The organism is Paenibacillus sp. FSL R5-0908, from assembly GCF_038006245.1.
In the GTDB taxonomy this organism is placed as follows: domain Bacteria; phylum Bacillota; class Bacilli; order Paenibacillales; family Paenibacillaceae; genus Paenibacillus_AQ; species Paenibacillus_AQ odorifer.
The window spans coordinates 7,376,530-7,427,985 of record NZ_JBBOUV010000001.1 but is presented as its reverse complement, the minus strand read 5'-3'; the positions used below and the strand labels follow the sequence as shown (position 1 = coordinate 7,427,985).

The 51,456-nt window shown below is 44.2% G+C and carries 51 protein-coding genes and 1 tRNA gene (1 of these 52 only partly in view); 48 read left to right on the top strand and 4 right to left on the bottom strand.

From position 1 onward, the window contains the following. The first annotated feature begins 675 nt into the window (after window positions 1-675). The 12 genes from rpmH (at window position 676) to MKZ09_RS33885 (ending at window position 12,161) form a co-directional block, all read left to right on the top strand. Window positions 676-810 carry a 50S ribosomal protein L34 gene (gene rpmH / locus MKZ09_RS33940; RefSeq protein WP_036677745.1) on the top strand — a complete coding sequence of 45 codons (135 nt, stop codon included), beginning with the start codon at window positions 676-678 and terminating at the stop codon, window positions 808-810. Window positions 811-1,099: 289 nt separating this feature from the next. Then, window positions 1,100-1,450: a ribonuclease P protein component gene (gene rnpA, locus MKZ09_RS33935; RefSeq protein WP_036677842.1), complete on the top strand. Its 351-nt coding sequence runs from the start codon at window positions 1,100-1,102 to the stop codon at window positions 1,448-1,450. Between the two features lie 86 nt (window positions 1,451-1,536). Beyond that, the gene (locus MKZ09_RS33930; RefSeq protein WP_036677747.1) at window positions 1,537-2,406 is read left to right on the top strand and encodes a YidC/Oxa1 family membrane protein insertase; all 870 of its coding nucleotides are present in this window, start codon (window positions 1,537-1,539) and stop codon (window positions 2,404-2,406) included. Next, window positions 2,403-3,137 carry an RNA-binding cell elongation regulator Jag/EloR gene (jag, locus tag MKZ09_RS33925; protein WP_076202270.1) on the top strand — a complete coding sequence of 245 codons (735 nt, stop codon included), beginning with the start codon at window positions 2,403-2,405 and terminating at the stop codon, window positions 3,135-3,137. The genes MKZ09_RS33930 and jag overlap by 4 nt, the downstream gene beginning before the upstream one ends. 109 nt (window positions 3,138-3,246) lie before the next feature. Beyond that, window positions 3,247-4,623 (top strand): tRNA uridine-5-carboxymethylaminomethyl(34) synthesis GTPase MnmE, encoded by a 1,377-nt coding sequence (gene mnmE, locus MKZ09_RS33920; RefSeq protein ID WP_076132924.1) that lies wholly within the window; start codon window positions 3,247-3,249, stop codon window positions 4,621-4,623. A gap of 39 nt (window positions 4,624-4,662) precedes the next feature. Beyond that, on the top strand, window positions 4,663-6,549 hold the full coding sequence (gene mnmG, locus MKZ09_RS33915) for a tRNA uridine-5-carboxymethylaminomethyl(34) synthesis enzyme MnmG (RefSeq protein WP_036677754.1): 1,887 nt from the start codon (window positions 4,663-4,665) through the stop codon (window positions 6,547-6,549). A gap of 3 nt (window positions 6,550-6,552) precedes the next feature. Next, window positions 6,553-7,278 carry a 16S rRNA (guanine(527)-N(7))-methyltransferase RsmG gene (gene rsmG / locus MKZ09_RS33910; RefSeq protein WP_076202267.1) on the top strand — a complete coding sequence of 242 codons (726 nt, stop codon included), beginning with the start codon at window positions 6,553-6,555 and terminating at the stop codon, window positions 7,276-7,278. Window positions 7,279-7,691: 413 nt separating this feature from the next. Then, window positions 7,692-8,507 (top strand): nucleoid occlusion protein, encoded by an 816-nt coding sequence (gene noc, locus MKZ09_RS33905; RefSeq protein ID WP_036677760.1) that lies wholly within the window; start codon window positions 7,692-7,694, stop codon window positions 8,505-8,507. A gap of 178 nt (window positions 8,508-8,685) precedes the next feature. Beyond that, complete coding sequence (locus MKZ09_RS33900) at window positions 8,686-9,447, top strand: ParA family protein (protein WP_036677762.1); 762 nt, start codon at window positions 8,686-8,688, stop codon at window positions 9,445-9,447. Continuing rightward, on the top strand, window positions 9,440-10,282 hold the full coding sequence (locus MKZ09_RS33895) for a ParB/RepB/Spo0J family partition protein (RefSeq protein WP_076202265.1): 843 nt from the start codon (window positions 9,440-9,442) through the stop codon (window positions 10,280-10,282). Before MKZ09_RS33900 ends, MKZ09_RS33895 begins: the two co-directional genes overlap by 8 nt. A gap of 196 nt (window positions 10,283-10,478) precedes the next feature. Further along, window positions 10,479-11,624, top strand: a complete 1,146-nt coding sequence (locus MKZ09_RS33890) for an aminotransferase class V-fold PLP-dependent enzyme (protein ID WP_076202262.1) — start codon at window positions 10,479-10,481, stop codon at window positions 11,622-11,624. 36 nt (window positions 11,625-11,660) lie between these two features. Continuing rightward, the gene (locus MKZ09_RS33885) at window positions 11,661-12,161 is read left to right on the top strand and encodes a DUF4446 family protein (RefSeq protein WP_036677768.1); all 501 of its coding nucleotides are present in this window, start codon (window positions 11,661-11,663) and stop codon (window positions 12,159-12,161) included. Here MKZ09_RS33885 and yyaC read toward each other — a convergent pair. Then, window positions 12,133-12,741, bottom strand: a complete 609-nt coding sequence (gene yyaC / locus MKZ09_RS33880; protein ID WP_076202259.1) for a spore protease YyaC — start codon at window positions 12,739-12,741, stop codon at window positions 12,133-12,135. The two genes, MKZ09_RS33885 and yyaC, sit on opposite strands and share 29 nt — an antisense overlap. Window positions 12,742-12,860: 119 nt before the next feature. Between yyaC and MKZ09_RS33875 the strand changes: the two genes are divergently transcribed. The 4 genes from MKZ09_RS33875 to MKZ09_RS33860 all read left to right on the top strand — a co-directional run bounded on the left by MKZ09_RS33875 (window position 12,861) and on the right by MKZ09_RS33860 (window position 14,514). Beyond that, on the top strand, window positions 12,861-13,106 hold the full coding sequence (locus MKZ09_RS33875; protein WP_076202256.1) for a DUF3343 domain-containing protein: 246 nt from the start codon (window positions 12,861-12,863) through the stop codon (window positions 13,104-13,106). Between the two features lie 21 nt (window positions 13,107-13,127). Then, window positions 13,128-14,168 (top strand): mechanosensitive ion channel family protein, encoded by a 1,041-nt coding sequence (locus tag MKZ09_RS33870; protein ID WP_076202254.1) that lies wholly within the window; start codon window positions 13,128-13,130, stop codon window positions 14,166-14,168. Next, window positions 14,168-14,380, top strand: a complete 213-nt coding sequence (locus MKZ09_RS33865) for a DUF951 domain-containing protein (protein ID WP_076132917.1) — start codon at window positions 14,168-14,170, stop codon at window positions 14,378-14,380. The genes MKZ09_RS33870 and MKZ09_RS33865 overlap by 1 nt, the downstream gene beginning before the upstream one ends. A gap of 43 nt (window positions 14,381-14,423) precedes the next feature. Further along, window positions 14,424-14,514, top strand: a tRNA-Ser gene (locus MKZ09_RS33860). Window positions 14,515-14,882: 368 nt separating this feature from the next. On the opposite strand, the gene MKZ09_RS33855 is transcribed toward MKZ09_RS33860, so the two are convergent. Then, window positions 14,883-15,080, bottom strand: a complete 198-nt coding sequence (locus MKZ09_RS33855; protein ID WP_036677774.1) for a YjzC family protein — start codon at window positions 15,078-15,080, stop codon at window positions 14,883-14,885. A 217-nt stretch (window positions 15,081-15,297) separates the two neighbouring features. Here MKZ09_RS33855 and rpsF point away from each other — a divergent pair, with 217 nt between their 5' ends. The 21 genes from rpsF to MKZ09_RS33750 all read left to right on the top strand — a co-directional run bounded on the left by rpsF (window position 15,298) and on the right by MKZ09_RS33750 (window position 38,919). Beyond that, a complete protein-coding gene (gene rpsF, locus MKZ09_RS33850; protein ID WP_036677776.1) occupies window positions 15,298-15,582 on the top strand; it encodes a 30S ribosomal protein S6 in 285 nt (94 codons plus the stop codon). 48 nt (window positions 15,583-15,630) lie between these two features. Beyond that, a complete protein-coding gene (gene ssb, locus MKZ09_RS33845) occupies window positions 15,631-16,137 on the top strand; it encodes a single-stranded DNA-binding protein (RefSeq protein WP_036677780.1) in 507 nt (168 codons plus the stop codon). A 21-nt stretch (window positions 16,138-16,158) separates the two neighbouring features. Beyond that, window positions 16,159-16,431 (top strand): 30S ribosomal protein S18, encoded by a 273-nt coding sequence (gene rpsR / locus MKZ09_RS33840; protein ID WP_036651767.1) that lies wholly within the window; start codon window positions 16,159-16,161, stop codon window positions 16,429-16,431. Between the two features lie 516 nt (window positions 16,432-16,947). Then, window positions 16,948-18,897 carry an endonuclease MutS2 gene (locus MKZ09_RS33835; protein WP_076202251.1) on the top strand — a complete coding sequence of 650 codons (1,950 nt, stop codon included), beginning with the start codon at window positions 16,948-16,950 and terminating at the stop codon, window positions 18,895-18,897. A 193-nt stretch (window positions 18,898-19,090) separates the two neighbouring features. Next, entirely contained in the window at window positions 19,091-20,809 is a 1,719-nt protein-coding gene (gene opp4A / locus MKZ09_RS33830) for an oligopeptide ABC transporter substrate-binding protein (RefSeq protein WP_076202249.1), read from the top strand. Between the two features lie 84 nt (window positions 20,810-20,893). Continuing rightward, entirely contained in the window at window positions 20,894-21,838 is a 945-nt protein-coding gene (locus MKZ09_RS33825; RefSeq protein WP_036677789.1) for a D-alanyl-D-alanine carboxypeptidase family protein, read from the top strand. A 322-nt stretch (window positions 21,839-22,160) separates the two neighbouring features. Then, a complete protein-coding gene (locus MKZ09_RS33820; RefSeq protein WP_076099795.1) occupies window positions 22,161-23,186 on the top strand; it encodes an LCP family protein in 1,026 nt (341 codons plus the stop codon). 194 nt (window positions 23,187-23,380) lie between these two features. Continuing rightward, window positions 23,381-23,806, top strand: coding sequence for a CBS domain-containing protein (locus MKZ09_RS33815; RefSeq protein ID WP_036677795.1), 426 nt, complete (start codon window positions 23,381-23,383; stop codon window positions 23,804-23,806). 223 nt (window positions 23,807-24,029) lie between these two features. Next, the gene (locus MKZ09_RS33810; RefSeq protein ID WP_170914153.1) at window positions 24,030-24,332 is read left to right on the top strand and encodes a MazG-like family protein; all 303 of its coding nucleotides are present in this window, start codon (window positions 24,030-24,032) and stop codon (window positions 24,330-24,332) included. Between the two features lie 6 nt (window positions 24,333-24,338). Then, the gene (locus tag MKZ09_RS33805) at window positions 24,339-25,256 is read left to right on the top strand and encodes a DUF2232 domain-containing protein (RefSeq protein ID WP_076124314.1); all 918 of its coding nucleotides are present in this window, start codon (window positions 24,339-24,341) and stop codon (window positions 25,254-25,256) included. A gap of 11 nt (window positions 25,257-25,267) precedes the next feature. Next, complete coding sequence (locus tag MKZ09_RS33800; RefSeq protein WP_076124313.1) at window positions 25,268-27,274, top strand: DHH family phosphoesterase; 2,007 nt, start codon at window positions 25,268-25,270, stop codon at window positions 27,272-27,274. Next, entirely contained in the window at window positions 27,271-27,717 is a 447-nt protein-coding gene (gene rplI / locus MKZ09_RS33795) for a 50S ribosomal protein L9 (RefSeq protein WP_036677804.1), read from the top strand. Before MKZ09_RS33800 ends, rplI begins: the two co-directional genes overlap by 4 nt. 1 nt (window position 27,718) lies before the next feature. Beyond that, window positions 27,719-29,080, top strand: a complete 1,362-nt coding sequence (gene dnaB / locus MKZ09_RS33790; protein ID WP_036677807.1) for a replicative DNA helicase — start codon at window positions 27,719-27,721, stop codon at window positions 29,078-29,080. Window positions 29,081-29,291: 211 nt separating this feature from the next. Continuing rightward, complete coding sequence (locus tag MKZ09_RS33785; RefSeq protein ID WP_076105178.1) at window positions 29,292-30,578, top strand: adenylosuccinate synthase; 1,287 nt, start codon at window positions 29,292-29,294, stop codon at window positions 30,576-30,578. A gap of 191 nt (window positions 30,579-30,769) precedes the next feature. Beyond that, the gene (locus tag MKZ09_RS33780; RefSeq protein ID WP_076132908.1) at window positions 30,770-31,414 is read left to right on the top strand and encodes a hypothetical protein; all 645 of its coding nucleotides are present in this window, start codon (window positions 30,770-30,772) and stop codon (window positions 31,412-31,414) included. Window positions 31,415-31,730: 316 nt separating this feature from the next. Continuing rightward, complete coding sequence (locus MKZ09_RS33775) at window positions 31,731-33,278, top strand: M23 family metallopeptidase (protein ID WP_076202247.1); 1,548 nt, start codon at window positions 31,731-31,733, stop codon at window positions 33,276-33,278. Window positions 33,279-33,469: 191 nt separating this feature from the next. Continuing rightward, window positions 33,470-34,201 (top strand): response regulator YycF, encoded by a 732-nt coding sequence (gene yycF / locus MKZ09_RS33770; RefSeq protein WP_076124308.1) that lies wholly within the window; start codon window positions 33,470-33,472, stop codon window positions 34,199-34,201. Beyond that, window positions 34,201-36,030 carry a cell wall metabolism sensor histidine kinase WalK gene (gene walK / locus MKZ09_RS33765; protein ID WP_036677817.1) on the top strand — a complete coding sequence of 610 codons (1,830 nt, stop codon included), beginning with the start codon at window positions 34,201-34,203 and terminating at the stop codon, window positions 36,028-36,030. The genes yycF and walK overlap by 1 nt, the downstream gene beginning before the upstream one ends. Further along, on the top strand, window positions 36,027-37,319 hold the full coding sequence (locus tag MKZ09_RS33760) for a YycH family regulatory protein (protein WP_036677820.1): 1,293 nt from the start codon (window positions 36,027-36,029) through the stop codon (window positions 37,317-37,319). The genes walK and MKZ09_RS33760 overlap by 4 nt, the downstream gene beginning before the upstream one ends. Window positions 37,320-37,357: 38 nt before the next feature. Further along, window positions 37,358-38,098 (top strand): two-component system regulatory protein YycI, encoded by a 741-nt coding sequence (gene yycI, locus MKZ09_RS33755; protein ID WP_036677823.1) that lies wholly within the window; start codon window positions 37,358-37,360, stop codon window positions 38,096-38,098. A gap of 14 nt (window positions 38,099-38,112) precedes the next feature. After that, complete coding sequence (locus tag MKZ09_RS33750; protein WP_036677825.1) at window positions 38,113-38,919, top strand: MBL fold metallo-hydrolase; 807 nt, start codon at window positions 38,113-38,115, stop codon at window positions 38,917-38,919. Here the strand turns inward: MKZ09_RS33750 and MKZ09_RS33745 are convergent. Then, window positions 38,888-39,094, bottom strand: a complete 207-nt coding sequence (locus tag MKZ09_RS33745; protein WP_036677826.1) for a hypothetical protein — start codon at window positions 39,092-39,094, stop codon at window positions 38,888-38,890. The genes MKZ09_RS33750 and MKZ09_RS33745 overlap by 32 nt on opposite strands. Window positions 39,095-39,483: 389 nt before the next feature. Here MKZ09_RS33745 and MKZ09_RS33740 point away from each other — a divergent pair, with 389 nt between their 5' ends. The 8 genes from MKZ09_RS33740 to MKZ09_RS33705 all read left to right on the top strand — a co-directional run bounded on the left by MKZ09_RS33740 (window position 39,484) and on the right by MKZ09_RS33705 (window position 48,212). Beyond that, on the top strand, window positions 39,484-40,731 hold the full coding sequence (locus MKZ09_RS33740) for a S1C family serine protease (RefSeq protein WP_076124305.1): 1,248 nt from the start codon (window positions 39,484-39,486) through the stop codon (window positions 40,729-40,731). 419 nt (window positions 40,732-41,150) lie between these two features. Beyond that, window positions 41,151-41,351 carry a cold-shock protein gene (locus tag MKZ09_RS33735; protein WP_019914582.1) on the top strand — a complete coding sequence of 67 codons (201 nt, stop codon included), beginning with the start codon at window positions 41,151-41,153 and terminating at the stop codon, window positions 41,349-41,351. Between the two features lie 92 nt (window positions 41,352-41,443). Continuing rightward, window positions 41,444-41,671: a cold-shock protein gene (locus MKZ09_RS33730; RefSeq protein ID WP_036677829.1), complete on the top strand. Its 228-nt coding sequence runs from the start codon at window positions 41,444-41,446 to the stop codon at window positions 41,669-41,671. A gap of 221 nt (window positions 41,672-41,892) precedes the next feature. Then, on the top strand, window positions 41,893-43,296 hold the full coding sequence (locus MKZ09_RS33725) for a cytochrome ubiquinol oxidase subunit I (protein ID WP_076105177.1): 1,404 nt from the start codon (window positions 41,893-41,895) through the stop codon (window positions 43,294-43,296). Then, window positions 43,283-44,299 (top strand): cytochrome d ubiquinol oxidase subunit II, encoded by a 1,017-nt coding sequence (gene cydB / locus MKZ09_RS33720; RefSeq protein ID WP_076202241.1) that lies wholly within the window; start codon window positions 43,283-43,285, stop codon window positions 44,297-44,299. The genes MKZ09_RS33725 and cydB overlap by 14 nt, the downstream gene beginning before the upstream one ends. After that, entirely contained in the window at window positions 44,299-46,065 is a 1,767-nt protein-coding gene (gene cydD / locus MKZ09_RS33715) for a thiol reductant ABC exporter subunit CydD (protein WP_076132902.1), read from the top strand. The genes cydB and cydD overlap by 1 nt, the downstream gene beginning before the upstream one ends. Further along, entirely contained in the window at window positions 46,062-47,813 is a 1,752-nt protein-coding gene (gene cydC, locus MKZ09_RS33710; RefSeq protein WP_076202239.1) for a thiol reductant ABC exporter subunit CydC, read from the top strand. Before cydD ends, cydC begins: the two co-directional genes overlap by 4 nt. A 231-nt stretch (window positions 47,814-48,044) precedes the next feature. Next, window positions 48,045-48,212 carry a CxxH/CxxC protein gene (locus MKZ09_RS33705; RefSeq protein WP_063829780.1) on the top strand — a complete coding sequence of 56 codons (168 nt, stop codon included), beginning with the start codon at window positions 48,045-48,047 and terminating at the stop codon, window positions 48,210-48,212. A 99-nt stretch (window positions 48,213-48,311) separates the two neighbouring features. Here MKZ09_RS33705 and MKZ09_RS33700 read toward each other — a convergent pair whose 3' ends face one another. Further along, window positions 48,312-49,724 carry an MFS transporter gene (locus MKZ09_RS33700; protein ID WP_081394186.1) on the bottom strand — a complete coding sequence of 471 codons (1,413 nt, stop codon included), beginning with the start codon at window positions 49,722-49,724 and terminating at the stop codon, window positions 48,312-48,314. 142 nt (window positions 49,725-49,866) lie between these two features. Between MKZ09_RS33700 and MKZ09_RS33695 the strand changes: the two genes are divergently transcribed. The 3 genes from MKZ09_RS33695 to MKZ09_RS33685 form a co-directional block, all read left to right on the top strand. Then, window positions 49,867-50,217, top strand: a complete 351-nt coding sequence (locus MKZ09_RS33695) for an ArsR/SmtB family transcription factor (RefSeq protein WP_076132896.1) — start codon at window positions 49,867-49,869, stop codon at window positions 50,215-50,217. Between the two features lie 257 nt (window positions 50,218-50,474). Continuing rightward, the gene (rlmH, locus tag MKZ09_RS33690) at window positions 50,475-50,954 is read left to right on the top strand and encodes a 23S rRNA (pseudouridine(1915)-N(3))-methyltransferase RlmH (RefSeq protein WP_036677839.1); all 480 of its coding nucleotides are present in this window, start codon (window positions 50,475-50,477) and stop codon (window positions 50,952-50,954) included. Window positions 50,955-51,292: 338 nt separating this feature from the next. Then, window positions 51,293-51,456: the 5' portion of a hypothetical protein gene (locus MKZ09_RS33685; RefSeq protein ID WP_076132895.1), read on the top strand. 91 nt of this gene lie beyond the right edge of the window; the window shows 164 of its 255 coding nt (coding positions 1-164); it begins with the start codon at window positions 51,293-51,295; its stop codon lies beyond the right edge, outside the window.

The following is a 51,456-nucleotide window of genomic DNA, read 5'->3' as shown; positions in this document are numbered from 1 at the left end:
AGACTGTCACTCCTTTAAATCTTCCAAATGTGGCATCAGCCATGAAGTGGAAATGTCGAAGAAAATAGGTTGGTGCTGATATTTATCCCCAGTAGGCAATATGAAGAGACAAAAAAATATGGATAAATTTGATTTGTTCACAACTTTATCCACAGCTTGTTGATAATTAAGAGAACAAACAAATCTATTCACATTCAAAAGTAATACCATCATAGCAAAACGCCCCTTATTTTTCAATGAGCAGGGCTATTTTATCCACAAATTCAAGCACTTGTGTACAATTATTAGGAACACCACTACATATTGTTGATAATTTGTTTACGGTTCGACACTTTACGCCAAAGGTTCGATAATTTTATACACAGGTTGTGCTCAACTGTGAGTAGTCGACTTTATTTTTTGAGCACAGGTGGATAACTGTCATATCTTGTGGATTACTTTTTTTCTGGGGAGAGTTGTGGATAAACACCTGAGCTTGAGGGGGAGGAACAAGCCGGTTACTAGGTTGACTTTTGCTCATAAAATATGTTTAAATATATAAAGGTGTTTTCTGTAAGGATATGTCTCGATATATAAAAATGATGATTCTTGTAGATACTGTCCCTACTATAAGGACGGCTTAGTCCGTTTCTGCTTATATGACAGTAATTAAGTTCCTGTAAGGGAGGTGCAATTATGAGACCGACATTTAGACCAAATGTGAGCAAACGTAGTAAGGTTCACGGTTTCCGTAAAAGAATGAGCACGAAAAACGGCCGTAAAGTGCTGGCAGCTCGCCGCTTGAAAGGCAGAAAAGTTTTGAGTGCGTAAGTTAGGCCACTAAGGGACCACTGCGGTGGTCTTTTTTTACTGCTTTTTATTATTATTGCTCTGCAAAAGTCTAGGATCTCGCTTAATGCGCTAGCTACACTTTGCGGGGCTATTTAACGTATATTGAGAAATATTTTGTGAGAAGTTGAAATTATTTTTCCTACTATATATAGAAGCTTAATTTCAGCACAGCAAATGTGGTCGTTTATGGCTGCTTGCAAATGCCTATACTATTAGAAGAAAAAATTCGGAGGGACACTTAAACCGGATTTTTATGAAGGAGATTCCCGTGCACAAAAAGTTACGTTTACGAAACCGTGCCGACTTCAGTCGTGTATACCGCCATGGGAAGTCATTTGCGAATCATCAATTTGTAGTGTATTGGTTTGGCAAAAAAGAGGTAGAGCGATTTAGAGTAGGTGTGTCTGTTAGCAAAAAGGTCGGAAACGCGGTTGTCCGTAACCGTATGAGAAGATTAGTTAAGGAAATCGTCCGTCACCATGAACCTGAGATTGCAGGTGGCTTAGACATGGTGTTTATCGTAAGAAAAGGAGCGCTTTCCATGGAGTATGCAGAGCTCGAAAAAAGTGTGCTGCATGTGCTTCGTAAAGCCAAGCTACTCAAGGCTTCCCGCAAATAAAGGGTGCTTAAGAGGCTTGTTTATTTGTATTCATAATTATGGTATGATTTACGGTGGAATGGAATGTTTAAGAGAGGGGTTTTGAAGTGTCTCTAATGAAGACTAGACGAGGAAAATGGTTTCTCCTCATCACGGTAATGGTGTTGTCGTTAGCTGTTCTGTCGGGATGCGCTCCGTCGACTGCTGTCACGCACACTACGGAGGATTTGAAGAATGGAGGCTTCTGGCAAAGTAATGTAGTGTATTATTTCGCCATTGCCTTGGACAAGTTTGCAGATTGGTTTAACGGAGAATATGGTTTAGCCGTACTTGTGATGGTTATTATTGTCCGCACGTTGATTCTTCCGCTTACTATTAAACAGGTGAAGAGCTCGCGTGCAATGCAAGCCATTCAACCGGAACTCCAAAAGATCCAGAAAAAATATAAAGACACACCTGAAAAGGTGCAGCAAGAAACAATGCGTTTGTTCCAAGAAAATAAGGTTAACCCAATGGCGGGTTGTTTACCGCTGATCGTACAAATGCCTATCTTTATCGCTCTCTACAACTCGATCTACTATAATCCACATCTACGGGAGCATACCTTCTTGTGGCTGGAGCTAGGTAAACCCGATCATCTGTTTATCTTGCCAGTACTAGCAGCATTAACAACATTTATTCAAACTAGAATGATGACCAAAATGAATCCAGTGCAACAACAAGGGCCAATGCAGTTCATGATGATGATCTATCCAGTTTTGATCTTCGTTATGTCGTACAACTTCCCTGCAGCCTTGCCACTATACTGGGTGTACAGTAACCTTTACACTATTATTCAGAACTACTTCTTATACCGCAACAACGATAAACACAAATTGGCAATCGCAAGTGCTGTAAAAAGTACAGATGACTCCAGTCCTGCTCCGAAGAGCAAAGGCGGCAACAAGTCATCGAAGGGAGCCAAAAAGTCAAAATGAGCAAAGTCGTCGCAACAGGGAAAACCATTGAAGAAGCTGTAGAACGGGGACTAACCCAGCTTGGAGTTCAAAAGGACCGGGTAACGGTCAACGTACTTGAGCAGCCATCAAGAGGATTCCTGGGATTGATCGGTGCGAAAGGTGCCAAGGTTGAACTAACCTTGGTAGCCGAAGCCGCACCGGCATCAGCGGCGAGTGCTCCGTCACTGCCTCAACAGTCAGCAAGAGAGAGCAAACAGGAGGCCATCGGCGGTGTGCCACGCCAAGATTCCGGACAACCGGTGGAGGAAGCTTACCAAGAAGCCGTTCATTTCATTGTGGATGTCGCTAAGAGCATGGGGCTCGAAGTGGAGGTAGAAATCGTCCACACCAAGGAATCCACGATTCTGCAAATTTCCGGTCCAGATTTGGGACTGTTAATTGGCAGAAGAGGACAAACTCTCGATGCTCTACAGTATTTGGCTAATATTGTAGCTAACCGTTATTCCGACAGTTTTATACGGCTTGTGTTAGATGCAGAGAACTTCCGTGAGCGCCGTAAAAAAACGCTAGAAGAGCTGGCTGATCGTTTAGCCGGACGTGTAATTCGCACTCGTAAAGAGGTTGTATTGGAGCCAATGTCTCCTCAGGAGCGCAAGATTATTCACTCCAGGTTACAGGATCACCGGCAAGTGAGTACCCTCAGCAAAGGCGAAGAGCCAAATCGCCGCGTCGTTATAACCTTGAAGTAAAGACTATATGGATGCAATGACTCCTTGACCAATGTAAGGAGTCATTGTTTTTTTAAAAATAAAAGAACGTTTCTATTCAAAAAATATAAGTTTTGGGGTGAAAAACAGCATGCTTAGTGACACCATTGCTGCCGTATCGACGGCATTAGGCGAGGGAGGAATTGCTATTATTCGGGTAAGTGGCCCACAGGCTATTTCCCAAGTGGCACCATTATTTCGTAGTCGAATTCCATTAACTGAAGCGGAATCACATACCGTTCATTACGGACATATCGTAAGTCCTGATGACGGAGAGAAGATGGAAGAAGTGTTGGTAACCGTTATGAAAGGACCACGTTCTTTTACGACAGAGGATGTAGTAGAGATCAGTGCTCATGGCGGTGTAATTTCTGTAAGAAGAGTGATGGATTTACTTCTGCAGCAGGAGATAAGGTTAGCCGAGCCGGGGGAGTTCACCAAGCGTGCTTTCTTGGGCGGACGTATCGATTTATCGCAGGCTGAGGCTGTTATTGATTTGATTCGCTCTAAGTCTGACCGGGCTTTTTCTGTAGCTTTAAAACAGGTTAGCGGATCCTTATCGGATCGAATTCATGCTTTACGCCATACACTTATTGAAATGCTGGCTCATATTGAAGTGAATATAGATTATCCAGAACATGATGTAGAATCCATGACAGCTGAATTTATTAAAGATAAAAGCAGTGAGGTTATGGAGGGAATAACAAAGCTGCTTAAGACATCTAATGAAGGAAAAATACTTCGTGAAGGGATTACGACAGCTATTGTCGGACGTCCGAACGTTGGTAAATCATCATTGCTGAACGCATTAGCGCGTGAGAATAAAGCGATTGTAACAGATATTCCGGGAACAACACGTGATGTCATAGAAGAATTTATAACGATAAACAATATACCGCTTAAGCTGCTCGATACAGCGGGAATTCGTGAAACGATGGATGTTGTTGAGAAAATTGGGGTGGAGCGCTCCAAAGCGGCAGTTAGTGACGCCGACCTGATTCTACTTGTGCTGAATGCTAATGAAGAGCTGCATGAGGATGAATTGGCATTGATGGAACAAATCCACGGTAGACAGTGCCTAGTAATCATGAATAAAATGGACTTACCGTCCAAACTGGATAAGGATAAGTTGCTCTCGTTTTTTGAGGAGTCAAACATTGTACCGATGTCCGTTCTGGAAGAGGAAGGTCTAGACAAACTTGAAGATGCCATTTCGACACTCTTTTTTGGTGGAAAGCTGGAATCGGGTGACTTGACATATGTGAGTAATGTGAGACATATAGCCCTGCTCAAAAAAGCCTATAAATCACTTCAAGACGCATACGATGCTGCAGAACAGTATATACCGATTGATATGATTCAAATCGATGTACGACTCGCATGGGAACAGCTTGGGGAAATAATTGGCGATACTGCAGCTGACTCTTTGTTAGACCAAATATTCTCACAATTTTGTTTAGGAAAATAAGATTCACGATTTAATATAATTTCAAGGGGGAAACAGGACATGAGTTATGATGGAGGCAACTATGACGTTATCGTCATTGGCGCTGGTCATGCTGGCTGTGAAGCAGCACTGGCTGCAGCCCGGATGGGTTGCAGTACGTTAATGATCACAATTAACCTGGATATGGTTGCATTCATGCCCTGCAATCCGTCCATAGGCGGACCTGCCAAAGGACATGTAGTGCGTGAAATTGATGCGCTTGGCGGAGAAATGGGCCGCAATATAGATAAGACATTCATTCAACTGCGTATGCTGAATACAGGTAAAGGACCAGCAGTACATGCTTTACGTGCACAGGCCGATAAATTCCTTTATCAACATACAATGAAGGAAACTATGGAGAAAACGCCTAACTTGACACTTCGTCAAGGGATGGTTGAGCGTTTAATCGTTGAGGATGGACGTTGTGTAGGTGTAGTTACGAAGACTGGCACTGAATACCATAGTAAGACTGTTATCCTGACAACAGGTACTTACCTGCGTGGTAAAGTGATTATGGGTGAGCTAACATATGAAAGTGGACCTAACAATCAACAGCCATCCGTGAAGCTTTCTGAGAACTTGCGGGAGCTTGGGTTTGAATTGGTGCGTTTTAAAACAGGTACTCCACCACGTGTACATCGTGATACGATCGATTTCTCTAAGACAGAAATTCAACCAGGGGACGATGAACCGAAATTCTTTTCGTTCGAAACGAAATCATCCGATAACGAACAGCTTCCTTGTTGGTTAACGTATACCTCTGAGGTTACTCATCAGATTATTAATGACAACCTTCATCGTGCGCCAATGTTCACAGGTATTATCGAAGGAACTGGCCCACGTTATTGCCCTTCTATAGAAGATAAGGTCGTAAGATTTAGTGATAAATCTAAGCATCAGATCTTTTTAGAGCCAGAGGGAAAAAATACATCGGAATACTATGTACAAGGTCTGTCCACTAGTCTTCCTGAGGATGTACAGTTAGCTATCTTGCGTTCCATCCCTGGTATGGAAAAGGTAGAGATGATGCGTAACGGCTATGCTATTGAATATGATGCAATGGTTCCTACACAGCTATGGCCATCTCTTGAAACTAAACGTCTTCCAGGTCTGTTCACTGCTGGACAAATCAATGGCACTTCCGGTTATGAGGAAGCAGCAGGCCAAGGGGTTATGGCTGGAATTAATGCAGCACGCAAAGTGCAAGACAAAGAACCCGTAATCCTAGATCGTTCACAGGGATACATTGGTGTACTCATTGATGATCTCGTGACTAAGGGAACGAATGAACCTTACCGTCTGCTTACTTCACGTGCAGAATATCGTTTGTTGCTTCGCCATGACAATGCAGATCTAAGACTTACACCTATCGGTTACGACATTGGTTTGATCACACAGGAACGTTTTGATAACTTCACAGATAAGAAAGAACGGGTGGAGCGTGAAATTGTTCGTCTGCAAGAAACAAAGGTTAAACCTGTTGATGTAAATCAAGTACTAGCGCAATATGAATCGGCACCTATTGTAGATGGCAGCAATTTGCTTGTTCTGATGCGGCGCCCAGAGCTTGTATATAGTTTTGTTGATCAAGTATCACCATCACCAGAGATGCTGGACGCAGAAATGAAGGAGCAAGTAGAAATCCAAATTAAATATGCCGGATATATAGAAAAACAACTTCAACATGTGGAGCGCCTGCAAAAGATGGAGAAGAAGAAAATTCCAGATGACATTAATTATAATGAAATCCATGGATTAGCGATGGAAGCGAGGCAGAAGCTGACTAAGATTCACCCGATCTCTATCGGGCAGGCTTCTCGGATTGCGGGAGTTACACCTGCTGATATTTCCATTCTTCTTGTATATCTTGAGCATTACAACCGGGTAACCGCGGCGAAAGGATAAGGTATGGATAATACGGAAGTTCAATTCACACAACTATTACAGGAACGGGGCATATCCCTTACAGCAGAACAGTTAGCACAATTTGATCTGTATTATAAGGAACTCGTAACCTGGAATGAAAAAATGAATCTGACGGGTATAACTGAGCGAGAGCAGGTATATACGAAGCATTTCTATGATTCTATTTCATTAGCTTTTTTCCTAGATATTAACGAGATCACCAATCTCGCAGATATCGGTTCAGGAGCTGGGTTTCCAGGAATCCCACTTAAAATATGTTTTCCTCATTTGAAGCTAACGATTGTTGATTCGCTCAATAAACGAATTTCATTTCTGCAGCATGTAAGTACGACATTGGGATTAACTGATGTACAATTGATCCATGGGCGGGCAGAAGATGTCGCGCGCAAGTTCACTCATCGTGATGCCTATGATTTGGTTACAGCACGTGCGGTAGCAAGACTATCTTTATTGAATGAATTTTGTCTCCCCTTCACACGCAAAGATGGGGTGTTTGCTGCAATGAAGGGTAGCGATCCTTCAGAGGAATTAAGCGAAGCTAAGTACAGCTTAAAAGAGCTTCGTTCTGAACTCAGCAAAGTGGAGTCGTTCAGCTTACCCGTGGAGGAGTCGGATCGACATATTGTTATGATTCGTAAGACAGGAGCAACACCAGCTAAATATCCAAGAAAAGCGGGAATTCCTGCCAAAATGCCATTGATAAAATAATGTTTCACGTGAAACATTACCGCTACTCAAAGTTCCTTTAGGAGCATTCTCTTTAAACAAAGGGAATGCTCTTTTTTATGAAAATGATGAAAACAAAAATCGATAAATATCAAATTAGACAAAAATTAGATTTATAAGCTGATTTGGTTGTTGCACCTGTAAAAATGCAGGAAAAATAGGTCTTTACGGAGAATATGATTATGTAGAGAAAAGTGATAGAATAGCATAGTAGACTTTAATTTTGTATATAACTCCTTCTCTGTACTCTTGTTCGAAAGAAGGAGAGATTATGATGCCTGTTCATTACAGGTAATTCCATAATATCAGAATGTTTTAGATTGCTGTACGATATGCTTTCCGTGAAGAAGGTCAAGAAGATCGTACTATAACGAAATTAGGTGGTTATGAACGGAATGAAAGAACAATTTACCAAGCTATTTGGGTTTAACGAGCGGAGCAGCGGAGAAGAAATCAAACAAATACCAGTTCATGAGGTCGTTAGCAGTCCTTACCAACCACGGACTATATTCGATGATGACAAAATTGATGAGTTATGTCAGACAATTAAAACTCATGGTGTCATTCAGCCTATTGTTGTACGTATGCGAGATTCTATATATGAGATCATCGCAGGCGAACGGCGCTGGCGGGCAGTTAAAAAGCTTGGTTTAGAGACAATCCCTGCTATTGTCCGTGAGTTCAATGATTCGCAGGCTGCATCTATTGCGCTCATAGAAAATCTACAGCGTGAAGGTTTGACCTCCATAGAAGAAGCTGTCGCTTATCAAAAGTTAATTGATCTTCATCAATTAACACAAGAAAGCTTAGCACAACGCTTAGGCAAGAGTCAGTCGACTATAGCGAATAAGATTCGTTTACTCCACTTACCTGAAGAGGTTAAGACAGCGTTGATGGAACGTCAGATTTCCGAAAGACATGCGCGTTCACTCTTATCACTGGATAGTGTGGAAATGCAATTGAAAGTTTTGGCAGAGATTATTGCAAAAGGATTAAATGTTAAACAAACGGAAGCTCGTATTGCTTTCTATAAACAAGTTTCGCAAACTAAAAAGTCAAAACGGGTCTCCTATACCAAGGATGTTCGTCTAGCTCTTAATACAATTCGTCAATCTATTGATATGGTGTCAGGCTCAGGTATGGAAATCAAAACGTCAGAAAATGACCGTGGTGACCATTACGAGATTGTAATCCAAATCCCCAAAAGATAAATTGTTTCAAAAGCTGAAGGCGGCCTTAAAGTGATTGGCCGCCTTTTGTGTGACTTTAACCAGGATGTATTGCTCAGTCCTGCATTTTAGAGTTTTAGCCTATATAAAGTAATATAGTTTGGCCGTTTGTACTTGCGATCTACGAGAAGATTCTTCCTAACTATTCGAGGTGAAATTAGTGTCCAAGATTATTGCCATAGCAAATCAAAAAGGCGGTGTCGGTAAAACAACATCCTCTGTGAACCTAGGTGCCGGTATGGCTACATTAGGAAAAAGAGTGCTTCTAGTTGATATCGATCCTCAAGGCAACACTACCAGCGGCGTTGGCATCAACAAGGCGGACGTAGCGAATTGTATATATGACATTCTCATTAATGAAGTAAATCCTCTAGAAACGATACTTGAAACTCAAAATGAAGGACTGCACATCATCCCGGCGACTATTCAATTAGCGGGGGCTGAGATCGAATTAGTATCAACGATTTCCAGAGAGTTGAAATTGAAAAAAGCCCTAAATGCGGTTAAAAATAATTATGACTACATCATCATTGATTGTCCTCCATCCCTTGGGATTTTGACGATCAATTCCCTTACAGCAGCAGATTCGGTAATCATCCCGATTCAATGTGAATATTATGCGCTCGAAGGGTTGAGTCAGCTTTTAAACACTGTGCGTCTAGTGCAAAAAAATCTTAATCCGCATTTAAAAATAGAGGGAGTACTATTAACCATGTTGGATGCCCGTACGAATCTAGGGATCCAAGTCATCGAAGAGGTTAAAAAGTATTTTCAGGAAAAAGTTTACAGAACTATCATTCCTCGGAATGTCCGCTTAAGTGAGGCGCCGTCTCATGGACAATCCATTATTACTTATGATCCTCGCTCAAAGGGAGCAGAAGTGTATTTAGAGTTGGCAAAGGAAGTGATTTCTTATGAGTAAACGTTTAGGGAAGGGTCTGGATGCTCTGATTCCTTCTTTATCTATTAATGAAGATGATAAGGTAGTAGAAATCCCATTAGCTCAATTACGGGCTAACCCTTATCAACCACGCAAGGATTTCAATGAAGAAGCAATCCAGGAATTGGCTGAGTCCATCAGACAACATGGCGTGATTCAACCGATCATTGTACGGAGTGTTTTGAAGGGGTATGAAATCATTGCCGGTGAACGCAGATTTCGGGCTTCGCAATATTGTGGTAAACCTACGATTCCAGCAGTCGTAAGAAATCTAAGTGATCAACAGGTTATGGAGATCGCCCTGATCGAGAATTTGCAACGTGAAAATTTAAACGCAATGGAAATCGCAGTTGCTTATCAAGGGTTGATGGATCAATTTTCACTCACACAAGAAGAGCTATCACTTAAAGTTGGGAAGTCCAGATCACACATCGCTAATTTCCTAAGATTGCTTACTTTACCGGAAGAAGTAAAAGAATATGTTTCACGTGGAACAATGTCTATGGGACATGCGCGAGCTATTGTTGCCTTGAAAGATCCGGAAGTTATTAAACAATTGGCTGAACAATGCGTGGAACAGCAATGGAGCGTAAGAGAGCTTGAAGAAACAGTGAAAAATCTGGATCGAAAGCCAACGAACGGTACAAAGATTAAAGTTGTTAAACGTGATCCTTATATTGATAATGTAGAGGAAGTATTACGTGAACGGTTTAAAACAACGGTTAAGATAAAACAAGGTAAGGAAAAAGGAAAGATTGAACTGAATTACTACGGTGCGCAGGACTTAGAAAGACTGTTGGAATTATTGGGTAACTAAATGGGTATCTATGCCAAGAACATATCCTGAGCTATCCGTAATCGGATAAGTAGGGGTATGTTTTTTCAAAATATAAGGATGTATAAAGTATAGCTGAATATTATCCTTGTATTTCTACAGATAAGGTTATTATCTATAAAGGGCGACAACGTTGTTTCTTCTTAATGAAAAAGAGTATGAGACGAGGAGCGGGGTTATGGAAGACTTCGTATATTTGGATCATGCGGCTACGTCCTGGCCTAAACCTCCAGAGGTGGCAGCTGCGATGATGAATGCTTTGCAGTCGGGAGCAAATGCTGGCAGAGGGAATTATTCGCTGGCCATGGGAAGCGGACGGGTGTTGGTGAGAGCCCGGAGTTTGCTGGCGGAGTTGTTTGGGGTTTCTAATGCACAAGACATAGCGTTTACCCAAAACACTACGATGGCATTAAATATGGCGATTAGAGGTACGCTCAAAGCAGGGGACCATGTAATCTCTACAATGACTGAACACAATTCTGTGCGGAGACCTTTGGAATATTTACGTAAGTCACTAGGGATAAGTGTTGATTATCTGAAGGTGGATCGGGCAGGGCAATTGGATTTGTACGAATTGGACAAGGCGTTTCGACCAAACACTAAAATGGTAATTTGTAATCATAGCTCCAACTTATTAGGTAGTATACTTCCCATTGGTGAAATCGGAGATCTAGCTAAAGCAAAGGGTGCTATGTTTCTAGTGGATGCTGCTCAAAGTGCAGGCTCGCTTGATATTGATGTGAAAAAGATGAATATTGACTTATTAGCTTTTCCTGGGCATAAAGGATTGCTTGGACCACAAGGGACTGGTGGGCTCTATATATCACCTGAATTGGATCTCGAGCCCTTAATGCATGGAGGCACAGGCAGTCAATCTGAGAATCGTGAACAACCCTCTGTTCGCCCAGATCGGTATGAAGCGGGAACGCAAAATGCGGTAGGAATTGCTGGTTTACTAGCCGGTGTTCAAAAGGTAAAATCGATAGGGACAAACGTTATCCACGAAAGAGAGTGGAAGCTGACTCAACTGCTGATGGAGGGGTTGTCCCATATTCCAAACATTAAACTATTAGGACCCACATTAGGGGCTCCGAGAACTGGGATTGTGTCGTTTGTAGTGGATGGGGAAGAATCGGCGAATATAGCTCACCGTCTAGATCGTGAGTATAAAATAGCCGTCAGAGCGGGTATGCATTGTACCCCACTGGCACATAAGGCTGTTGATACACTAGAGAGTGGTGCTGTTCGGGCGAGTGTAGGCGTTGATACGACAGAGCATAATATAAGCAGAATGCTAGCTGCTATGGATGAGTTATATGGCTGATGCCCGCAGCAGATAAATAAAAAGGATGGTCCATTCATGTCTGAAATGAATCAATTAATTAATGAACAGTTGCAGTGGTTTGTGTTTGGTTTCGTAGTAATTATGCTAGTACTGATAGTGACTGTAATCGCCCAGGGAGCTAAGCTGCGGACTATACGGCGCAAATATGAGGCCATGATGGCCGGAAGCGGTGTGGAGGATCTGGAAGGCCTTCTGGTTGATCTGAAGAACCAAAGCGACATGCTGGAAGAAGAACAACGTGAGCAAAAAGCATTGATAGAAGCTACCCAAGTCAAAATCCGCGGTATGAAGTCGAATATCGCTCTGAAGCGTTATAATGCCTTCGGTGAACGTGGTAATGATTTGAGCTTTTCGGTGGCTATTCTGGATGACAATAGCAGTGGCATTGTATTAACCAGCCTTCATAATCGTGAGAACTCATATATTTACTCCAAGCCTATGCAAAATGGGGAATCACAATATGCCTTATCGCCTGAAGAAAAAGAAGTTATAACTCTCGCGTTGCAGCAGAAGTAGCATGTAGGTTCCATTGTTTTAAAGCAGAATATAGACTTGTAGCGATGATATCAGATAATCGCATGACTAGACTTAGCCGTGTATTCTGCAATACGAAATACTCCATAAAGCCGTCGACATTAACGATTCCAGTCAAATGGATATCTCCAACCGGCGGCAATTGTTTATTTACGCCAGCTCCTGGTCTGAGGGGACCTTCAACGACTTGGATGCAGCCAACACTAGTAGAGTGACCTAAGCAGGCATCTATTCCGATGACAAACGGGTTATTATATTTTTCATTAATTAGAGACAAGGTCTCTTCAAGATTGACAGCATGAACCGGTTCTTCAAGGGTACCGTATAAATGAAACAATGGGCTATGAAAACGGGATAATGCAGTACCAACAAGAGGACCGAGAGAGTCTCCGGTGGAGCGATCAGTGCCTACACAGATGACGATAATTTGAGTCTCTGGACGCGTGCGTGAAAAGTGAAAAAGTAGTCGATGAGTAATTGCGGAATAGATATCGGGATCTGTATGTGATATTTTTAAACAAGACGTTTCTTGCGCTGCTGTAGCCTTGGATGAGGAGTTCATACCATCTTCCTTTCTAAAGGTGATTCTATTTGTTGGTATCTAGTATATGGATAGAAGAGGGGTTTTATACTACAGCAGCAAGAGATAGGACGATAAACCTATGGAGAGGCTTGACGTATATGCAGGATGAGATGTTAATAGCGTTTGACTCCACCCAGCAGGCGCTTCGTGCTGAAATGCTGCTTGAGTATGCTGAAATAGAAATTGATATATTTCCAACTCCGAAGGATATCACCGCAGGTTGCGCAATTTCCATTCAGTTTTTTCAAAATGCGCTGGAAGAGGTAAAAAAGATTATTGTTGAACAGGAAATAGAAATACGCGGCATCTACGGAAAACACAACGAGAATTACATACTGATTTAGGGGTAGGGAGGAGTACATGCGATGAATATGTGGATACTGGAGGCTGATACACCCGGTGCGGATACATTAAAAGATGCCATTCGTTTTAAAGATAAGGTGTGGAATTGGTTTACCGATGCTGATATGTGGGCGGATGTATTATTTGCCGGTCTACGGATTCTTGTTATTTTTCTCTTAACCCGGGTTATTATTAAAATTGTTTCTAATATTATTGATCGTTCGCTTGAGCGCAAAACCGGTGGCAGACTTCTGTCCAACACACGAAGGTTTACTACGGTTGGGGAATTGATGAAAAATGTAGTGACGGTTATCTGTAATTTTGTGATGATCATGCTCGTGCTTTCTGAGTTCCACTTTGATTTGGCACCATTGTTGGCTGGAGCGGGTGTGCTTGGTTTAGCAGTGGGTTTTGGGGCGCAAAGTTTGGTGAAGGATGTTATTACAGGTTTCTTTATTATTTTAGAGGATCAATTTGCAGTGGGTGATGTAATTCAAACGGGGACCTATAAAGGAACGGTAGAATTAATCGGACTGCGAACAACCAGACTGTTAAGCACGACTGGAGAAGTATTTATTATCCCGAATGGATTAATCACGAACGTGACCAATTATTCTCTCTCAAATGCATTGGCTGTAGTTGATGTTCCTGTAAAAATGGAGCGCAGCTTGGAGGCCACGCTAGGTTTGATTGGAGAAGCGCTAAAAGGAATAGAAGAGCGTAACTCTAATGTTCTTGCTTATCCTAATGTGCTCGGTATACAGTCCATGAGTACTTCGGAATATGTAATTCGTATAGCGGCTAGCTGTTTACCTAATGCAAAAGAGATTGCGGAGAGACAGATTCAGAATGATATTAAGCAGGCACTAGAGAAACTAAGCAGTCTAGAGCAGGCCCAAGCTGCTCAAGCCGAAGAGGAAGCGCGTTTGAAGGCAGAGGAAGAAGCAAAGGCTGAAATTGAACTGGCAAAAACAGAAAATGAGCAGGAAGTATCGGATACGCCTGACACTGGATCGAGACGCCAAATCGCAGCTACACAAGAGGGGAAAAAGGGGGAAGGGTAGTGGAACGTAAAGTTTTTCAGCTTGGAGATATTGTACAGATGAAGAAACAGCACCCTTGCGGTTCTAATGAAATGGAGATCATTAGAATGGGGATGGATATCCGCATTAAGTGTACAGGATGTCAGCATAGTGTTCTGATTCCCCGGGCCAAATTCGAGAAGAATATGAAGAAGGTACTGCGTTCTGTAGAGGGAAATACAGACAATAATTAAGCTTGCAAATGGCATGTCTGCATGATACAATTATTTTTGCTGCGGAGAGGTACCCAAGAGGCCCAAGGGGGCTGACTCGAAATCAGTTAGGCGTGTCACAGCGTGCGTGGGTTCGAATCCCACCCTCTCCGCCACTTCAGCATAATATAACATTTTAATGAATCCTTCGTTCCTGTAACGGAGGTTTTTTTGTGTCCACTGAGCTGTTTGCAAAAGATCATAACATGCAAAAAGAAGGGCCCTTTCGGGTCCTTCTTCAAGAGGCAGTACATCAATGATGTTGGAATTTCTCTGTATATAGCGACTAAAGTGATTTAGGCGTTGCTGAGGTTACTGCTTTTTAGACAATAACCCACTACTATTCCCAGCTAACAATAGATGCTGAATCAGATATCCTGTGATTGTGTTCGTCTACGACGGCCAACGGAACCACACCTCTCTTTTGTACTGCCTGAGAATAGTATGGTGTAATGTCGGTTTTTTTATACACATTTATTTTTAATTAATGTACACGTGCTTTTTCAACCTTTTTCCACTTCCGATTTTTGTTACTGGTCTCGGGGAACGTATCCCCTTTTTCCATTTTAATATGCTGTGGATTCTGAATTTCGGTATGGAAGCTTCGCGCTTCACCTACCTCTGTATACATGCCTGGATTGGGGGCTTTGTCGCCTTTTTCATATTCCGTCTTTTCGCCCATCATTATCGCTCCTTCCTTAAGTGCAGATGAATTCACTGATTATTGTGCGCAGGTAGGGTTTTTTTCATGTAAAAAGAGGGTGGAGGGTTGTCCGGTATTAATATTGCTTGCACTCTGCTGCTCGTTTTGGTATATTAATCAGGTGCGAGTCTATGTTTGTGCTCGTTCCTTGCTCCTGACGTGATTAGGGGCCTCAGACCATAAGGAGGTGAAAATTATGCGCAAATATGAAGTGATGTACATTATTCGTCCTGACATTGAACAAGAAGCTGTTCAAGCAGCAGTCGATAAATTCCAAGGCATCATCTCCAATGGCGGGGAAATTACAAAGCACGAAGTGCAAGGTAAACGCCGTCTTGCGTATGAGATCAAGAAATTCCGTGATGGCGTTTATGTTTTGGTTAACTTCAATGCAGAACCTGCAGTAGTTACTGAATTAGAACGTCTTATGAAGATTTCTGACGAAGTTATTCGTTATCTCATTACGAACGACGTTGCTTAAGATCTTGACAAGCTTTGTAATGAATCGCTCTAAAGGAGGGGACCAGAATTGTTGAACCGTATCATTTTGATCGGACGGTTGACCCGTGACCCGGAACTTCGTTATACTCCCGCTGGTGTTGCCGTAACTCAATTTACGCTTGCCGTAGATCGTAACTTTACGGGCCAGAACGGTGAACGTGAGGCAGACTTCATCCCGGTTGTTACCTGGAGACAGCTAGCAGAAACCTGTGCCAATTATTTGCGCAAAGGTCGTCTGACAGCAGTGGAAGGACGCATCCAAGTGCGGAACTATGAGAATAACGAAGGTAAACGTGTATACGTAACTGAAGTTATTGCTGATAATGTTCGTTTCCTGGAATCTTCACAAAGCCGTGAAGGTGGAAATACTTCAAGTGGTGCAAGTAGTATGCCTGAAGAGCCAGCATATGGTGGCGGTGGTAACGCTGGACGCGGAAATAACAACAATAATTTCTCGCGTAACAACAATACTCAAGATCCTTTTTCGGGCGATGGTAAACCGATTGATATATCGGATGATGATTTGCCATTTTAATTAGGAAGGACTGAAAAGAATATGGCTTTTAAACCAAGAGAAGGCGCTGACAACGACAAAAGACCAGCACGTCGTGGTGGACGCAACAAGCGTAAAAAAGTTTGCTTTTTCACTGTGAACAAGATTACTCACATTGATTATAAAGATACTGAACTTCTTAAGAAGTTCATCAGCGAACGTGGAAAGATTTTGCCACGCCGTGTAACAGGTACAAGTGCAAAATACCAACGCGCTCTTACCATTGCTGTAAAACGCTCGCGTCAAATCGCGTTGCTTCCTTACACAACGGAATAGGACGTTTTATAAAAGCAGTCGGGAAACCGGCTGCTTTTTTTGTTGTGAAAAGCCAGCGTGCGGATTACGTTTGACGTTCAATCTGGAATGTGTTAAATTACAGCTATCCTATAATAAAAGGGGAAATATTGATGTTGGTGACCGTTCTTAACTAGCAATTTCATAACACTGGATTAGGAAGGCTTTAGCAGGCTCGTCTTTTGGCGTTTACGTGCTCTATTTGAGTCCGTCTCGCACAGATGTCTGTTGTTCCTAACGGTGGATGATTTAGTTAAGAACACACGAAGCGTCATATGGCCTCTTTACGGCTATTGTTCTCTTTGTAATTAACCGTGCTCTTAGAGCACGGTTTTTTTGTTTTTCGGCCACCCTGGCTTTTATAGGGGGACCTTAAAACGCCAGAGAACAATAGCATAAAAAGAAGGGCAAGGACTGCCATAGTGGCATTCTTTGTCCTTTTTGCGTTAGGGAGATTTTGTTCCAAAAAAATAATTGGATCAATAAGGAGGATTTGCTGTGAATTTACAAAGTCTAAACACGTTGGAATACGAAATTATTAAAACCGAGCTTAGCCGTCATGCGGTATCTTATGTAGGAAAGAAAACTGTAGAAGAGCTTATGCCAATGACCTATTTGTCTTCGATTCAAAGAGCGATGGAGGAAACGACTGAAGCTAAAGAACTGCTGGAGCGGGGTTCCAGTGTACCGATTCCTTCATTAGAGGGGATTGAGTGGATCATGTCACTAATGGGGACTGGGTATTTGTACAGTGAGCAAGATTTCACTGCAGTGGCTACATTTCTAAAGAGCTGTAGTCAATTGCGCAAATATATGGCTTCTAAAGAGCAAAGTGCTCCCCGGATTGCTGCTTATGCTTCCTCGCTGCTGGAATTAAATCATGTGCGGGAAGCAATTGATCGTTGTATTCGCTTTGGGGTGATTGATGATGGAGCTAGTAAGGGGTTAGAGCGGGTTCGTAAACGGATTGCCGTAGCTAAAGAACGTCTTCATAAAAAAATTGACGGGATCATGTCGCGCCATCAATCGATTTTGCAAGAGAATATTTATAGCCAGCGTGGTGGACGTTATGTTATCCCCGTAAAGCGGGAGTATCATAAGCAAATAAAGGGATCGGTACTCGATCAATCCACAAGTGGACAGACGGTGTTCATTGAACCAGATGAGATCGCCTCCATGCAGATTGAGCTGGATTTGTTATTAGGAGAAGAGGCGCGCGAAGAAGCTGTGATCCTCAGTATGCTGACCAACATGGTAGAACAGGAACAAACTGCACTGCGCCTAAATATCGAGGTCACTGGCACCTATGATTTTATTTTTGCCAAAGCAAAGTACGCACGAACGCTGGGAGCATCTGAGGTTACTCTAAATGATAGGGGTTTTCTAAGGATGAACGGAGGTAGACATCCCATGCTGCAGGGCATGGTTCCAATTAGCCTGGAGATTGGGAAGGGATATAGATCCCTAATCATTACAGGTCCAAATACAGGCGGTAAAACGGTGGTGCTCAAGACCCTCGGGCTGCTGACCCTCATGGCTCAATCCGGGCTGTTGATTCCGGTCGAGGAGGGCAGTGAGTTTACAGTCTTTACGGATGTGATCAGTGTAATCGGAGACGGACAAAGTTTGGCCCAATCACTGAGTACATTTTCGGCACAAATGAAGAGTATTGAGGGAATGCTGAGAGATGCCTCTAAAGGGGTGCTGCTGCTCATTGACGAGCTGGCGGCAGGTACAGACCCTGGCGAAGGAATCGCCCTCTCAATCGCCATTCTGGAAGAGCTGAGCCGTAAAGGGGCGAATATTATCGTCACAACCCATTTTAATGAGCTAAAAGCCTTTGCTGCTGCGACAGCCGGTTTTCAAAATGCACGAATGGAATTCGACAAAGAAACGCTGCAGCCGTTGTATCGTCTGACTATCGGAGAAGCGGGGGAGAGTTACGCTCTGCAAATTGCCAAAAAGCTGGGTATCCAGGATAACGTTATCAAGCGATCTTGGGAGATCGTTGAGGCGCAGCAGCAAAGGCTGCAGAAAGGTGATGGGTCGGCATGGGCAAGTCTTTTTAGCAAAGAGGGAGAGAAAGGGAAGACTGCCCCCGTTATAGAGGATTTTGAAAAAGAAGAAAAGTCTGCGGAATCACTGAGCGATAAGGAGAAGCAGACCCAATATGAAATTGGTGATGCCGTTCTTGTAACTTCACTAGGGCGGATAGGCATTGTTTATGAGAAAAAAGATCACTTAGGAATGGTCGGAGTGATGATCCAGAAGCAAAAAATGCGGATTAATCATAAACGTTTAAAGCCATATCTATCCAAAGATGAGCTGTATCCTGAGGAATATGACTTTGATATAATTTTTGAGAGCAAGGATACCCGTAAAAAGCGGAAATTGATGCAGCGTAAGCATGTCGAAGGCCTGAGAATTACGCATAAGGATGAAGAATAATGTAATAAAGGGATCAGCCTATGAGGTAGGTCCCTCTTTTTTTATAAATACTATGAAAAATGCGTAAATTCAAGCAGGAGTATAGGCCTAAAGCTTAGAAGTTATTGTAACCATTCTAAAACTTTGTTACAGTAAATATTTATTCCATAGCTTAGATGTAGATATACGTTCAACTAGAGAAGGGAAGGAACACATGAAGAATAAGAAGATATGCGGGTTCTTGTTAACAATGCTCGTGATGACTACAGTATTGTCAGCATGCAGCAGAGCAGGTACCAGCAGTAATTCATTATCTTTACATCACAATGAGGTGGTCGAAAAGCCACAGACTGGCGGAGTAGTTACTTATGGATACTCATCGCCGTTTATGGGCTTCTTTGAGCCTGCTTTTTATGAAGGTGAAGATGATTTTCATGTGCTGGAGTTTATTACTGAGGCCATGTTTACGATAGATGATGATTTATCAACGGTTCCTAATATCGCCACTTGGCAGGAGTCCGAGGATCATAGAATATTTACCTTTAAAATTAAACCGGGAATCCGTTGGCATAATGGAGATGAACTGACCGTAGAGGACTGGAAATTTGCGATGGAGACTATTGCTAGTCCAGACTATACCGGATCGCGTTATTATAGTGTGGAAATGATTCAAGGTGCAGAAGCCTATCATAAAGGAGAGGCGAAGACTATAACAGGTCTTAAGGTTATAGATCCTTATACTTTGAAAATAACAATGACAGCTGCCCGCGTAAATACGATTGATAATCTATGGCCGTATCCGATGAATAAAAAATATTATACTGGAGTCGCCGTTAAGGATATGCCTGAGAGTGATCAGATGCGAAAAAATCCGATTGGGATTGGCCCCTTTGAGGTGAGCCTTATTGAACCTGGCCAGCGGGTGGAGATGAAGCGCTTTGATCAATACTATAAAGGTAAGGCTTTATTAGATGGTGTCTTGTATAAGGTATTTGATGACAAGGAAATCATCAGCCTGTTTGAACAAGGCGTTATTGATATAGAGAATGCTCCACGAGATACTTATGAAAAGCTGAGCGAACTCGATAATATTAATATTTTACAATCAAATGAGCTTGCTTATGAGTATATAGGGTTTAAATTTGGGTATTGGGATAGTGAAGCTGAAAAAATCGTAATGGATAACCCTAAATTTGCGGATAAAAGATTACGTCAGGCGATGTATTATGCACTTGATCGGGAGGGGATCATTCAATCATTTTCTCATGGGTTAGGCAAGCCTATAGAAACTCCGGTTTCCAGTGCAAGCTGGGCGAAGATCCCTGACAGTCAGATTAATACGTATCCCTTTGATCCGGAAAAAGCAAAGCAGCTGCTTGATGAGGCTGGTTTTGTAGATGTTGATGGAGACGGGCTGCGTGAGGATCAAAAAGGAGAAAAGTTAGTTATTCATTATGATTCTATGCTAGGCAGTCATTCTGCAGAGTTACGAACTGCTGCTATTCTGGAGGATTGGCGAAATGTGGGACTTGATGTGCAGCTTAATGGTGGGGCGTTAAAAGAGCTCAACACCTTCTACGAAGCAGTGGAGGCTGATGATCCGTCCATTGAGTTGTTTAACGGGGTATGGGGATTAGCTAATGATCCTGATCCTTCAGGTCTCTGGAGAGAGAATGATTTGTGGAACTACCCACGTTGGTCCTCGGAGCGGAATGAAGAATTGATTCGCGATGGCACCAGTATGAAGGCGTATGATAGAGATTATCGACAACAAGTCTATTATGAATGGCAGAAGCTAGTGAATGAAGAGGTTCCAATGATCTTTTTTGCGGAAAGAGAAAGCATTACTGCAGTTAATAAACGTCTACAAGGTGTGCGTGTTGATTCTTTGGGCTCTATTATTGAACCTAATAAATGGTGGATAAAGGACTAAATTAAAAAAAATAAAAAAAATTACGCAAAAAGTGAAATCAAATTGCTGTTTCATTCGTCATATATATTATGGAGGATGACAACGATGAAGAGACGGATATTAATATGGGCTGGTGCAGCTTTGATAGTCGTTGTCTTAATTACGGTGTGGAGGCCTATCGAGCTAGGCTTTAAACCGGATATTGACGCGGGTTCAGCAGTGCTGCTAGATATGGATAGTGGAGACATATGGGTCAATATCAACGGCGATGTGCCTATGCCACCGGCCAGTGTGTCTAAATTAATGACTGAAATGATTGTGCTGGATCACATAACCTCTGGAACCCTTAGGTGGGAGGATAGAGTCCCTATTAGTGCTTACGCCAGTCAAATGGGTGGTATGAGTCTCTCATTAAAACGAGGAGATTTCTATACAGTAAGGGAGCTATTCGAAGGCATCACCATCTATTCTGCTAATGATGCTGCAGTTGCATTGGCAGAATATATGGCAGGATCAGAGGATTCTTTTGTACTTATGATGAATGATAGAGCACGTAGTTTAGGTTTATCTCCTAATACGGTATTTACCAACGCCTCTGGATTGTCGAGCAAGGATCTTGGTATCATTCGTCAGCCTACGCATATCGGTGGCCAGACGATGATGACAGCGAGGGATACAGCCAAACTGGCAGCTGCGCTAATCCATAATCATCCTGACGTACTGAATATTTCCGGTCGTACACAGATGCAATTAAAGGATAAAGGGTTATATGTTAGTAATAGCAACCTTATGCTTCCAGGTATGGGCGGCGCTTACGCATACGATGGAGCAGATGGGTTAAAGACTGGATATGATAGCCAGACGGGATATTGTATTGCGGGATCAGCCCAGCGAGAGGGGCACCGGCTTATTGCGGTCGTTATGGGGGCGGAGACTTATGGCAGCCGATTTGAGGGTGCTGCTAAATTGTTCGATTATGGGTTTTTCCGCGGTTTACATTATGGAGAACGGGTAAAACATATTATACATGCCCTTGGAATTCGAAGTTAAATTTGGAGCATCATACCAGTAATTATTACTTGGTATGGTGCTTTTTCCCTATACATGTCGGTATTTGTTGTTTCTTTTTATCCATTTAGTGATTACAATAGAAATATTGTTTTATCCCATATTATTTTAGAAACGCAAAAAAACTTTTTTCTATAATTTAGAATGACCCGAATTTCCTGAAAGGGGGGACAATAAGATAATGGAATAAGGGACAGTAAATTCGCCGCCGAGAGAAATAAAACCATGACTGCCTGAGAACGATCAGGAGGCATTGTAAATATATGGTATGTGTAATTATTCTACAATAAAGAAGGAATCAAAGATGAAAAAAATAAAGAAAAGATACATTGCGCTAATTGTTCTCGTCGTTGTTATAGCGGGAGGCTTTCTCTTTCGGAATTCTTTGGCCGTATTAGCTTTTGACCTCTTTTTGTCCGATCGGGTAGAAAGCAAGCTGAAAGAAGAATCTTACCAGCCACTTAAGGATGAGAATAAGGTTAAGCCAGAGCCGGTTGTATACAAAAGCGATCCATTCTCGCTGATGCTGCTCGGGACTGATCAACGCGACAATGAAACCGCACGTTCGGACACTATGATGTATGCTGTTGTTCGCCCTGAGGATTACAAAATTCTGCTTATTTCTATTCCACGTGATACGTATACCGAGATTATTGGCCATAACGATAATAAAAAAGATAAGATTACCCATGCTTATGCTTTCGGTGGGCAGCAAATGGCTAAGGATACTCTGGAAGCACTGCTGGAGCATGATATTCAGTATTATGCCACCATTAACTTTCAAGGGCTCAAGGATGCCGTTGATGCTATTGGAGGCGTTCCGCTGCCTATCAAGAAGGACATTGTAAACAAGGGCAAGGACCATGAGAAGTTTACGATCGAGGGTGGAAAGTCGAATTATAACGGTCAAGAAGCACTTAACTATACACGCTACCGTGAAGATAGTGACTTTAACCGGACCAAACGCCAACAGGTTTTTATTGATGTCGTAGCTAATAAAATGTTATCGATCAGCCAAATTGGCAATATTCCTAAGCTGCTGGATATTATGGGCGATAATTTTAAGACCGATATTGAGCCTTCAATGATCATTAGTCTAGCCAAGAAATTTATGGGCGGCAAAGATATGGATATCTCAAGCTTTACGGTAATGGGCGAAGGAAAACGTATTGACGGACTTTATTATGATATCGTTGATGAAGAGGATTTGCGCGAAGCTAAGGCGCTGATTGATAATTGGATGAATGCAGGAACACCAGTAGATCAACTGATTGAGCCGGGAAAAGCAAGTAATGCACTCGAGCCCAAAGCGACAGCAGTTACGCAGTAATTCTAATTGGAAAGCTAAACTCATATAAATAAATTGCAGCAGCCATAAACATTCTCATGGCTGCTGCTTACTGTCTTCATGTTATAATGAGTTGGAACTATTATTTAGCTGCTACGTATAATCACATTGGCATGGCAGTAAAAGGAAGTTAAAGAACCGTAATTCCTTCGGAACTCTTTGAGGAGGATCAAGAGATGAATATTGCATTTTTTTTACTTCCGAAACAGGAGGTGGCCTGCGTAACGCTCGACTCTACGCTGCGCCAAACGCTTGAGAGGATGGAGTTTCACCGCTATACAGCAGTCCCGATTCTTAACCGTAATGGAGAGTATGCCGGCACGGTAACGGAAGGTGATCTGCTCTGGTACATGAAAGAGTCGGAGGGTAAGGTTTCGTTTGAGAACGCTTCAAAATTTTTGCTGAAGGACGTTCCATTACGTATGAATAACAAGCCGGTCTCGATTGATGCGGATATGGAAGATCTAATTAATTTGGCTAAGGTGCAGAACTTTGTACCTGTGGTCGATGATATGAACCGGTTTATTGGAATTGTTCGCCGGAGTCAAGTCATAGAATATTGCGAGAAATTTGTAACAAGACAATCACAGGAATCATTATAGTCCCAGTGTATTCGCGGTTATAGAAGCTATCGGAACAAGGCCTGTATTTCCGGCGATAACGGAATGCGGGTCTTTTTTAAAGAAAGCTCCTCTCCAAAAAGAGGCATAGTCAGCATGGATTGAAGCATACTTAAGGGGCGCGGGGCGTCCAGTGTGACACCGAATTTTTTATGCTATAATGGAGAATAAAGCTTTTTGCCGGAGGTAGAGAGACGTGTCCAATGTGCCGAAGGATCTGGATGTAGCCAAGCGCGCCAAGGTAATTGAATGGCTGAAAACCGAAGTGATTGATCAAGTTTCAAGGTTATTTAAAGCGTTATGGGAAGGCAGTACTACCCGTGTCGGTGACAGTCTGGCTAGCTTGATTATGAGCTCTTATATTTTGGGCCGCAGACTAGGGATTCCTTATCGTTCTTTAGATGACTTGCTACTGGAGAAGCTTAGAAAGCACAAGCAGGAAGGGCATCAACTGGAAGATTGGTACCAAGATATATCTGCTTTAGAAGAACATATGCGTAAGAGGTGAATACTGTTGAAATTTCGCTGGTCATCTGTGGCTTGGAGCGTAGCATACTTACTTTTGCTGCTTAGTTTAACGACTCCACTCCTCATCATCACTACCCTGTTTATGATTGTTCCGGCAGTAGTGTTGTTTACTACACTGAACACGAGACAATTTGTACTGCATGTATTGCCGGTGTTGCTGATTGTAGGCTTGATTACACCAATTTATCTGTTGATAGCTGCGTATTTCTTAATACCGGCTCTGGTTATGGGGCGCTGGTATAAAAGACATGCCCCGGCCATGTCTACTGTGATCGCAGGTACGGTTACGATTCTTGCACAGTTCCTGCTGCTTTTGCTGCTGGGTACGGCATTATTTAATTTTGACCTGTCTACCTATGTGAACGATGTATTGCAAATGGTTAATTCACCTCTGTCCGAGCTCGGAACTACCAATCCTCTGCTCACTGATATTGGATTTTCAACTGAGGATGTAAACAAGATAAGTCATATGACGGTCCAAATGATCCCTATGACTCTAATCGTAAGCTCCTTCATGATTGCTGTGATTACGCATTCTATTGCCCGCCCGATTCTGAACAGTATGAATTATGCAGTGCCTAAGATGAAGCCTGCACGTGAATGGAGACTTTCGAGATCGTTTATTTGGTACTATCTGATTGGTGTTGTTCTACAGCTCTTCTTCTCAGGGTCAGAGAACAATTTCATCCTCATGATTTCTGCCAATCTTCTGCCATTGCTGCGAATTGGCTTTATGATTCAGGCCATCGGATTTTTCTTCTTCCTGGCGCATGAACGCAAATGGAACAAGATGTCTGCCGTTTTGTTAGCGATACCGGTTATTTTACTGCCGCCGCTGCGCATTATTGGTATTATTGATCTTGCGTTCCCACTGCGGGAGTATGTGACCAAATCGAAACGATAGGGTGAGAGTTCATGCCTAAATTTCTGCAAAGACGCTGGCACGGCTATCATACCGTATGGGCGTTCATGCTGCTGTTGGTCCTTATTATAATTGTCAGTGTTTATAACTGGGCGCTTGGGGTCGCCGGCCTGTTTCTGTCAGGTACTTTATGCTTCTATATGTTGAAAGCGGAGATCTCGTTCCGCCGTAATCTGGTGGAATATATTAATGGGCTATCTTTCCGCATTAAGCGGGTAGAGGGCGAAGCAGTCAGCATGCTGCCGCTTGGAATCATTCTGTTTAGCGAGGATCGAACGGTGGAATGGAATAACCGCTATGCCGGCGATATTTTCGCACGCAAGTCTTTAGTTGGGGAGTCACTGCAAGAATTATTGCCTGATATGCAGTCTTTTTTCACAGGTGCTGCAGCGGGTAAGCGGGAGGTCGCCAAAGAAGGTGTGCTCCATGACACCCGCCTTGAGATCACCGTGGATGAACGATTTTATCAAGCTGTCATTATTCCGAGTGAGCGTATTCTTTACTTGTATGATATCACTGAGCTTGTGGTGTTACGTGAGCGGTATGAGGATGAGAAGCTGGCGATTGGCATAGTGATGATGGATAACCTGGATGAATCCGCTCAAGGAATGGATGATCAACAGCGAACCTCGCTGATTGCTAAGGTGACGAGTGAAATCACTGAATGGAGTAAGCAGTTTGAGGTTTATCTGCGGCGGTTGTCCTCGGAACGTTATCTAATGCTGCTTAATCATCGTAGCCTGCAAGCGTTGGAAGAGAGCCGCTTCGTGATTCTAGATGAAGTCAGAGAAATGACTGCTGATCTCAAGGTACCTATGACACTGAGTATTGGTCTGGCCTTTGGCGCAGACTCCGCAAGTGAATTAGGGGCATTGGCCCAATCCAGTCTAGACATGGCGCTTGGCCGAGGTGGTGATCAGGCGGCTGTAAAAGCAGGCCAACGGTTATCCTTCTACGGTGGCAAGAGTAATGCTGCTGAGAAGCGTACCCGAGTGCGGGCGCGGGTCATTGCGCATGCTTTGCGGGATCTGATGCAGGAGAGCGATCGTGTGCTGATCCTCGGTCATCGGACACCGGATATCGACGCTGTGGGTGCTGCAATCGGCCTGTTAAGGGCTGCGCAGATGTATAATGTAGAGGCTAGCATTGTGATGGAGACTCCTAATCCATCGATAACTAACATGATGGAGCAGATTCGTAAGGATGATGAATTGTATAAGTCATTCATCACAACGGAGCAATCCCTACAGATCATGACAGAGCATACCCTGCTAATTGTTGTGGATACACATAAGGCGTCTATGACGATGGAGCCGCGGCTAGTACAATATGCCAGCAGAATCGTAGTGGTGGATCATCACCGCAGAGGTGAAGAGTTCATTAATGATGCTGTATTGGTATATTTGGAACCTTACGCTTCTTCGACCTGTGAGCTGGTGACAGAGCTGCTTCAGTATATCCATGAGAAGGTAAAGATCAGTCCGCTGGATGCTACAATGTTGTTAGCGGGGATCACGGTGGATACAAAGCACTTTGCGCTCCATACGGGTTCGCGTACCTTTGAGGCCGCAGGCTTCCTGCGCCGGAATGGTGCCGATACCGTACTTATTCAGCGCATGCTGAAGGAGGATTTACAGGAGTATATTTCCAAAGCCGAAATTATCAAACATGCGCGAATGGTGTATGACCAAATCGCGCTCGTAGTTACGGCACCAGGCATGAAAATTCCGCAGCTTCTTATTGCTCAGACTGCGGACACGCTGCTTGGGATGACCAACGTAGTCGCTTCATTCGTCATCAGCGAGCGGCCTGACGGCCTGATTGGCATTAGTGCCCGATCACTCGGACGTATGAATGTACAGGTCGTGATGGAGAAATTAGGCGGCGGTGGGCATCTGTCCAATGCCGCGGTACAGCTTGAAGGAACATGTAAAGAAGCAGAAGCCAGATTACTGCAGGTGCTGGCTGAAATCGAATCGAAAGAGGGGTTATTCGAATGAAGGTCATATTCATAAAAGATGTTAAGGGTCAAGGTAAAAAAGGTCAGGTTAAAGAGGTATCCGAAGGTTATGCTTCTAACTTCTTATTGCCACGTGGATTGGTTCGGCCGGCAACGGAAGGTAACGTGAAGACGCTGGAGAATCAAGCAGCTGCTGAACAACGCCGTAAAGATAACGAAAAAGAAGAAGCACAGCAATTGGGTAAGAAGCTTGACGAGCTAACACTGACAATGAAAGCAAAATCAGGTGAAGGCGGACGTTTATTCGGCGCTATTACAAGCAAACAGATTGCTGAGACACTGGCTTCCACCAAAGGAATTACTATTGATAAGCGCAAGATTGAATTAGGTGAGCCAATTCGCCATATAGGAGTATTTCAAGTAAGCGTAAAATTGCATACTGAAGTAAAGGCCACACTTAAGGTTGAGGTAACGGAGGAGTAACATGGGTGGAGATCTCTTTTTCGATCGGGTTCCCCCGCAGAATCTTGAAGCCGAGCAGGCGGTAATTGGTGCGGTTCTATTGCAGGATGAAGCGCTCATTACTGCAATGGAACGGGTGAATACCGAAGACTTCTACGATAAAGCGCATCAAATGATTTTTGAGGCGATGGTGCAGCTCGGAGAAGAGAGCCAGCCGATTGATCTTGTTACACTTACGTCCAGACTGCAGGACAAAGGAGAGCTTGAAGATATTGGTGGGGTTAGCTACTTAGCTAAGCTGGCGCATGCCGTGCCTACTGCTGCTAACGTAGAATACTACGCCCAGATTATCGAAGAGAAAGCCATGCTGCGCCGTTTGATTCGCACAGCCACGCAAATTGTGAGCGAAGGTTATACGGGCGGTGAAGATGTAGCCGATATGCTGAGTGATGCAGAGCGGCGCATTCTTGAAATCTCCAACCGGCGGAGCGGCAGTGGATTTATTGCGATCCGCGATGTCTTGATGGAAGTGTTCGACAAGGTTGAGTTGCTTCATCAAAATAAGGGGGGTACCTCAGGTATCCCAACCGGATTTGTGGATTTAGATCATATGACTAACGGATTCCAACGTAACGATCTGATTATTGTTGCGGCTCGTCCATCTGTTGGTAAGACTGCATTCGCCCTGAATATTGCACAGAACGTGGCAGTACGCGCTAAAGAAACTGTTGCGATATTCAGTCTGGAAATGTCAGCGCCACAGCTGGTACAGCGGATGATTTGTGCTGAAGCCAACTTAGATGCCAATATTATGCGTACCGGTGACTTCAAGAGTGATGATGATTGGTCCAAGCTGACGATGGGTATTCAGTCTCTATCTGAAGCGGAGATTTATATCGACGATACACCAGGTATCACGGTAACCGATATTCGTGCAAAGTGCCGGAGACTGAAGAAGGAAAAAGGACTTGGCATGATCGTCATCGACTACTTGCAGCTCATTCAGGGCCGCGGTAAAGGCGGAGAGAACCGTCAGCAGGAAGTATCGGATATATCTCGTACACTGAAGCAGATTGCCCGTGAGCTGGATGTGCCGGTTATTGCCCTGTCGCAGTTAAGCCGGGGTGTAGAGCAGCGTCAGGATAAACGTCCAATGATGAGTGACTTGCGTGAATCGGGTTCTATCGAGCAGGATGCCGATATTGTTGCGTTTCTGTATCGTGATGATTATTACAATGCGGATACGGAGAAGAAGAATATTATTGAGATCATTATAGCTAAACAGCGTAATGGTCCCGTAGGCACGGTAGAACTGGTCTTTCTTAAAAATTTCAACAAGTTCGTTAACTACGAGCGAGCACATGCGGAACCCTTTGCTGGTTAAACCTGACATGTATAATTCCCGAACGATTGCACATTTCTTTGTGTAATCGTTCGTTTTATTTGACTTTGAAAAAAACCGCTGTTACACTGAGAATTGTCCTTTAGCGGGTTAAATCTGCTTGGCGTCCGGAGGGCCACGTACATAAGAATGACGTATAGGGTCCATATTATGAAAAATAATGGTGCTAAGTAGCACCTACGGAGGAATGAACATGTCAACGGTAGTCGTCGTGGGAACACAATGGGGAGACGAAGGTAAAGGGAAAATCACTGACTTTCTAGCAGAAAGTGCAGATGTGGTCGCCCGTTATCAAGGGGGCAATAATGCCGGTCACACGATTCTGATTGACGGTGAGAAGTTTAAGCTCAGCTTGATCCCTTCAGGTGTATTTTATAAAGAGAAAACTTGTGTAATTGGTAACGGAATGGTTATTAATCCGGCTGCCTTAATCCAAGAAATTAATTATATTCACGAGAACGGTTTTGATACTAAGAACTTAGTGATCAGTGATCGTGCTCATGTCATTATGCCTTACCATATGGTGCTGGATGCTCTCGAAGAAGACCGTAAGGGTCCGAACAAGATTGGTACTACACGTAAAGGTATCGGTCCTTGTTATATGGATAAGGCAGCACGCAACGGTATCCGTATTGCTGACTTGATGGACGCTGAGGAATTCGAACTGAGACTCCGCCCCTTGATGCAAGAGAAGAACCAAGTGATTACGCAGGTCTATGGTGCCGAAGCTCTTAACGTAGAAGAGATTCTGACTCAATACCTGGAATATGCAGAAGTGCTGCGTAATTATGTAACAGACACCTCTGTTATTCTTAATGATGCCATTGATGCGGATCGCAAAGTGTTGTTTGAGGGTGCGCAAGGAGTAATGCTTGATATCGATCAAGGTACGTATCCGTTTGTTACTTCATCCAACCCATCTGCCGGTGGAGTGTGCATAGGTTCTGGTGTGGGACCGTCCAAAATCAAACAGGTTATTGGGGTTGCAAAAGCCTATACCACTCGTGTTGGAGATGGCCCGTTCCCTACAGAGCTGAATGATGCAACAGGTGATTATATCCGTGAAACAGGTCATGAATATGGCACAGTTACCGGACGTGCGCGCCGTGTAGGCTGGTTCGACAGTGTAGTTGTGAGCCACGCTCGTCGTGTAAGTGGAATCACAGGGCTCTCTCTTAACTCGCTGGATGTACTTAGCGGACTTGAGACTGTGAAGATCTGCACAGGCTACAAATACCGTGGTGAGGTAATTACTCATTACCCTGCTAGCCTCAAAATGCTGGCAGAATGTGAAGCGGTATATGAGGAGCTTCCAGGCTGGAGCGAAGATATTACTTCTGCAAAAACGTTGGATGATCTTCCAGCAAATACACGCAGATATGTTGAACGTGTATCTGAGCTTACAGGTATTCCGATTGCTATCTTCTCAGTGGGTCGTAACCGTGAGCAGACGAATCAAGTATTGCCAATTTATATCTAAAACCTAGTTATACTAAGGAGCCTCGTTAGAGGCTCTTTTTTTTTGTTCTGAGGACTATATCTCTCTCTTTTGGGGCCTAGATTTATGCCTAGACGTTTCCCGAGGCCGGTTCTAGTCAATACTGGATGTATAGAAGAACATGTACATGATCTACCAGATAGGCTTGAACATAGGTGAGAGGAGAAATGAAGATGAAGATCGTGAAGCGTGCACTTAGCGTATGTCTGATTGTGGTACTTGCCAGCACTCTTTCAATTCTAACAACGGGCGTGGTTGTAAATGCTTATATTCAGTCGGTACTGGCTAGCTTCGATATTAAAGTGAATACTCCTGGTCCGGGATTTGGAGGAATGATTCGGAGCATCATTGGCATGGATAACAAATCTGACTCGGATACAGCCAATAAAGAAGTAACCACAGGGAGTACAGTTAGCAAGGAGACCGACAAAAGCACGGATTCGCCAGCTAAAGGCAAGGGTGAGCCCGTAGATGATAATACTCCGACTGATGCCTTACCAGTTATGGGTCAAGTTACAACCGAAAGTTCAGCTGATAACGGAAGTGGAAGTGTTGGTGACCAACAATTAGTAATGACACCTGAGGCACTCAGTGACTTTAAAGATAATCTTCCATCGGAAGAGAAGGTAAATATATTCAATATTTTGATGTCTAAACTACCCCAGGATGAGATGGCAAAAATTTCAACAGCGATGGAGGATGGATTAACAGAAGATGAGGTTAAAGAGCTGCAACAGGTAATTGCAAAATATGTTGATGCAGACGAATATGAGAGCATAATGAAAATGCTTACACCAACTACAGAATCTACGCAATAGCATTTGTAATTGTCACTTTATAGACACATGAAAAAGGTTAAAATTTCATATTTGCGCAAAAAACCCGCCAAATACGCGGGTTTTTTGTTATGTCTAAAGTTGAAATTTTTCTCTAAGCTATGGTACAGTAAACAAGGACCTCAAGAGGTTAATTTTTTGTAACCTCCTTAACAACCTTTTTATAGGTTCATTAGAAGCAGGAATTAAGCACTAGTATACGCAGAAATTTACATGGACGTAATCTATATAATCGAGGTCGTACAATTAGCTTGGCCGCTTTTGTCGGAAGTAAAAGCGGACTGAAAGGGAGAGTTTCATGAAGGGATTTAAGTTCATGCGTCGGATGAGCAAGCTGCAGGATGGACATCCAGCAGAGTCCGAGGCGAATGTTCAACAGAGCCACAATTTCGATCACGACTCCAAACACTTTCAACAAGAGAAAGGTACTCGCAGATTTCGGCGTGCTTGGATTTTGGGATCTGTCGGCCTTGTGCTTCTAGCTACGGTGTTGGTTGGAGCAGAGAAAAAGTATGTAGCTGCTAACACGGTTACCTATTATCAAGTGTTGGTGAAGGGTGAAGAAGTCGGAAGACTTACCGATCAGACGCAGCTTAACCAGCTATACGATAAGAAACAACGAGAATATCAGGAGAAATATCCGAATTCAACCATGGTGCTGCAAACAGAGGGCATAACAATAGAAGAGCAGAAGGCATACAAGCCAGAAGTTGATAGTGAGGCGACACTTACTAAACTAGAAGGAATGCTGAAAGCTTATGCGGTAGGCGTGCAATTGATGGTAGATGGCAAGGCCGTTGGCATAGTTAAGGATCAGGAAACTGCAAATGCTGTGCTTGAAGGGGTAAAAAATCATTATGTCCCACAAGCAGAAGTAGCAACGACGGCTAGTAAGCTAACAAGAACGGCTGCTTCCAGCTCATCTGCTGCAAAAGCGAAGGCTCCAGAGCAAGTAGAGTCGGTAGAGATTAGTGAAGATATTTCTATCGTTCCTATCAAAGCAGATCCTAATAAAGTGTTGGATGTGGAGGCAGCGGTCCAGACACTTACCGAAGGTAAAGAGGCCCCCCTTCTTTATACTGTTCAAGAGGGCGATACGATTTCGGGGATTGCCAAACGGTTTGAAATCACCCAAAAAGAGATTTATAGTAACAACCCTAACGTGAAAGAGCTGACGTTGAAGATTGGAGATACACTGAAGCTGAAGGTACCCCAACCAGATGTTACAGTAGTAACAGTGGAAAAAGTGACTGAGCAGATAGTGACTGAGCCGGAAGTGGTTGTGCGTTCGAGCGATCAGCTAGCGGCAGGCAAAAGTAAAGTGGTTCGTCCAGGGCAAACTGGACTTAAGGAAATGGAGTATCGGGTAACGAAGGAAAACGGTACGGTCGTTCAAGAAGAATGGTTAGGCCAGACCGTTATAAAAGCCTCGCTGCCAGAAGTTGTTTATCGGGGAACGAAGGTTGTTGGTGAAGGAACAGGCATGTTCAGTTGGCCGGTTAGCGGGGCAACCCTGACAAGTAGCTTCGGCGAGCGTTGGAGCCGTGCCCACAAGGGTATTGATATGGTATCTAGCAATCGGAATATAAAAGCTTCTGATGCCGGGACCGTAATCTTTGCAGGGGTGCAAAGTGGATACGGGAATGTAGTTATTGTGGATCATCGCAACGGATACCAAACCTATTATGGTCATTTAAAAAGTATCTCGGTTTCTACAGGCCAACGCTTGGAGCAGGGTGGCAAGATTGGCGTAATGGGCAGCACCGGACGTTCGACGGGTACACATCTGCATTTTGAGATTCGAAAGAATGGCACTGCTGTAAATCCAATGAAGTATTTGCAATAATTCATACTTAATCCTTTAACTGCTCGATTTCAATCGGGCGGTTTTTATTTTTTAAAATCTACGAGTGACGGCAAAGCCGTTTCTTTTTGCTGGGCAGGGGGATTGCTTATTTCGTAGGATGTGACGGTTAGACAGGTATGTTAAAATAAAGGAATGATCATTAAGTAAGGATAGGAAGGTGAAGCTGGGACATGCAGATGGGAACGATTCTGGTAGTAGATGATGAACAGCCTATTGCTGATATATTGAAATTTAATTTAGAAAAAGAAGGCTACGAGGTTATTTGTGCTTTTGATGGCAACAGTGCAGTGGAGCTGGCATTGTCCAAAAGGCCCGATCTTATGCTGCTTGATCTTATGCTGCCCGGCAAAGATGGCATGGACGTCTGCCGCGAGGTGCGTTCTGCACACTTGGACATTCCTATCATTATGCTTACAGCCAAGGACGGAGAGATTGATAAGGTACTTGGCCTGGAGCTTGGTGCTGATGACTATGTGACCAAACCTTTTAGTACACGTGAATTGCTGGCCCGAGTTAAAGCCCAGATGCGGAGACAGCATAAACCGTCACCACAGGGGATGGCGAGTGAACCAGCAGAGAATAAGCAGGGTATTTATCATTTTGATCTGTTTATAGATACAGATATGTATATGGTCTATAAGGGCGGGGAGCCGCTTGACTTGACCCATCGCGAATATGAGCTGCTCTACTATATGATCAAACATGCCGGTAAGGTGATGACTCGGGAGCATTTGCTGCAGGCAGTGTGGGGATTTGAGTATTTCGGTGATGTGCGGACCGTTGACGTGACGATCCGTCGTCTAAGAGAGAAAATTGAGGAGAACCCCAGCAAGCCCGAATATATTTATACTCGGCGTGGACTTGGCTATTTGATGCATAGCCCTAAAAATGGAGGACTGTGATGAAGTGGCGGTCCTTTATCCGGACAATTCAGGCAAAACTTATTATTATTTACGTATTGCTGATTCTGATAGCTATGCAGTTGATCGGGGTTTATTTTGTGAGCTCGATGAAGAACTCGTTAACAGATAATTTCACCAAGGACCTTAAGGCACGTGCTGAGATGTTGTCTATCCTGACTGCTGATAAATTTGGTAGTGAGGCTGGAACGGCAGATGAGGAAACCGCTGTGGAAAGTCTGCGCGGGATGGTCAATAATCTGTACATTAACGGGGCCGAGATTCAGGTACTGGATGCCAGCGGCAAAATCATCACCACTTCTGTTCCCTCGCAGAATGATTATGTCGGGCAGCGTAACACCCAGACGGTTGTGAATCGGGCCTTGCAGGGCATCAGTGATAACGAGGAATATATTATTGCTGATGATAATGTGCGGAAAAAGGTTGTGGCTAAGCCTGTGCTCTCGGGGGATAAGGTAGTGGGCGCAATCTATATTGCTGCTGACATGAAGGATCTGTACGCCACGATGGGCCGGATCAATAGTGTATTTATCTCAGGATTGCTGTTAGCTCTAGCGTTAACGGTTGTTTTATGCGTCATTCTGGCGCACACCATCACGCAGCCTATTAAGGAAATGACGAGGCATGCTACGGCTGTCGCTGAAGGCAGATTCAATCGTAAAATGCCTGTATTAGGCAATGATGAAATTGGACAACTCAGTCAGGCGTTCAATTATATGACCGGTAGATTGCGGGAAGCACTCTCGCAGAATGAAGAGGAGAAGGAGAAGCTTACCTCTATTCTGACGAACATGAGTGATGGTGTTGTGGCTACAGATGAGAACGGAGTAGTGATTCTGATGAATCGGCGGGCAGCACTGATGCTCGGAAATGAAGGCCCGTTGCCGGAAGGCGCTCCTCTAGATAAACTGTTGGGCTTAGATTACGAACAAAGCGGATCTCTGGCTAAAGGCAATGCCCAATCTGCAATGCTTCATCTGACCCATATGGGTGGAGAAGATTCTAATATCGTAAGAGTGACGTTTACTCCCATTCATCGTCGTGAGGGTGGCATTGCCGGCACAATTGCTGTGTTGCAGGATGTCACCGAACAGGAGAATCTGGAGGAATCACGCCGGGAGTTCGTGGCGAACGTTTCACATGAGCTAAGAACACCACTTACCACTATTAAAAGCTATGTTGAAGCACTGGATGATGGAGCACTTGAAGATCCGCAGCTGGCGGTTCGGTTTGTTGGGGTTATTCGCAACGAAACGGAACGGATGATTCGTCTGGTCACGGATTTACTGCACCTTTCCCGTCTGGATTCCAAGGAAGCTCTTCTTCGAATTCAGCAGACGGATATTACCGAGATGCTGGAGGATGTGGCGGATCGTTTTTCTTTTCAAATTCGGCAAAAGCGTATCGATATCAGTACAAGGGTCCGCAAAGATGTTACCACGGCGTGGCTTGATCGTGATCAAATCGACCAGGTCTTGGGGAATTTGGTCTCCAATGCGCTAAAATATACGCCAGAAGGCGGTACAATTGAATTGGAAGCGTTGAAGAATGAGGATGGAATGCTCTCCATTTCTGTACGTGATTCGGGGATAGGGATTCCCAAAAAAGATATCGAGCGGATCTTCGAACGATTTTATCGCGTCGATAAGGCACGTTCGCGGAACATGGGAGGCACCGGACTTGGCCTTTCCATTGCCCGGGAAATTGTGAAGGCACATGGAGGCTCCATTTCCCTGCAATCCGAGCTAAATGAAGGTTCAAAGGTAACCTTTACCCTGCCTTTGAATGAGCAAAGGGGGAGTGAGGCGTGAAGGAACGAATCAAATCATGCATTCTAGCCTTGCTCGTGCTCGGAAGCCTGGTTGAAAGCTATTATTTGATCTACCGCTTGCCTGGTGCTGATTCTGCGGTGCTTTCTGAGAATCTGTATGTGAAGACAGATAATATGGGTCCGGAAGAGAAGGTAGAGAACCTGTTATACCCTGACAAAATGATCATCCATATGGGGGAAGGCAAGCATACGCTTTTTTATCCGGACTCTACGTTCTATAGCTTGATCATGAATCGCTTAAAAGGTCGTGGCTTCGAAAGCTTCCAACGGCACTCGGTACAGGATTATGATTGGGATAAGATCCGCAATGAGAACCCTGGGATTGAGCTTTCGTTCGGAGCAGGCATTCCGGTAACGTTATTGCAGCGGGTGATGCAGTTATCGCCAGATTCCCTTTTTGAAGGAGAAAGCATCGATCGCATTTGGATCTATAACATTAAGAATGATTCCAAGGCCCATGCTATTTTCTTCAGTACGAGAGGCGACATCATATACGAAGCGGCAAAAGCGGATTTAACGGTTCAGGATGTGCAGCAGCATGTTGATTTCGGTAAGAATTGGACGCCTTACAAGACCGTAAGCGGGGATTATTATGTGCCAGACAGTAAGATTTCTCTGGTTCAGGTAGACATGCCTTCCGGGATGTACACCATAGAGCAAATGCAGAGTAATCTTTTCTTCGATGTTGGAAGCACTAGATATATCCGGGAGAAGAACGGCTCGGAGATTTATACGGACAGCAAACGAAGCCTTCAGGTGGACCAGGGTAAGAACTGGATGAGCTATAGCGACCCTGCGGCGCTTCCAGCTGGAGAAAGTACTCCTGCCAAGGATGCTTTGGAAGCTGTAGAGTTTGTGAACCAGCATGGCGGATGGAATGGAACTTACCGTTTGGAGGCTACAGAGGAAGGGAGACAGGAGAGAAAGGTCTCTTTTCAACAATATTATGGCTCCTATCCGTACGGCTCCTATCCGATAATGAGCAATTCATCATTACAGTATGGTGTAATAAATCTGGAACTGCAGCAGGGAACAGTATCCTCTTATGAACGTTCTCTAATCTATATAGATGAAAGTAAGGCCGTAAAAAAGGTAGTGGAGCTATCTGGAGGTGCGGATCTGGAGTATAGGTTGTCTCTGGTCAGTAAAACTTCGGCAGTGAAGGATTTAACGCCTGCCTATGTGCCTGAGGTGAAGGAAGATCATCTGGAGCTGATACCTGTCTGGAAAGTTACACTTAGTGATGGCAGCGTTCTTACTTTAAATTAATGGGCAAGTGGTTCATATAACATTTAGGAGGTTCGGGTATGGATTGGGGAAGAGCTAAAAATGTACTGATTTGCGCCTTTTTAGGTCTGAATCTGCTGCTATGTTACCAGCTGTGGGTCGATTTGCGCGATCAGGTTAGTGCTAATCTTGATTTTACTTCCCTGTCTGCTGAGACCCAAGCCGTAATGGAGCAGAAAGGGATTCGTGTATTGTGTCCCATTCCGGCTTCTACCCCGCAGCTTCCTAACATTACTTATCGTTATTCTGCTGAAGAGCAGACTGAACCACCAATTAAATTAGATGTACCTATAGACAGCAAGCTGATCTATTCTTCCTTCTCAGAGCTTAGCAAGGCGCTTGAGGATAAGATACCTGATATTTCCAATTATCGCTTTGATTCACAGGAAAGTGAGGTTGGGAAGTTTGTTCTTCATCCGCTGGTTCAAAATCAGTGGTCGTTGTTCCGTGTTAGGCTAGAGTTGATTAACAGTGATCAAAAAATCGTAGCTTACCGCTGGCCGAAGATTGAAATAGGGACAAGCAGCAGCGATAAAGAACAGAAGGTGCTTCCAGCATCGCAAGCACTTAGCAGTTTGATAGAGAAGTATTTCCCGGCAGATTCCGTAGTGAAGGAGATTGAGCTGGGGTATTACGGTGAGCTGTTCAACTCGGAAAGTCAGGTAGCTTCGCCGATGTGGCGGTTTATGCTGGAGAACGGCAATGCCTATTATGTGGATGCTATTAGTGCGGACATCATCAGTCCTAAGACAACAGAGTAGAAGGAGTAAGGAAAATGGGGATTTCATTTACAGTACTGTCCAGCGGTTCTACCGGCAATGTAACGGTGGTACGAAACGGGGAGACAACACTTATGATTGACGCAGGTTTTAGTGCCAAGCGGATCGATGAGCTGTTGGCCATGCGTGAACTAACGGGTAATGATATAGACGGGATTCTAGTTACACACGAACATTCCGATCATATCAAGGGACTCGGGGCCATGGCCCGTAAATACGATCTTCCGATTTATGCGAACACCAATACCTGGGGAGCTATCGAGAAGGGAATTGGTAAAATACCGGAGTATAACCGTATGATCATGGAGTCTGGCCAGCACAAGGATTTCGGTAGCATGCGAGTAGAATCCTTTGCGATTTCTCATGATGCGGCGGAGCCAGTGGGTTACAATTTTTATGATGGAAAAGAGAAGTTATGTGTAGCTACAGACCTGGGCTATGTTAGTGATAAGGTTAGAGATGCAATTTCAGATGCAGATGTATTGGTGCTGGAGGCGAATCATGATATCGAATTGCTGAGAATGGGACGTTATCCGTGGAATACGAAACGGCGCATCCTAGGCGACATGGGTCACCTTTCCAATGAGGCAGCTGGAGCTGCGCTTAGCGAAATTCTTACAGGGCGGACCAAACGGACCTATTTGGCGCATTTAAGCCGGGATCACAATATGATGGATTTGGCAAAAATGTCGGTACGCGGCGCAATGGAGGATCGGGGCTGTTTTTTCAAAGATAGTGAGTTCAGACTGTGTGATACGTATTATGATCAACCTACGCCATGGGATAAGCTGAGCCAGTCATAAGCTGATCAAGTTCAGCGGTCTTGCGATCTAATTCTTGGCGGGAGATTAGGCCTTTTTCAATCATCAATTCGATCATTGCGCTAAAGGCAAGGGTCATGTGGTAGTGTTCATCCTTTAAGTCACCAAGCTTACCGATAAACTCGACTAAATCCATACTTGTTGAAAAAGAACTCATAATTAATCCTCCTTTAATAGTGTGAATATATAGTGTAATTAGAACTGAAAACTGTAAAAAATTCGCAGGTGTTTTAGCTGAGGAAAATCCCGAATTGCAGGTTGCCTGTGATACAATTAAAAGCGTGATGAGCAAAGCTAAAATTTTTAGGGACACTTCTATTTTATTGTAGTCTTTTAAGTTGCAAAATATTCCTAATAGAGAAGATATATTAAAAGATTATCATAATCTAACGATTGATCGAAACTCTTGTGGGGTTAATGGATAAAGTGAAACTTTTTAGTGATATTTGGAGTCTAATGGTTACAGAGGTTTGGTTCGGACGTGGTTGCTATAGGTTCAGGTCTTACCAACAGTGAACGCTTGGCAATAGAAGGGGGAGATTTTCGGTGGGATTGTTTGATGATGATTTCTATTCAACTAAAGTTTCGCGGTCCAGAGGGGATGAAGCATCAAAGGGATCGTTTGCTAATCGTAGACATTCTGTACGCAGATCGCGTAAGGGTTTATCTACCTGGCAAATATCCGCCGTTTGCTCCTTAGTCAGCGCTGTGGTGGCAGTTTTGTTATTCAGTATGTTTACAGGCCAGATGAGTCATGAGACTGCTCAGAAGCCGGTTGTAGCAACTGGAAATGTTGCCCCAAGCAGTAGTGATCCATTTGACCGGATTATTCAAGCTGCTGCCACGGTTCGCCCTGCAGTAGTAAGTATTATCAATCATAAAGAAGATAATGAAGAATTAAACATTCTGGATGAGTCCGCACTAGGCTCAGGAGTGATCTATAAAAAGACAGGGAATAAAGCATTTATCATTACTAATAATCATGTCATCGAAGACTCCGGTAATCTCGAGGTAGTTACAGTGAACGGAGAGACCCGTAAGGCAACACTCGTTGGAACGGATAAAGTAAGCGACATTGCGGTACTCTCTATTGATGCCAAAGGAATCGATACCATCGCGCAGCTCGGTGATTCCTCTAAGCTTCGTCTAGGTGAAACGGTCATTGCGATCGGTAATCCGCTAGGACTTGGGGATACATTGACCTCGGGAATTGTTAGCTATACTGAACGGATGGTTCCCGTATCCCTTAATCAGGATGGCGTATATGATTGGGAACAAGAAGTGATACAGACCGATGCGGCGATTAATGAAGGAAACAGTGGCGGCGCATTAGTGGATCTGGATGGCAAGGTTATCGGAATTAACACAATGAAGATTTCAGACACGGGTGTAGAGGGTTTGGGTTTTGCAATTCCTGCGAATCATGTGATAGATATCGCTAATGAGCTGGCTGAAAAAGGACATATTGCCCGTTCGTACTTGGGTGTATATTCAGTTGATTTGAACAATCCGTACGTTCCACTAGCAGAAGATCAACGCAATGAATTGAACCTGCCGAACAGTGTTAAGGATGGAGTAGTTGTTCTAGAGGCCGTTGGCCCTGCGAAGGAAGCTGGACTGCAATTCAATGATGTCATTACCAAATTTAATGATCAATCCATCATATCTACCCTTTCTCTTCGCAAGTACTTATATAATCATACGAAGATCGGTGATGATCTGAAAATTACTTACTATCGAAACGGCGAGGCCAAACAGGCAACAGTTAAACTTCTTGAAAAACCACAGGAATAATATGCTGGAAGTCGGTATATAATGATATAGCAGTTACGACAAGTAGAGCGGACTACCCCTTCGATTCCGAGGGGGTACCTTCTTGAAAAAGCGGATAAAAGTAACGTTTTTGGAAAAGCTATTTTTCTAAAACCATGATAATTATTCCAGAAAAAGGATCTATTTAGGGAATAAACACTAAGTGGCAGCCCTTACATTGGAAGGTAATACTTATTAGGGCAAAACCGGATATATTCGGATGCTTGCTTGCCTTTGCTAATCAGGTGTGGTAATATGATATCAATCATACATTTAGTCCCTAATTCTCGCATTGAAAAGGGCTGTCATATTCGGTAATACAACCTTTTTCAATGTGTGAATTTTTTCTTTGTTTGAAGATAAAAAGAACATATTAATTTAAATTTGTGGAGGTAACACACATGCAAACAGGTACAGTTAAATGGTTCAACGCAGAAAAAGGATTCGGATTTATCGAAGTTGAAGGCGGAAGCGACGTATTCGTTCACTTCAGCGCAATCACTGGCGACGGCTTCAAAACTTTGGACGAAGGCCAACGCGTTGAATTCAACGTTGTTCAAGGCAACCGTGGACCACAAGCCGAAAACGTTGTAAAACTGTAATAATAGAAGAAACCGTCCCAGCTTGTGAAAGTTGGGACGGTCTTTTTATATCTAGTTACTCACTATTGACTTACAGGATGGGAGGAACGGCAATGAACTACCGGAAGAAACCTTTGGAAGAAATACCGGAAGAAAATACCGCAATTTGGGCATGTACCAATGAGGGATGCAACGGATGGATGAGGGATAATTTCGCATTTGAACATGCGCCTTCTTGCCGTCTATGTGACTCTCCAATGGTTCGCAGCACGAAGATGCTACCCCAATTGCTTAATTCGAATGGCGATCTTAAATCGCTCAAGAAGGGTATTTCTATCTAACCAATACCTAAATGAGTCAAGCATTTATAGAACGACGAACCACTCAAGACGGGTAAACCGTCTTATTTTTTTTGCTTTCTTTATGCTAAATTGTGATCTTTGTCACAAATCATTTGAATTTCACCGTTAAATGACCATCTTTATGTGACATTTATCACAAAAAGAAGTTTAAATTTTTGACAGAATATAATTAACGAAAAGGGGAGAAGGAAGGGACAAATATGGATACAGTAATGCTGTCGCGTATACAATTTGCGTCGACGACAATATTCCACTATTTCTTTGTACCGGTATCAATCGGACTAGCGCTCTTGATTGCAATCATGGAGACAATGTACGTTAGAAAAGGTAATGAAGAGTACAAAAAAATGGCGCAGTTCTGGGGAAAGCTATTCCTCATCAATTTTGCAGTAGGGGTAGTTACAGGGATATTGCAGGAATTTCAGTTCGGGATGAACTGGTCCGATTATTCACGTTTTGTTGGTGATGTATTCGGGGCTCCACTTGCAGTTGAGGCACTGGCAGCCTTTTTTCTGGAGTCTACTTTTATTGGGATATGGATATTCGGCTGGGATAAAGTTTCCAAGCGAGTACATTTACTGTCCATCTGGCTGGTAGCATTCGGTACGATGTTATCTGCATTCTGGATTCTAGCGGCTAACTCTTTTATGCAGCATCCTGTGGGTTTTGCGATAAATAATGGACGTGCAGAAATGAATGATTTCTTCGCGCTTATTACGAACGGACAATTGCTGGTTGAATTCCCACACACCGTACTGGCTGCTTATGCAACAGGTGCTTTTCTTGTAACTGGTATTAGTGCTTATAAAATATTGAAGAAACAAGAGGTTTCTTTCTTTAAGAAGTCTTTTCAGATTGCAGCCATCGTAGGGATTATTTCTTCTATTGGTGTAGCTGTTGCTGGTCACGCCCAAGCGCAATATTTGGTTGAAACCCAACCAATGAAAATGGCAGCTTCCGAAGGACTGTGGGGTAAGAGTGGTGACCCGGCACCTTGGACTGTATGGGCAAACATTGATCCAGAGAATCAAATCAGTACTGGAGAATTTCAAATTCCTTATATGCTGAGTTTCCTTTCATACAGTAAATTTTCCGGTGAAGTTAAAGGTATGCTTGAGCTGCAAGCGGAGTATGAGCAAACCTATGGCCCCGGTGACTATATTCCACCTGTACGTACGACATTCTGGAGTTTCCGGATCATGGTTCTAGCAGGAACGTTAATGATTGTATTGGGAATGTACGCTATGTACTTAATGTGGCGCAAAAAAATGGACCGTCCGAACACTTGGTTTATGCGGTTTATGTTATGGGGCTTGTTGCTTCCTCCGATTGCGAATACAGCCGGTTGGGTTATGACCGAATTCGGGCGTCAGCCATGGACGGTATTCGGACTGATGACAACGGAAGACAGTGTGTCGCCTAATATTACAAGTGGTCAAGTTCTGTTCTCCGTGATTTCTTTTACAACGATTTATTTAATTCTAGGATTAGTGTTGGTCGGATTGTTTATTAAAGTGATTAAAAAAGGTCCTTATGCGATGGATAACGATCACGGCGATTCGAATGATCCATATAACGAGGAGGGTTCCCATGATATCTCTTAATGAATTGTGGTTTGTGCTGATTGCAGTTCTGTTTATAGGGTTCTTCTTCCTGGAGGGTTTCGATTTCGGCGTAGGGATGGAAACACAAATTCTCGCTAAAAATGATACAGAACGCCGTGTTCTGATTAACTCGATCGGACCCTTCTGGGATGGGAATGAGGTATGGCTTATCACAGCTGCGGGTGCAATGTTTGCGGCTTTCCCGGAGTGGTATGCAACGCTGTTTAGTGGATTCTATATTCCTTTTGTATTTGCCTTATTAGCTCTGATAGCGCGTGGTGTCGCTTTTGAATTCAGAGGTAAACGTGATTCATTAGCTTGGAAAAGAACTTGGGATGCTTGTATCTTTATCGGCAGCTTCCTGCCACCATTCCTCTTGGCGGTAGTATTTGCAAGCTTTATCAAAGGGTTGCCTATTGATGGGGATATGCAAATGTATGCAGGGTTCACAGATATCGTGAATGTGTACACTGTAGTAGCAGGGCTTACTGTTGTCCTTCTGTGCCTGGTGCATGGTCTCATGTTCACAACGCTGCGTACAGTGGGTGATCTACAGGCTCGCGCTCGCAAGTTGGCTCAAAGATTGCTAATACCGCTCGCAGCTTTATTTACTGCTTTTGTGATTATGACTTATAATATGACGGATATTTTCGAACAACGTGGAACGGTTCTTATGATTATTGTAGCCCTGGGAGTTATCGCCTTTGTACTGTCCGGTTACTTCATGACGAAGAAGAAGGATGGCTACGCTTTTGGAATGACAGGAGCGGTAATGGCGCTTTCGGTAACTTCTATCTTTGTAGGATTGTTCCCGCGTGTTATGATTAGTTCAATTGATCAAGCTTTTAATTTGACGATTACTAATGCGGCTTCGGGCCATTACTCTTTGAAGGTAATGACGATTGTGGCACTGACCATCCTTCCGTTCGTATTGGGATATCAAATTTGGAGTTACTTTGTTTTTCATAAACGGGTTCACGAGAAGGAGCATCTTGAATACTAATGGATAAAAACTTGCTTGGGTATAAAGGAGTTAAGCCAGTCTTTCTGATTGTAGGCTTCCTTACCCTGGTGCAAAGCTTGTCCATACTTCTGCTGGCTAAATCGCTGGCAGAAGTCATCTCTGCGCTATTTGCGGGAGAACCTCTGAAGGAACAATGGGGCACTGCGCTATTGTTCCTTCTTGCATTTCTTGTGCGCCATGCTTGTGCTATGCTGATGAGCCGTGTCTCTTACCGCTTCGCGGAAGCAACGGGCAGCACTATGCGGAGGGAAATGATGGACAAGCTCTTCCAGCTTGGCCCTAGAATGGTGGGCGGGCGTGGAACCGGGGATCTTGTTACACTAGTGCTGGAAGGCGTAACTAAATTCCGCACGTATCTGGAAGCGATCATTCCTAGAATGGTAGGGATGTCTGTTACACCGATCTTGGTGCTTATTTACGTCTTTACGATGGACACTACGAGCGGGATTATTCTTACGGTAACTATGCCGATTATTATTGTTTTTATGATTTTGATTGGGATGACGGCCCGTAAGCAAATGGATCGGCAATTGAAATCGTATCGTACATTATCTAATCATTTCGTAGACTCACTACGTGGACTAGAAACTTTAAAATTTCTAGGGCGCAGCCGAAGTCATAGCGACAGCATTGCTACGGTCAGCGATCGTTATCGCTCGGCGACGATGCGTACGCTGCGAGTGGCCTTTTTGTCATCGTTCGCCTTGGATTTCTTCACTATGCTGTCTGTAGCATCTGTAGCGGTAAGTCTTGGTTTGCGGCTTGTAAATGAACAAATGACATTGGTTACAGGCTTAACGATTCTAATCTTGGCTCCGGAATACTTCCTGCCTGTAAGATTGGTGGGTTCAGATTTCCATGCCACCTTGGATGGGAAAGAAGCCGCTGAAGCAATGAAGAGCATTATAGATCAAGATGAGGTGAAGGCTGAAGTAATCGGTCCAAACGGTAATCTATCTGTCGGTTCTGCAGCAAAAACATCGGAACAAATATTCACTTGGCATGAAAATAGCGTGCTCACATTAAATGACGTTAGCATGAAGTATGAAGAAGCAGGGCTTTCTTCGCTGGAAGCGCTGAACCTGCAATTTAAAGGAGCTAGCAAAATTGGGATTATCGGAGAGAGCGGGGCCGGTAAATCTACTTTAGTGGATATATTAGGTGGCTTCTTACATCCTACTTCAGGAAGTATCACAGTTAACGGTACAACGGTTAGTGCATTAACGGATGAGGCTTGGCGAAAACAGACCTCGTATATCCCTCAGCGTCCGTATATTTTTAGCGGTACGTTAGCTGATAATATACGTTTTTATTACCCTGAGGCTTCTATGGAAGCTGTTGCTGCGGCAGTGAAAGCTACTGGTTTATCGGGGCTGGTGGATACTCTTCCGCATGGCTTAGATGAGATGATTGGTGGCGGCGGCCGTTCGTTCAGCGGTGGCCAGGAGCAACGGGTGGCATTAGCCCGGGCACTGCTTAGCAGCCGTCCAATTATGCTTTTAGATGAGCCAACGGCGCATCTGGATATTGAAACGGAATATGAGCTGAAGGAGACGATGGTGCCCCTTTTTGAAGGAAAGCTGGTCTTTCTGGCTACCCATCGCCTGCACTGGATGCTAGATATGGACATTATTGTAGTAATGAAGCAAGGCCAAGTGGCAGAAATCGGTACCCATCAGGAGTTACTTGCCCGCAAGGGTGCGTATTATGAGTTGATTGGGTCGCAATTGGAGGGAATCCATTGAAACGTGAAGGATGGTTTGCTCCCTATGTATCGTTGTATTTTTGGCGGTTTGTACTAATTATTGTGCTTGGGGCGTTGACGATTTTTACAGCCTCTTCATTGATGTATACTTCAGGATTTCTGATCTCAAAAGCGTCTACACCGGTCGAAAATATTCTGATGATCTACGTGCCGATTGTTGGTGTACGTACGTTCGGAACAAGCCGAGCAGTCATTCACTACGTGGAACGGCTGATTGGGCATGACACCATTTTACGGATTCTTTCTAAAATGCGTGTGCGCCTGTACAATATTTTGGAGCCACAGGCCTTGTTCCTGTCTTCGCGTTTCCGTACTGGGGATATTCTCGGGATGTTAGCTGATGACATCGAATATTTGCAAAATGTATATCTGAGAACTGTATTTCCAAGTGTTATTGCTTTATTGATATACGGGGTTGCAGTGATTGCGTTGGGCACCTTTGATATCGGTTTTGCGTTATTAATGGCTTTGTATATTTTGGTGTTGGTCGTGGTATTGCCGCTTATCTCTTTGTTGTTCACCCAGAAACGTCAACGTGAAGTGAAGGTAGAGCGTAATCGCCTCTATCAAAAGCTGACTGACGCCGTTCTCGGTATGGGCGATTGGGTCATTAGTGGACGGCAAAACCAGTTCGTGGAGACCTATGAAGCAGATGAGAAAAAAGTGGCCAAAACGGATGCAGCGCTGCGCAGCTGGGTGCGTCTACGTGCGTTCATCGGGCAAGCAGTTGTTGGAGTTGGCGTGCTTTCGATGTTATATTGGGCCGCCGGGGAGTATGCGGATGGTGCTATTGCAGGTACGTTGATTGCGGCATTTGTCTTGGTTGTTTTTCCTGTAGCAGATGCTTTTTTGCCAGTATCCGAAGCTGTGGAGAAAATCCCGCAGTACCGTAACTCGCTGGAGCGGTTGTCTGGAGTGGTCGGAGAAGAGCAGAATATAGTTTCCGAACAGGCATCTGTAGTCGATGTTCTACCTCAGACCATAAAAATCGCTCATATCAAGCTCGAAAATGTGGGTTACCGCTATGGATCAGAGGATAACTGGTCGGTTCGTGATCTCAGCCTCGACATCCCACAAGGCAAAAAAATTGCCATCATTGGCCGTAGCGGGGCAGGGAAATCGACGTTGTTAAAGGCTATTCAAGGGGTTATCCAACCTTCTGCAGGTTCGGCTATGATTAATGGAATCGCGGCGGCTGCCTATGGCGATAACATTCCGTCTATTATAGCGGTGCTAAATCAAAGCCCACACTTATTTGATACTACGGTAGCGAACAATATTCGCATGGGTGATCCGAAGGCTTCCGAACAAGCGATTAAAGAAGCTGGCGCATTAGCCAAAATGGATACGCTGATCTCCTCGTTACCAGAGGGATACAATACCTTTGTCCGTGAAGCGGGGCAACGTTTCTCCGGTGGAGAGCGTCAGCGGATAGCGTTAGCTCGTATTTTGCTGCAAAATACACCTGTCGTCATTCTTGACGAACCGACCGTAGGGTTGGACCCAAGCACGGAGCGTGATCTTTTGCAGACGATGTTTGAAGCTATGAACGGTAAATCTCTGATCTGGGTAACGCATCATTTGGTTGGTGCGGAGCAGATGGATGAAGTGATTTTTATGGAAAATGGCTCGGTAGAAATGCGTGGAACCCATGCGGAGCTGATGGAAAAAGAACCACGTTACCGCAGATTGTATGAGCTGGATCGTCCAGTGGAGTTTCTAGGGTAAGAGGGAGAGTTTGCAGATAACATTTATAGAAATTAGAGAGAGATTAGTGAAGAGATTCCTTTTGCCCGTTTGGGGTGGGAGGAATCTTTTTTTTCGGTAGGGCAAGAATATAGACAATGGATGAACAGATTGCTGGAATGGATAGATAGGAGTTCCATTTTCGTGGGAAGTATGGTAGAACAATAGAAGGAGTATTAGGCCGCAGCGGCACAGAAAGGGATGCTTGGTTGAATGTATGTAGTATGTAAAGAACATGTAGAGTTAGCCATCGACAAATTTGTGGACGAGTATGAGGATGCACCTGATATTGTGGACTTGAAGGAGACCGAGTTCTCGGACTGGGACCCGCCGGCCAAATGTGCGGAATGTGAGAAGAATGCGGAATATTTAGTGGTCTAAAGGACTGTTAAAATTTATTAAAAACACCTTGCAGTCTCGGAAATGGGCCGCAGGGTGTTTTTTTTGCATGAAATAGTATATGTGTTAGCCGATTAGGTCTTATGCATCTGCTGCATCTACTATGTCGGTCAGCGAGCTGCTTCGGTTGCCTCGGCGGTAGAGAATAGCTGAGATGATGGCGATCAATGCGGCAATAGAGAGTCCCCAGTAGATATTGGAGTAGGCTGCAGAAAGCGGCAGTCCGCGCTGCCATTCCAGAGCGCTTGCGGCCATAGCCACGCTGAACGCGCCGCTGAAGAATTGCAGCAGCTGGAACAGGCCCATCCCGGAGCCGATTTGCGAAGAAGGCAGAATCCGAGAGATTTCATTGGATACACTACTGGACAGTGTCGTGAAGGCCAGACTCATAATCATATAGATGAACATGACGGCAATCCATGACCGCCCAGCAAAGAAAGCGAATAGGATGGTAGCGGTCAAGACGAGCAATGGTGCAAAACGCAAAATTCCCGCATTGCCATAACGGTCAATGATTCGCCCGACGGAGCGGGAGACAAAGATGGCGAGCAGCGAACCGGGAAAGATCACAAGCCCGGCATGGCTTGCGCTGAAGCCGAAACGGTGAGTCAGAATCTGCGGCAGCAGGAATAACGTGGCAAAGCTGCACAGGTAGGAGGCAACTCCGATCAGAGCCAACACGAGATATGAGCGGTTACGGAAAAGCTCCGGCATCACGAATGGATCAGGTGTGCTGCGGATACGGCCAACAAATAAAGCAATGGCGACAATTCCGGCGATCAAGGCAATCCACAGCCCGCTGGTCAGGAACAGCAGGAGCCCGGTCGTGCCGACGCCCAAGAACAGCCCGCCAAGCACATCAAAGGAGCCGCGGGTGGGTACTTCTTTGGGCAGCAGGATAAGGAACAGCGGCACTAGAAGCAGAATAGCTGCCGTTACAGAGAATAGCCAAATCCAGCCGAGATATTCGACGATGGCTCCGCCCGCGACCGGCCCAAGCCCTAGACCCAGCGAGACGGCTGACATAATTGTCGCCATTGCTTTGCCGCGGCGGGCTTGCGGGATATAGCGGGTAAACAGGACAAGCGACAAGGACATTACTGCGCCCGCGCCTGAGGCCTGGAGAATGCGTACGATAAGCAGGAAGATAAAGTTGGTGCTGAAAAATCCGGCAACAGCCGCGAGGCCCAGCGTCAACAAGCCTATAACTAACAGACGGCGAATTGGCAGAAAATCAGAAAGCCGGCTGTACGTGATTGAGGCAATCGAGAACATAATGGAATACCCGGTGACAATCCAAGAAGCGGACGCAGCCGTAATCCCGAAGGCTTCGGTCACATCAGGCAGCGCCAGATTGAACATAGCCGTATTCATGATGACGAGAACCACAGCGACACTGAACAGCAGGGTCAGCAGGCCTTCTCGTGGAAGAGGCACTTCCGGAACGGAGGCTTCATGAACCGCATTCGCGGAGAGGTTATTTACTGAAGTCATGTGCGAAGCACTCCTTTTATTATTGTTTAATAGTTCGATTACTTACGAACAATTGAAATATAGCATGCGTTGATATAAAATGCAATTAGGAACAAAAATATTTTTTTCGCATTCATTGTACGACAAAAGGGGATAATCATCCGTGAAAATACTATTTCATCCGGATCGCAAGGACATTCAGCTTGCCTCCGTATTGTATGCACTCAGCGATCCGATTCGCTTACATATCGTATCGGATATTCACTTAAATGGAGAACAGGCTTGCAACGGCTTCAACGTCCCGATCGCAAAATCCACCATGTCTCACCATGCCCGTACTTTGCGCGAGTCAGGGGTTGTTTTTACACGAGTTCAAGGAACACAGCGCATGTTGTCCCTGCGGACTGAGGATCTTAATGCACGTTTCCCAGGCTTGCTGGACTCTATATTGAGCGCTTATGAAGCTGGGGGGAAACCGGATTTTGTGATGGAGGAGCAGGAAGATAGTAAGTAGGGATGGATTGAACCTGCTGAGGGCCAGGAATACATGAAATTCTAGATTCAGGCAATCTAGGAATACGTGGGATCAGGAGATCCATAGATTGCATGAAAAATAGGACATTTAGGGACTGCGCAAGAGTAGGTCGTTTTAATTGTCGTTTCTTTTCCACCAAATATGTGATAGAACAGAAGGTACTTACTAAAACTACAAGGGACGCCCAGTGCGCGTCCTTTTGCTATTTCTATAGAGGATTATGACAGGAGGCACTTATGCTTATTCAAATTATTGGCGTAGGAAAATTGAAGGAAAAGTACTTGATCGATGGCATCGCGGAGTATGCAAAACGACTGACACCATACCTGAAGTTTCAGGTCATTGAGGTGGCAGATGAAAAAGCACCCGATTCTCTAAGCGAAGCAGAGGTCGTGCAGGTAAAGGGACGCGAGGGCGAACGCATCCTCGCGCAGATTAAGAGCGAGGCGCATGTCATTGCGCTCGCGATCGACGGCAAGCTGTGGAGCTCGGAAGAGCTTGCCGCAGAAATTGACCGGCTCGGCACCTACGGGACGAGCCATGTCGTGTTCGTCATTGGAGGGAGCCACGGGCTCTCCGACGAGGTCATGCGACGCGCGCAGCAACGCATGAGCTTCGGGCGCATGACGCTGCCTCATCAGCTCATGCGCCTGGTGCTGGTGGAGCAGGTGTATCGCGCGGTGAAGATCAATCGGGGGGAACCGTATCATAAATAGTGGTAAAGCGGAGAACAGAACTCAATATTAGTTTAAATGACTTCAACTGCACAGCATAACGGTTGAAAGCCAACACATTGAAATAACAAAAATGTAAAAAGAGCCTCCACTTCGATTTTAGTGGAGGCTCTTTTAAGGCTGCTAATCAATGCGCCAGATGCTCGCTCATACTTATGTAAAATTAAATGTTTGCTACTTGGAAATGATAGGCACTAATATCCAAATGTAGGAAGACATTTTGTATATAAGCGCTGCCAAGCATTAACGTTATCGTTGTTCTTCCATATCGTTCGGTAGATTACCGTCATATCTAGACCCCTATGAGGAGTGAAGAGTTTATGGTTACCTCAGCTGAGAGCGATATTCAGGATATTGTAGGTATGCTTCGTGACGCTAATGATGAGAAGATACGCGTGGCGAAAATGTACTTAAAGAATTATTATGAGATACGTCGCTCAGAGCAAATGAGGTCATTTAAAACAAGCGCACAAGCCATTGGCTT

Bases quoted from the DNA above. Each gene is read 5' to 3' on its own strand.
- rpmH (WP_036677745.1), top strand. From the start codon at position 676: ATGAGACCGACATTTAGACCAAATGTGAGCAAACGTAGTAAGGTTCAC.
- jag (WP_076202270.1), top strand. From the start codon at position 2,403: ATGAGCAAAGTCGTCGCAACAGGGAAAACCATTGAAGAAGCTGTAGAA.
- mnmE (WP_076132924.1), top strand. From the start codon at position 3,247: ATGCTTAGTGACACCATTGCTGCCGTATCGACGGCATTAGGCGAGGGA.
- mnmG (WP_036677754.1), top strand. From the start codon at position 4,663: ATGAGTTATGATGGAGGCAACTATGACGTTATCGTCATTGGCGCTGGT.
- rsmG (WP_076202267.1), top strand. From the start codon at position 6,553: ATGGATAATACGGAAGTTCAATTCACACAACTATTACAGGAACGGGGC.
- noc (WP_036677760.1), top strand. From the start codon at position 7,692: ATGAAAGAACAATTTACCAAGCTATTTGGGTTTAACGAGCGGAGCAGC.
- MKZ09_RS33895 (WP_076202265.1), top strand. From the start codon at position 9,440: ATGAGTAAACGTTTAGGGAAGGGTCTGGATGCTCTGATTCCTTCTTTA.
- MKZ09_RS33890 (WP_076202262.1), top strand. From the start codon at position 10,479: ATGGAAGACTTCGTATATTTGGATCATGCGGCTACGTCCTGGCCTAAA.
- MKZ09_RS33885 (WP_036677768.1), top strand. From the start codon at position 11,661: ATGTCTGAAATGAATCAATTAATTAATGAACAGTTGCAGTGGTTTGTG.
- yyaC (WP_076202259.1), bottom strand. From the start codon at position 12,741: ATGAACTCCTCATCCAAGGCTACAGCAGCGCAAGAAACGTCTTGTTTA.
- MKZ09_RS33875 (WP_076202256.1), top strand. From the start codon at position 12,861: ATGCAGGATGAGATGTTAATAGCGTTTGACTCCACCCAGCAGGCGCTT.
- MKZ09_RS33870 (WP_076202254.1), top strand. From the start codon at position 13,128: ATGAATATGTGGATACTGGAGGCTGATACACCCGGTGCGGATACATTA.
- MKZ09_RS33855 (WP_036677774.1), bottom strand. From the start codon at position 15,080: ATGGGCGAAAAGACGGAATATGAAAAAGGCGACAAAGCCCCCAATCCA.
- rpsF (WP_036677776.1), top strand. From the start codon at position 15,298: ATGCGCAAATATGAAGTGATGTACATTATTCGTCCTGACATTGAACAA.
- rpsR (WP_036651767.1), top strand. From the start codon at position 16,159: ATGGCTTTTAAACCAAGAGAAGGCGCTGACAACGACAAAAGACCAGCA.
- opp4A (WP_076202249.1), top strand. From the start codon at position 19,091: ATGAAGAATAAGAAGATATGCGGGTTCTTGTTAACAATGCTCGTGATG.
- MKZ09_RS33825 (WP_036677789.1), top strand. From the start codon at position 20,894: ATGAAGAGACGGATATTAATATGGGCTGGTGCAGCTTTGATAGTCGTT.
- MKZ09_RS33820 (WP_076099795.1), top strand. From the start codon at position 22,161: ATGAAAAAAATAAAGAAAAGATACATTGCGCTAATTGTTCTCGTCGTT.
- MKZ09_RS33815 (WP_036677795.1), top strand. From the start codon at position 23,381: ATGAATATTGCATTTTTTTTACTTCCGAAACAGGAGGTGGCCTGCGTA.
- MKZ09_RS33800 (WP_076124313.1), top strand. From the start codon at position 25,268: ATGCCTAAATTTCTGCAAAGACGCTGGCACGGCTATCATACCGTATGG.
- rplI (WP_036677804.1), top strand. From the start codon at position 27,271: ATGAAGGTCATATTCATAAAAGATGTTAAGGGTCAAGGTAAAAAAGGT.
- dnaB (WP_036677807.1), top strand. From the start codon at position 27,719: ATGGGTGGAGATCTCTTTTTCGATCGGGTTCCCCCGCAGAATCTTGAA.
- MKZ09_RS33785 (WP_076105178.1), top strand. From the start codon at position 29,292: ATGTCAACGGTAGTCGTCGTGGGAACACAATGGGGAGACGAAGGTAAA.
- MKZ09_RS33780 (WP_076132908.1), top strand. From the start codon at position 30,770: ATGAAGATCGTGAAGCGTGCACTTAGCGTATGTCTGATTGTGGTACTT.
- MKZ09_RS33775 (WP_076202247.1), top strand. From the start codon at position 31,731: ATGAAGGGATTTAAGTTCATGCGTCGGATGAGCAAGCTGCAGGATGGA.
- yycF (WP_076124308.1), top strand. From the start codon at position 33,470: ATGCAGATGGGAACGATTCTGGTAGTAGATGATGAACAGCCTATTGCT.
- walK (WP_036677817.1), top strand. From the start codon at position 34,201: ATGAAGTGGCGGTCCTTTATCCGGACAATTCAGGCAAAACTTATTATT.
- yycI (WP_036677823.1), top strand. From the start codon at position 37,358: ATGGATTGGGGAAGAGCTAAAAATGTACTGATTTGCGCCTTTTTAGGT.
- MKZ09_RS33750 (WP_036677825.1), top strand. From the start codon at position 38,113: ATGGGGATTTCATTTACAGTACTGTCCAGCGGTTCTACCGGCAATGTA.
- MKZ09_RS33745 (WP_036677826.1), bottom strand. From the start codon at position 39,094: ATGAGTTCTTTTTCAACAAGTATGGATTTAGTCGAGTTTATCGGTAAG.
- MKZ09_RS33735 (WP_019914582.1), top strand. From the start codon at position 41,151: ATGCAAACAGGTACAGTTAAATGGTTCAACGCAGAAAAAGGATTCGGA.
- MKZ09_RS33730 (WP_036677829.1), top strand. From the start codon at position 41,444: ATGAACTACCGGAAGAAACCTTTGGAAGAAATACCGGAAGAAAATACC.
- MKZ09_RS33725 (WP_076105177.1), top strand. From the start codon at position 41,893: ATGGATACAGTAATGCTGTCGCGTATACAATTTGCGTCGACGACAATA.
- cydB (WP_076202241.1), top strand. From the start codon at position 43,283: ATGATATCTCTTAATGAATTGTGGTTTGTGCTGATTGCAGTTCTGTTT.
- cydD (WP_076132902.1), top strand. From the start codon at position 44,299: ATGGATAAAAACTTGCTTGGGTATAAAGGAGTTAAGCCAGTCTTTCTG.
- MKZ09_RS33705 (WP_063829780.1), top strand. From the start codon at position 48,045: ATGTATGTAGTATGTAAAGAACATGTAGAGTTAGCCATCGACAAATTT.
- MKZ09_RS33700 (WP_081394186.1), bottom strand. From the start codon at position 49,724: ATGACTTCAGTAAATAACCTCTCCGCGAATGCGGTTCATGAAGCCTCC.
- rlmH (WP_036677839.1), top strand. From the start codon at position 50,475: ATGCTTATTCAAATTATTGGCGTAGGAAAATTGAAGGAAAAGTACTTG.